Raw genomic sequence first — 52,651 nt, 5'->3', positions numbered from 1 at the left:
CTGATAATCTTGTTGACTATCAGTCTGACTCCACAAGCACCCACACGAATTGCTTGATTCAGTTGTTAAAGAGCGGTTGGTTAAGATCTTTCGTCTCAACCGAGGCGCGCATTCTACAGCAGCCTCACTTGCTGTCAAGTGGTTATTTTCAGAAGTTTTCGAAGAATTCTTCAACAACTTCAACCACTTGCGCCTTCGATCTCTCGTCAGCGGGAGGCGAATTCTACAGCGTTACACGCTGCTGTCAACACCTCTTTTTCAACTTCTTTCTGGCTTCGATGAACTGAAGCAACTTGCTGCCGAAAACTTCATAACTCATTGAATTTCAAGGAGTTTTCTGTTTCGACTGCGCCGGAAGTGGGGCGAATTATAGGCTTCCAGAATCTGCCGTCAACCGTTAATTTCATATTTCTGTCATATCAGTCAAAGAACACCGAAAACACAAAGGCCGACCTCTAAAGATCGGCCTTCTTCATCCCTGCTTACAAGCTAGGGAAGGCGAACTGCGAGGCTTCGTGGCTAGCACGTTGCGGCCAACGCTGAGTGATTGCCTTGCGGCGGGTATAGAAGCGCACACCGTCCGGGCCATAGGCATGCAAGTCGCCGAACAGCGAACGCTTCCAGCCGCCAAAGCTGTGATAAGCCACCGGCACCGGCAAAGGCACGTTGACGCCGACCATACCGACTTCGATCTCATCACAGAACAGACGCGCCGCTTCACCGTCACGCGTGAAGATGCAGGTGCCGTTGCCGTATTCGTGATCGTTGATCAGTTGCATCGCCTCTTCCAGGCTGCTCACCCGGACGACGCACAGCACCGGCCCGAAGATCTCCTCTTTATAGATGCGCATCTCTGGAGTGACGTTGTCGAACAGGCAACCCCCGAGGAAGAAGCCGTCTTCGTGACCCGCGACACTCAAGCCGCGACCATCGACCACCAGAGTCGCACCCGCTGCCACGCCGTCATCGACATAGCCGCTGACCTTGTCGCGCGCCTGACCGGTCACCAGTGGCCCCATGTCCAGACCACACGAAGTACCCGCACCAATCTTCAACGCCTTGATCTGTGGAACCAGTTTGGCCACCAACGCATCCGCCACCTGATCACCCACACATACCGCAACGGAGATCGCCATGCAGCGCTCGCCGCAAGAACCATACGCCGCGCCCATCAGTGCGCTGACCGCATTATCCAGATCGGCATCCGGCATCAGTACCGCATGGTTCTTCGCGCCGCCCAGTGCCTGAACGCGTTTGCCGCGCTTGGTGCCTTCGGCGTAGATGTATTCAGCAATCGGCGTCGAACCGACGAAGCTCAGCGCTTTGACTTCCGGCGCTTCGATCAGCGCGTCCACCGCCGTCTTGTCGCCGTGGACCACGTTCATCACACCTTTTGGCAGGCCGGCTTCCAGCAGCAGTTGAGCAATCAGCAGCGTGGAGCTTGGATCACGCTCGGACGGTTTGAGGATGAAGCAGTTGCCACAGACGATCGCCAGTGGATACATCCACAGCGGCACCATGGCCGGAAAGTTGAATGGCGTGATACCGGCGACTACGCCCAACGGCTGGAAGTCCGACCACGCATCAATGTTCGGGCCTACGTTGCGGCTGTACTCGCCCTTGAGAATTTCCGGCGCAGCACAAGCAAACTCGACGTTCTCGATACCGCGTTTCAGTTCACCGGCAGCGTCTTCGAGAGTCTTGCCGTGTTCTTCGCTGATCAATTGCGAGATGCGCGCTTCGTTCTGCTCCAGCAGTTGCTTGAAGCGGAACATCACTTGGGCGCGTTTGGCCGGCGGCGTGTTACGCCAGGCCGGGAACGCTGCCTTCGCAGCATCAATGGCTTTCTGAATGGTTGCCTGGCTGGCCAGTGGCAACTTGTGGATCGCTTGACCGGTGGACGGGTTGAACACATCAACCGCGCGACCGTTCTCGGTCACCAGTTCGCCATTGATCAAATGCGGGATAACGCTCATCGGGGGACTCCTGAATTTTGTCCGCCGGCGCCGCCGAAGAGGCGCCGGCAATTTGTACTTATATAGAGGGAAAAATCAGTCGAGCTTGTTCAGCACTTCGCCGACCGCGTCGAACAGACGATCAAGGTCTTGCGGCTTGCTGTTGAAGGTTGGGCCGAACTGCAGGGTGTCGCCGCCGAAGCGCACGTAGAACCCCGCTTTCCACAGCGCCATACCCGCCTCGAACGGACGCACGATGGCGTCGCCGTCACGACCGGCAATCTGGATCGCACCGGCCAGACCGTAGTTACGGATGTCGATGACGTTCTTCGAACCCTTCAAGCCATGCAGCGCGTTTTCAAAATGCGGCGCGACTTCGGCCACGCTCTGCACCAGGTTTTCCTTTTGCAGCAGGTCGAGTGCCGCCAGGCCAGCGGCGCAAGCCACCGGATGCGCCGAATAGGTATAGCCGTGGGGGAATTCCACCGCGTATTCCGGCGTCGGCTGGTTCATGAAGGTCTGGTAGATCTCGGAGCTGGCAATCACCGCGCCCATCGGGATCGCGCCGTTGGTGATTTGCTTGGCGATGCACATCAGGTCGGGAGTGACGCCAAAGCTGTCGGCGCCGAACATCGAGCCAGTGCGGCCGAAACCGGTGATCACTTCGTCGAACACCAGCAGGATGTTGTGCTGATCGCAGATTTCACGCAGGCGCTTCAGATAACCCTGAGGCGGAACCAGCACGCCAGCGGAACCGGCCATCGGTTCAACGAACACGGCGGCGATGTTCGACGCATCGTGCAGTTCGATCAGCTTCAGCAGTTCATCGGCCAGGGCGATACCGCCCTGCTCCGGCATGCCACGGGAGAACGCATTGCTCGCCAGCAACGTGTGCGGCAGGTGATCGACGTCCATCATCGCCTGACCGAACATTTTGCGGTTGCCGTTGACGCCACCCAGGCTGGTGCCGGCGATGTTCACACCGTGATAGCCACGGGCGCGGCCGATCATTTTGGTCTTGGTCGCCTGGCCTTTAAGACGCCAGTAGGCACGGACCATTTTCACCGCCGTATCGGCGCACTCGGAGCCGGAGTCGGTGAAGAACACATGGTTGAGGTTGCCCGGAGTCAGATCGGTGATTTTCTCAGCCAACTGAAAGGACAACGGGTGGCCGTACTGGAAGCCCGGCGAGTAATCGAGTGTGCCCAACTGCTTGGAGACCGCTTCCTGAATTTCCTTGCGGGTGTGCCCGGCGCCGCAGGTCCACAGACCGGACAACGAGTCGTAGATCTTGCGGCCCTTGTCGTCGAACAGCCAACTGCCCTCGGCACCGACAATCAAACGCGGATCGCGCTGGAAGTTACGGTTGGCGGTGTACGGCATCCAGTGCGCGTCCAGCTTCAGTTGGCTGGCCAGTGGCGACGGAGCGGTTTCAGGCATGTTCATCGGGCAAAACCTCGCAGGGCATAAGCGTCAGGGAGATAGAAAGCGTTGTTGCAGCTAAATTGCCACGGCGATAAAGTCGGTGAAATCCAACTCTTCTAACCTTCAGTCAGCCCACCACTAAACTTTGAGTGATCAAGCATGAGCAGCCGCCGTCCCGATCCGCTGGCCCAGGTCAGTGACTTTGATATTCGCTTGCTGCGCATTTTTCGCAGCGTGGTGGAATGCGGCGGCTTCTCGGCGGCGGAAACCGTGCTCGGCATTGGGCGTTCGGCGATCAGCCAGCAAATGAGCGACCTGGAGCAACGCCTCGGCTTACGCCTGTGCCAACGCGGCCGCGCGGGATTCTCGCTGACCGAAGAAGGCCGCGAGGTCTATCAATCGGTGCTGCAACTGTTAAGTGCGCTGGAAAGCTTTCGCACCGAGGTCAACGGCCTGCACCAGCACTTGCGCGGCGAGTTGATCATTGGCCTGACCGACAACCTGGTCACCCTGCCCCACATGCGCATCACCCACGCCCTCGCGCAATTAAAAGAACGCGGCCCGGACGTGCAGATCCAGATCCGCATGATCGCGCCTAATGAAGTCGAACAAGGCGTGCTCGACGGCCGCCTGCATGTTGGCGTGGTGCCGCAGGCCAGTGCGCTGTCCGGTCTGGAATATCAGCCGCTGTACAGCGAACGTTCACTGCTTTACTGCGCGGTCGGGCATCCGCTGTTTTACGTCGATGACAAGCAACTGGACGACGAACGCCTGAATAGTCAGGACGCCATCGCCCCCACCTTCCGTTTGCCGGCAGACATTCAGGCGCATTACCAGGCGCTCAACTGCACCGCCAGCGCTTCGGACCGTGAAGGCATGGCGTTCCTGATCCTGACCGGGCGCTACATCGGTTATCTGCCGGATCACTACGCCAGCCTTTGGGTGCAACAGGGGCGTCTGCGCGCGCTCAAGGCCAAGACACGTTTCTATGACCTGAGCCTCGCATCGGTCACGCGCAAGGGCCGGCGCCCCCATTTGGTGCTGGAAAGTTTTCTTGAAAGCTTGGCGGCGACGCGTTGAAAAACCCGCAAGGCCCAGCCACGCTGGGCCTAACAGACAAAATCGCCCAATAACCTGAGCAAGTGGACAGCTTTTTGCAGAGCAGGATCAACCCCGATCCTTCAACAAGAAGTCCAAGTCCATGCAGCCAGATTCCGCACCGTCCAGCGACCTGATCTACGGCCTCAACGACCGCCCCAAACCGCCCGCCGCGATTCTTGCCGCCCTGCAACACGTACTCGCCAGTTTCGTCGGCATCATCACCCCGCCGCTGGTGATCGGTTCGGCGCTCGGCTTGAACGCGCATTTACCGTACCTGATCAGCATGGCGCTGATGGTGTCCGGGGTCGGCACCTTTATTCAGGCACGCCGACCGTTCGGCATTGGTGCCGGGATGATTTGTCTGCAGGGCACCAGTTTCGCCTTTCTTGGCGCCGTACTGTCGGCAGGTTTTCTGGTCAAACAGCGCGGCGGCAGCCCACAGGACATTCTGGCGATGATCTTCGGCGTGTGCTTTTTCGGCGCGATCGTACAGATCGTCCTCAGCCGCTTCATTGGCCAATTGCGTCGCGTCGTTACGCCGTTGGTGACCGGCATTGTCATCACCCTGATCGGAATCAGCCTGATCAAAGTCGGCATCACGGATCTGGGCGGCGGTTTCAATGCGCCGGACTTCGGTGCGCCGGGCAATCTGGCGCTGGGCGTGTTCGTGCTGCTGACGATCATCCTGCTCAATCGCTCGAACACGCCGTGGGTGCGGCTCTCGGCAATCATCATCGGCCTGGTACTCGGCAGTCTGGCGGCATGGTTCAGTGGGAAACTGGTGGTGCAGCCTTTGCCTGACTTGCCGCTGGTGAGTATTCCTGCACCGTTCAAGTTTGGATTCAGCTTCGACTGGACGGCTTTTCTGCCCGTCGCGCTGATTTATCTGATCAGCACCATCGAAACCGTCGGCGACCTCACCGCCAACTGCATGCTGGCCCGCCAGCCCATCAGCGGCCCTTCTTATATAAGCCGTTTGCGCGGTGGCATTCTCGGTGATGGCGTGAGCTGCATGATCGCGGCCACTTTCAGCGCCTTTCCCAACACCACGTTCGCGCAGAACAACGGCGTGATCCAGTTGACCGGTGTCGCCAGTCGCTACGTCGGTTTGTACATCGGTGCGATCCTGTTTTGTCTCGGCCTGTTTCCAATGATCGGCGCGGTGCTGCAACAGATTCCAAAACCGGTGCTTGGCGGTGCGACGCTGGTGATGTTCGGTGCCGTTGCGGCGGCGGGTGTGCGCATCCTCGCGCAATCACCGCTGGATCGACGCAGCATGTTGATCATCGCCACCTCGTTCGGCGTCGGCCTGGGCATTGCCGCGCAACCGAACTTGCTGCACTTGCTGCCGAAACTGGTGCAGAACCTTTTCGACTCGGCGATCACCAGTGGCGGGCTGACCGCAATCATGCTCTGCCTGCTGCTGCCGGAAGCAAAAACCACCACCAGCGAAGCCCATGTGCCGGTGAACAAGGTCGAACAGGCGTAACGGTTTTATTGCTTCAGGACTTGTCTGAAGCCTGTGGGTGCGCTATCAACACAACTGGTTGCGCCCACAGACAAACCCGGAAGTGCCTATGACCTTTGAAGTCCCCGCTCACGGCGGCAAGCCCGCCAGCCGCATTCGTCAGAAGAACGAAGAGACCATTCTCAAAGCCGCCGAAGACGAGTTCGCCCGTCATGGGTACAAAGGCACCAGCATGAACACCATTGCCCAGAATGCCGGGTTGCCCAAGGCGAACCTGCATTACTACTTCACCAACAAGCTGGGGTTGTACGTGGCGGTGCTGAGCAACATCATCGAGTTGTGGGACAGCACCTTCAACACCCTGACGGCCGAGGACGATCCGGCCGAGGCGCTCACCCGCTACATCCGCGCAAAAATGGAATTCTCCCGCCGCCAGCCGCAAGCTTCGCGCATTTTCGCGATGGAAGTGATCAGCGGCGGCGAATGCCTGAGCGAATATTTCAATCAGGATTACCGCGCCTGGTTCCAGGGGCGAGCGGCCGTTTTTCAAGCGTGGATCGATGCCGGCAAAATGGACCCGGTGGATCCGGTACACCTGATTTTCCTGTTGTGGGGCAGCACTCAGCATTACGCCGACTTTGCCACGCAGATCTGCCGAGTCAGCGGTCGCAGCAAGTTGACCAAGCAGGACATGGAAGACGCCGGCAACAATTTGATCCGCATCATCCTCAAAGGCTGCGGCCTCACTCCCTCTCTATAAGACGTCTATGCCTTTCACCCTCAGTGGTTTTTGCGAATACCGCGAAGAGATTCGCAAAAGCCGCTTCATCACCTACGCCACGCCGATCAGCAGCGCGGCCGACGCGCAGGCGTTCTTCGAACAGCACAGCGACTTGAACGCCTCGCACAACTGCTGGGCGTGGAAACTGGGCGATCAATACCGTAGCAATGACGACGGCGAGCCTGGCGGCACGGCGGGCCGGCCCATTCTGGCGGCGATTGAAGCGCAGGATTGCGATCAGGTCGCCGTACTGGTGATTCGTTGGTACGGCGGCATTCAACTGGGCACCGGCGGTTTGGCCCGCGCCTATGGCGGCGGCGCAAACAAGTGCCTGCAGACGGCGGCGAAAGTCGAGTTGATCAGCCGTGTGCCGCTGCGTTGTGCCTGTGGGTTTGCCGAGCTGGCGCTGGTGAAGTTGCGGGTGGCGGATCTGGGCGGGGTGGTGGTCGAGGAAAACTTCACTGCCAACGGCGTCGAATTGCAGCTAGCCGTGGGTGAAATGCAGATCGAATTATTGCAACGCCAGTTGGCTGATTTGAGTCGTGGGCGGATTTTGCTTCAGCGTTCAAGCGCTGCGATCTTTTAGGGCATCGCTTGATTTCCTTATTACCCCGAGTTGCCCACATCGGCTGTGCACCCGACTGTGGATAACCTGAGCACATTGCGCTGTAACCCTTCTGTCACGCGGCTTTGCGCGGTTTGTTCATTTTTCGTTCAATCTCTCCTGAAAAATTCAAAATTTGCCTAAAAACAATCAGTTAATAACGTTTAGCACCATTAGAAGAAAGCCTTGCAGTGCTTATGCCCGGGTTTAAAGCTTGCGCACAATAACTGTGGAGCAACCTGTGGATAACCCGTTCATGGCTGGCGCAGTTGCAGACTCTGTCTAGCCCCCGCGTCTTTGCTCGTTTTTTGATCAGTCACCGAAGGGCAAAACTGGAGCCTGTTCAACGGCTTTGCTCTGAATTGGTGCCGGGGCATTACCCGATGCAGCCTTGAACGCTTTGCGCCGAGCCCTGATGCACACGCTCGCCCCGGGTTCCTGACTCAATGGCCAGGAAATTGCTTTATCCACAGGCACAACTCCAAGCAAGTCGAGCCTGTCATGCCAATCGATCCGCCCAACACGCGCCTGCAACTGCGCCACATCAGCAAACGCTACCCCGGTTGTCTGGCCAACGATGCCATCGACCTGAGCATCGCCCCTGGGGAAATCCATGCGCTGCTCGGTGAAAACGGCGCGGGCAAAAGTACGCTGATGAAGATCATCTATGGCGTCACCCAGGCCGATGCGGGCGAGATGCTCTGGCAAGGTCAACGGGTGAATATCCGCAACCCGGCGCAGGCGCGGCAGTTGGGGATCGGCATGGTGTTCCAGCATTTCTCACTGTTTGAAACCCTCAGCGTGGCGCAGAACATTGCTCTGGCGATGGGCGCAGCGGCCGGTACGCCCAAACAACTGGAACCGAAAATTCGCGAAGTGTCGCGCCGTTACGGCATGGCGCTGGAGCCTGAGCGACTTGTCCACAGCCTGTCGATCGGTGAGCGACAACGGGTGGAAATCATCCGCTGCCTGATGCAGGACATCCGTCTGCTGATTCTCGATGAACCGACCTCGGTGCTGACACCGCAAGAGGCCGACGACTTGTTCATCACGCTGCGGCGCCTCGCCGCCGAGGGCTGCAGCATTCTGTTTATCAGCCACAAGCTCGGCGAAGTCCGCGCCTTGTGCCACAGCGCCACGGTTTTGCGCGGCGGACGAGTGGCCGGGCATTGCGTACCCGCCGAGTGTTCGGATCAACAATTGGCGCAGTTGATGGTCGGCGAAGCGGCGGCGTTGATCGGTGATTATCCGAAAGTCAGCGGCGGCGCGGATTTTTTGCAGGTGAGCGGTTTGAGTTGGCGCAACCCCGATCCGTTTGGCTGCTCGTTGACCGACATTAATGTGCAAGTGCGCAGCGGTGAAATCGTCGGCATCGCCGGGGTCGCCGGCAATGGTCAGGATGAGTTGCTCGCCCTGCTCAGCGGCGAACAAACCCTGCCGAGCGCCGAGGCGACGACGATTCGCTTCGGTGAACAAGCTGTCGCTGACTTACGCCCGGATGCGCGGCGCAAACTCGGTCTGGCCTTCGTCCCCGCCGAACGCCTCGGCCACGGCGCGGTGCCCGAGTTGAGTCTGGCGGACAACGCCCTGCTCACGGCCTTCCAGCAGGGATTGGTCAGCAACGGGCTGATCCAGCGCGGCAAGGTCGAAGCCCTCGCGCAACAAATTATTCAACGCTTCGGCGTGAAAACCCCGGACACGCAAACCGTTGCGCGCAGCCTGTCCGGCGGCAACTTGCAGAAATTCATTCTTGGCCGGGAAATCCTCCAGCAGCCGAAACTGCTGATCGCCGCGCACCCGACCTGGGGCGTGGACGTCGGCGCTGCGGCCACCATCCACCGTGCGTTGATTGCGTTGCGCGATGCCGGTGCGGCGATTCTGGTGATTTCCGAAGACCTCGACGAACTGTTCCAGATCAGCGACCGCCTCGGTGCGTTGTGCGGCGGGAAGATGTCCGCGTTGCACAACACGGCGGACACCCTACTGAGCGATGTTGGTGGCTGGATGGCCGGCCAGTTCGATGCCCCTCAACAACACGCCACGGTTTAACGGAGTTTTCAACATGCTGCTTTCTCTCGAACCCCGTGGCCAGCAATCGCGCCTGATGCTCTGGTGCTCGCCGTTGTTGGCGGCGGCGCTGACCCTCGGTTGCGGTTCGCTGCTGTTCATCGCTCTGGGTCATGATCCACTGCAAACTTTGCACACCCTGTTGATCGCACCGGTCAGCGACGTGTACGGCGTGTCCGAATTGCTGGTCAAAGCCCTGCCGATTCTGCTCTGCGCGTTGGGCTTGGCCGTGGCCTATCAAGCGCGAATCTGGAACATCGGCGCCGAAGGCCAATTGCTCCTGGGCGCGTTGGCCGGCAGTGCGCTGGCGGTGAACATCATCGACATGCAAAGCCGTTGGGCACTGGTGCTGATTCTGCTCACCGGCACCCTCGCCGGCGCGGCGTGGGCCGGGCTGACGGCATGGCTGCGCACGCGTTTCAACGCCAACGAAATCCTCACCAGCATCATGCTCAATTACATTGCCCTCAACCTGTTGTTGTTCTGCGTACACGGCCCGTTGAAAGACCCGGCCGGCTTCAACTTTCCCGAGTCGGCGATGTTTGGCGATGCCAGCCGTTTACCGCTGTTGATGGAGGATGGCCGCGTGCACGCCGGGGTGTATTTCGCCCTGCTCGCCTTGGTGGCGGTGTGGGTGTTGTTGCAGAAAAGCTTTGTCGGTTTTCAGATCAAAGTGCTCGGGCTGGACAAGCGTGCGGCGGGGTTTGTCGGTTTTCGCGAGAAACGGCTGATCTGGCTGGCGCTGCTGATCAGCGGCGGTTTGGCCGGGCTCGCGGGGGTCTGCGAAGTCACCGGGCCGATTGGTCAGTTGGTGCCGCAGGTTTCGCCAGGGTATGGCTATGCGGCGATCACCGTGGCGTTTCTCGGGCGGCTGAATCCGATCGGGATTCTGTTCTCCAGTCTGTTGATGGCGTTGCTGTACATCGGCGGCGAGAGTGCGCAGATGGCCCTCAACCTGCCGCAAGCGATTACCCAACTGTTCCAGGGAATGATGCTGTTTTTCCTGCTGGCCTGTGACGTGCTGATCCTCTATCGGCCGCGCCTGAAACTGCGCTGGAGACGGCGCGCCTCGACCACTGCCGTAACCGCCGGAGCGCTGTGATGGATATCGATCTGCTGAGCAATATTTTCTACGCCATGGTGCGTTGCGGCACGCCGCTGTTATTGGTGGCGCTGGGTGAACTGATCTGCGAGAAGAGCGGCGTGCTCAACCTCGGCCAGGAAGGGATGATGCTGTTTGGTGCAGTGATCGGTTTTATCGTCGCCCTCAGCAGCGGCAACCTGTGGCTCGGCGTGTTGCTGGCGATGCTCGCGGGGATGCTGTTGTCGTCGCTGTTTGCCCTGGTGGCGCTGGTGTTCAACGCCAATCAGGTGGCGACCGGGCTGGCGCTGACGATTTTTGGTGTGGGGTTGTCGACCTTTGTCGGCTCCGCGTGGGTGGGTAAACCACTGGCGGGTTTTGAGCCAATGGCGATTCCGTACTTGAGTGAAATTCCGCTGATCGGGCGGATGCTGTTTGCTCAGGATCTGTTGGTTTACCTGTCGTTCGCGCTGTTTGCGCTGGTCGCGTGGGTGATCATCAAAAGTCGTATCGGGCTGATCATTCAGGCCGTCGGTGAAAATCCGGATGCGGCCAGTGCGATGGGCTTGCCAGTGTTGACCGTGCGTACGCTGGCCGTGCTGTTTGGCGGGGCGATGGCCGGGTTGGCCGGGGCGTATCTGTCACTGGCGTACACGCCGATGTGGGCCGAGAACATGACGGCCGGGCGCGGCTGGATCGCGCTGGCGCTGGTGGTGTTTGCCAGTTGGCGGGTGTGGCGGTTGTTGCTGGGGGCGTATCTGTTCGGGCTCGCCAGCATCCTGCATTTGGTGGCACAGGGGATGGGGCTGGCGATTCCGTCGAGCTTGCTGGCGATGCTGCCGTATGTGGCGACGATTGTGGTGCTGGTGTTGTTGTCGCGCGATGCGCTGCGTACGCGGTTATATGCGCCGGTGTCGTTGGGGCAGCCGTGGCAGGCAGGGCATTGATGCGCTGAAGAGACTGGCCTCTTCGCGGGCCCGCTCCCACAGGTTCGGCGGTGATTACCCATTTGTGTACGACACGGACACTGTGTGGGCTTGCCCGCGAAGAGGAGTATGCTCCACGGCCAATACCTCTTTTGAGTGCGTCAATGCGCAGTGGTGAATAAGCTCAGGCCTGCGCCGTCAGCCGCAATTGCTGCGCGACAAACTGCAACTGATCGAAACCCGTATGAGTGAACTCGACGCACTGCGTCAGGAGTTGCAACTACGGCTCGCTCAGGCGTGTCCATTGAATCCTGCACGTTAACTTTTCAAGGAACCCATCATGTCCCAGGCAAAAAACGCACTGATCATCGGCGCCTCCCGTGGTTTGGGCCTCGGGTTGGTGAAAACCCTGCTGGCCGATGGCTGGCAAGTGACGGCCACCGTGCGCAATCCTTCGAACGCCGACGCGTTGCAAGCGCTGGGCAAGGTGCGCATCGAGAAGCTTGATATGGATGACCAGCAAGCGGTGATCGCCCTGAGTCAGCAACTCAAGGGCGAGACGTTCGACCTGCTGTTCGTCAACGCTGGGGTCAAAGGCCCGGATGCACAAACCCCGGGCGGCGCGACACTGGCCGAAGTCGGGAAATTGTTTTTCACCAACGCGGTGGCACCGATCAATCTGGCCCAGCGTTTCGTCGGGCAGATTCGCGATGGCAGCGGTGTGTTGGCGTTCATGAGTTCGGTACTCGGCAGCGTGACCATGCCGGATGCGCCGGAACTGGCGCTGTACAAGGCGAGCAAGGCTGCGCTGAATTCGATGACCAACACTTTCGTGACCCAGTTGGGCGAGCAGAAACTCACGGTGTTGTCGCTGCATCCGGGTTGGGTGAAGACGGACATGGGCGGTGAGGGTGCCGACATTGATGTCGAGACCAGCACGCGCGGTCTGGTCGATCAGGTGAATGCGTTTACTGGCAAGGGCGGGCACCACTTCGTCAATTACAAGGGTGAAACCATTCCTTGGTAAGCACCGTATAACCCCTGTGGGAGCGGGCTTGCTCGCGAAGGCGTCGTGTCAGTCAATACACCCGTGCCTGACTCAGCGCTTTCGCGAGCAAGCCCTCTCCCATAAGGGGTGGTGTGTGTTGTCCTGTCGGGTGGGGCTTGCCCGGCATCGCGTTTTGTTTGAAACTGCGCGCCTCGTCCTTCGCGGCGACCCTGGATCAGCAGACAGGGCAACACTGAGCTGGCAACCCTGAACCCAACTTTCAGAGGAGCCGGCCACAATGCCTGCCATCCGTACCTGGTTAAAAAATCCCCTCGCCATTTTCACGGCCAACGCGCTCGATGCCCGTGGTGGTCTGGTGCTGCAAGACGGCGTGATCGTCGAAGTGCTGGCGGCCGGTCAGCAACCGTCCGCGCCGTGCAATGAAGTGTTCGATGCCCGCGAACATGTGATCCTGCCGGGCCTGATCAACACCCACCACCATTTCTACCAAACCCTGACTCGCGCCTGGGCGCCAGTGGTCAACCAGCCCTTGTTTCCCTGGCTGAAAACCCTGTACCCGGTGTGGGCACGCCTGACGCCTGAAAAACTTGCCCTCGCCACGAAAGTGGCTTTGGCTGAATTGCTGCTGTCAGGTTGCACCACCGCCGCCGACCACCATTACCTGTTCCCGGACGGTCTGGAAAACGCCATCGACGTACAAGTCGAAACCGTGCGTGAACTGGGCATGCGCGCCATGCTCACTCGCGGCTCGATGAGTCTCGGCGAGAAGGACGGCGGCCTGCCGCCGCAGCAGACCGTGCAGGAAGGCCAGGTGATTCTCGACGACAGTCAGCGCCTGATTCGCGAGTACCACGAGCGTGGCGATGGCGCGCAGATCCAGATCGCCCTGGCACCGTGCTCGCCCTTCTCGGTGACGCCGGAAATCATGTCGGCCAGTGCTGAACTGGCGAACCAGCTAGACGTGCGCCTGCACACGCACCTGGCCGAAACCCTCGATGAAGAGGACTTCTGCCTGCAGCGTTTCGGCCTGCGCACCGTCGATTATCTGGACAGCGTCGGCTGGCTCGGCCCGCGCACCTGGCTGGCCCACGGCATCCACTTCAACCCGGACGAAATCACCCGCCTCGGCCAGGCCGGCACCGGCATTTGCCATTGCCCGAGTTCGAACATGCGTCTGGCCTCCGGCATTTGCCCGAGTATCGATCTGACCGACGCTGGCGCGCTGTTTGGTCTGGGGGTCGACGGCTCGGCGTCCAACGATGCGTCGAACATGATTCTGGAAGCGCGGCAGGCGTTGTACATCCAGCGTCTGCGTTATGGCGCCGAGAAAATTACCCCCGAGCGTGTGCTGGGGTGGGCGACCAAGGGGTCGGCGAGCCTGTTGGGCCGCACCGACATCGGTGAACTGGCGGTCGGCAAGCAGGCCGATCTGGCACTGTTCAAGCTCGATGAGCTGCGCTTCTCCGGTAGCCATGATCCGATTTCGGCGCTGCTGCTGTGTGGCGCCGATCGTGCGGATCGAGTGATGATCGGCGGCAAGTGGCGTGTGGTTGACGGCCAGGTCGAAGGCCTGGATCTCAAGGGCTTGATTGCCGATCACAGCCAGGCCGCGCGCCAACTGATCGCCGGCACCTGATTCACCACCGATAAAACCTGTGGGAGCGGGCTTGCTCGCGAAGGCGTCGTGTCAGTCAGTTTTAAGCTGCCTGACAGACCGCTTTCGCGAGCAAGCCCGCTCCCTCATTTGGAATTGTGGTGTTCCTAGAGCCCGAGCAGGGACAGCATGATGAACGTCGCAAACAACACAAAGTGCGTCATACCCTCAATGGCGTTGGTTTCGCCGTCGTTGAGGTTGATCGCACTGACGATCAGGGTGATGAAGATCATCACCGTCTGCACTGGCGTCATCGCCATCTGAAACGGCTGACCGGTATACAGCGCCATGGCTTCCATCACCGGCACGGTCAGGATCACCGTCGACAGTGACGCGCCCATCGCGATGTTGACCACCGACTGCATGCGGTTGGCCAGCGCCGCACGCAATGCCGTGAGAATTTCCGGCGCGGCCGAGATTGCCGCCACCAGAATCGCCGTGATCACCGGCGGCGCCCCTGTTCCCTCCAGGCCCAGATCGAGGGTTTTCGACATCACCTCGGCCAGCGCGCCGATCACCACCACACCAAACACCAGAATGCCAATCGACAAGCCCAATCTGAGCGGTTTCGGTTGCTGTTCGACCGGCTCTTTCTTGCGCCGCTTGTCCGGGTAGCTGTAGCTGAAAAAATAGCTGTGCGGCCCGACCTGCATGCGCAGGAACAAGGTGTAAAGCACCACCATCGCACCGATGGTGAACGCCGAATAAACCTTCCAGTTAGCCTCGGGAATGAACTCCGGCACCACCATCGACACGCCCATGGCGGTGAGGATCATCACGCTGTAGCTGCGCGCCGAATCGTCGTTGTAGGACTGCTCGCCGTGCTTGATCCCGCCCATCAGCGCCGCGAGGCCGAGGATGCCGTTGATGTCGAGCATCACCGCAGAATAGATCGTGTCACGCACCAGGGTGGGCGACGCTTCGTTGCTCATCATGATCGCCAGAATCACCACTTCGACCAGCACGGCGGCCAGTGTGAGAATCATCGTGCCGTAAGGGTCGCCGACTTTTTCGGCGAGCAGTTCGGCGTGGTGGGCGACGCGCATTGAGGCGACGACGATGAACGCGATCAACACCAGCCCGGCGCCCAGGGCGACGATCTGGCCGCTGTGCAGCAGCCAGTGTTCCAGTGGATAAGCGACGAGTGCGGCGATGAGCGCCAACAGTAGAAAGCTTTCTTGCTTGAGGATCGTGAGCATGGCGGGCCTTTTGCCGGAGAGTGCGAGTGAGCTACTGACTGCGGAACGGCGCTAACGTTTCGTTACACCTTAGCGCACCAGTGAATGGCGGCCGTTTCATTCGTTGCACTTTTATTGGCCGCGCCGACCTCTTCGCGAGCAAGCCCGCGCCCACATTGATATGCATTCCCCTGTGGGAGCGAGCGTGCTCGCGAAGGCCGTTATGCGGTTTGGAGACGTTTGTTGTCCTGTTGGTCAGCAATTTGCATTGACGCTGTCCACACACAACAAAACGGAGCTCCAATTCATGCAAATACGTCCGCTGCACAAACTGCTGTGCGCCGTCCTCGGTCTGGGGATCAGTCTGAGCGCCAGCGCTGCCGATCCGCTGAAGGTCGGTTTCGTCTATATCGGCCCGATCGGCGACCACGGCTGGACGTATCAGCATGAACAGGGGCGCAAGGCACTGGCCGAGAAATTCGGCGATCAGATCACCACCCACTTTGTGGAAAACGTCGCCGAAGGTGCCGATGCCGAGCGGGTGATCCGCAACATGGCCAAGGACAAGTACGACCTGATCTTCACCACCTCGTTTGGCTACATGAACCCGACGCTGAAAGTCGCCAAACAGTTTCCCAAAGTGACTTTCGAACACGCCACCGGCTACAAGCAGGACAAGAACCTCGGCACCTATCTGGCACGCACTTACGAAGGTCGCTACGTCGGTGGTTTCCTCGCGGCGAAGATGACCAAGAGCAAAAAAATCGGCTACGTCGCCTCGTTCCCGATTCCGGAAGTGATCCGCGACATCAACGCTATTCAACTGGCCCTGAACAAGTACAACCCAGGCACCGAGATCAAAGTGGTGTGGGTCAACTCATGGTTCGATCCGGGCAAGGAAGCCGATGCGGCCAACGCCCTGATCGATCAGGGCGTGGACGTGGTGTTCCAGCACACCGACAGCCCCGCGCCGATTCAAGCGGCCGAACGTCGTGGCGTGTACGCCGTGGGCTACGCCTCCGACATGGCGCACTTCGGGCCGAAAGCGGTGCTGACTTCAATCGTCAACGACTGGGCGCCGCACTACATTCAGGCTACGCAAAGCGTGATCGACCACACCTGGAAATCCCAGGACTACTGGGGCGGTTTGAAAGAAGGCACGGTTGAACTGCCGATCAGCGACCTGGTGCCGGCGCCCGTGAAGGCTGAAGCCGAGCAGATCATCGCCGACATCAAGAGCGGCGCGTTCAAGCCGTTTACCGGGCCGATCAAGGATCAGGCCGGGGTCGAAAAAATCCCGGCGGGCGTGAGTGCAACCAACGCAGAACTGGCCTCGATGAACTATTACGTGGAAGGCATGAAGGCCGAGATGCCGAAGTAAGCGCACACCTATGGGAGCGGGCTTGCTCGCGAAGGCGTCGTGTCGGTCGATACGCAATGGCCTGATACACCGCCTTCGCGAGCAAGCCCGTTGTCACGTTTGGCTCTCCAGTGCTTTCAAGGATTATGTATGGATCAGCTTCCGATCATCGACATCAGCCCGCTCTATAGCGACGACCAAAACGCCTGGCCCGCCGTGGCCGAGCAGATCGACCAGGCCTGCCGCGAGTGGGGGTTCTTCTACATCAAGGGTCATCCTGTTTCGGCGCAACGCATCGACGCACTGCTCGACCACGCACAGCGTTTTTTTGCGCAACCGGCGCCAGAAAAACTCAAGATCGACATCACCCAGACCCGCCATCACCGTGGCTACGGCGCCATCGCCACCGAGCAACTCGACCCGAGCAAACCCAGCGACCTGAAAGAAACGTTCGACATGGGTCTGCATCTGCCGGTCGATCATCCCGATGTGCTGGCGGAGAAACCCTTGCGCGGGCCGAACCGCCATCCTGAGCAAGCGGGATGGCAACCCTTGATGGAGCAGCACTACCTCGACATGCAGGCCCTCGCGCAAACCTTGTTGCGCGCCATGACGATAGCCCTTGGCATTGAGCGTGATTTCTTCGACAGCCGTTTCAATGAGCCGGTCAGCGTGTTGCGGATGATCCATTACCCGCCACGCCACACTGCCAGCTCTGCCGAGCAACAAGGCGCTGGCGCGCACACCGATTACGGCTGCATCACCTTGCTCCATCAGGATGCGGCGGGTGGTCTGCAAGTGAAGAACGTCCAAGGCCAATGGATCGACGCACCGCCGATTGACGGCACCTTCGTGGTCAACCTCGGCGACATGATGGCGCGCTGGAGCAACGACCGATATCGCTCGACACCGCACCGGGTGATCAGCCCGCTGGGCGTGGATCGCTACTCGATGCCGTTCTTCGCCGAGCCACACCCGGACACGCGCATCGAATGCCTGCCCGGTTGCCGGGACGCACAGCATCCGGCGAAATATCCGACCACTACTTGCGCCGAATTCCTGCTCTCGCGCTTCGCCGATACCTACGCCTATCGGCGGGAACAGGAGGCGATCTGATGGATCGCTTGGTCAGGTTTTGCCAATTGTTTCGGCAAGCATCTGTAGAATGCCGTCATTGCACCTGATGAGAAAAGACTATGTACGACTGGCTCAACGCCCTGCCCAAGGCTGAACTGCACCTGCACCTGGAAGGCTCGCTGGAGCCCGAACTGCTGTTCTCCCTGGCCGAACGCAACAAGATCGCCCTGCCGTGGAACGACGTTGAAACCCTGCGCAAGGCTTACGCCTTCAACAATCTGCAGGAATTTCTCGACTTGTATTACCAGGGCGCCGACGTGCTGCGCACCTCCCAGGATTTCTACGACCTGACCTGGGCCTATCTGCTGCGCTGCAAAGAGCAGAACGTGATTCACACCGAACCGTTCTTCGACCCGCAAACCCACACCGATCGGGGTATCCCGTTCGAAGTGGTGTTAAACGGCATCGCCGCCGCTTTGAAAGATGGTGAGCAGCAACTGGGCATCAGCAGCGGTTTGATCCTGAGTTTCCTGCGCCATCTGAGCGAAGACGAAGCACAGAAAACCCTCGATCAGGCGCTGCCGTTCCGTGACGCGTTTGTCGCCGTCGGCCTGGACAGTTCCGAGATGGGTCATCCGCCGAGCAAGTTCCAGCGCGTGTTCGACCGCGCTCGTCACGAAGGCTTCCTGACCGTCGCCCACGCCGGTGAAGAAGGGCCACCGGAGTACATCTGGGAGGCCATCGACCTGCTGAAAATCCAGCGTATCGACCATGGCGTGCGCGCCATCGAAGACGAGCGCCTGATGCAGCGGATCATCGATGAGCAAATCCCGTTGACCGTGTGCCCGCTGTCGAACACCAAGCTTTGCGTGTTCGATCACATGTCGCAGCACAACATTCTCGACATGCTTGAGCGTGGCGTGAAGGTTACGGTGAACTCAGATGACCCGGCGTACTTCGGCGGCTACGTGACCGAGAACTTCCACGCGCTGCACGAGCACCTGGGCATGACCCAGGATCAGGCCAAGCGTCTGGCACAGAACAGCCTGGATGCACGGTTGGTAAAACCGTAACAACACTGAAGAGCTAAAGTGGGGCTTGCTCGCGAAGGCGTCGTATCAGTCGACATGGTTGTTGAATGACACCCCCCCTTCGCGAGCAAGCCCGCTCCCACCATGGCATTTATGTTCAGCCTGCGACTTGTGTTTCAGTCAGCTCTTCCAGCGTTTTGCCCCGCGTCTCCATCCCGAACAGCCACACCACCCCTGCCGCAATCGCAAAGCACAGCGCACCCAGCGCAAACACCCCACCCTGCCCGGTCACCGGGAACACCAGCCCGGTCACCAAAGGCCCGAGCAGCGACCCCACCCGACCAATCGCCGAGGCGAATCCCGAGCCCGTCGCCCGGGCTGACGTCGGATACAACTCCGGCGTGTAGGTGTAGAGCACTGCCCACATGCCAAACAGGAAGAACTGCATCAGCAACCCTGTGCTGATCAGCAGCGCCACATTGCCGCCGAACACCGCGCTCTGCCCATACAGAAACGCCATTACCCCCCCGCCGAGCAGCGTGACGATGCACACCGGTTTACGTCCCCAGCGTTCCACCAGCCACGCCGCCATCAGGAAACCGGGAATCCCGCCCAGGGAAATCAGCACCGTGTAATACACCGACTGCGTCACGGCGAAACCAGACTGTTGCAGCAATGCGCTGAGCCAGGACGTCAGGCCATAAAAACCCAGCAGCGCGAAGAACCACACACTCCAGATCATCGTTGTGCGCTGGCGATACTGTGGCGACCAGATCTGCTTGAGCGCCGAAAAGAAGTCGCCCGGGGGCGTCACAGTGCGCGGTATACGCAGCGGTAACGGCAACGCGGCGCCACCGAGCGATGCGCGCACCCGTGCTTCGATCCCGCTCAAGACCTTATCGGCGGCCTGATGTTTTCCGGCCTGTTCCAGCCAGCGCGGTGATTCGGGAATGAAAAAACGGATCGCCAGCACAAACACCGCCGGCACCGCCAACACCAGAAAGATGTCGCGCCAGCCAATCAGCGGCAGCAGGAAATACGACAGCACCCCGGCCGCGACAAAACCCAGCGGCCAGAAGCCGTCCATCAAGGCGATGTAGCGCCCGCGTCGCTGAGCCGGAATCAGCTCCGACAACATCGATTGGGCAATCGGAAACTCCATGCCCATGCCAATCCCCAGCAGGATGCGGAACAGCGTCAGCGACTCGATCGTTTGCGCCGTCGAGCAGAGATAACTGGCCAGCCCCCACAGGACGATGCTCCACTGAAACACCGGTTTGCGTCCGAAACGGTCGGCGAGCATGCCGGACAACGACGCGCCGAGCACCATACCGAAGAAACTCGAACTGGCGAGCAGCCCTGCCTGCGCACTGCTCAGGCCGAACTCGGCTTTGATCGAGCCGAGCAGGAACGTCATCATCGCCAGGTCCATGGAGTCAAAGAAAAACGCCAGGGCGATGATGATGAAAATGATCCGGTGATAACCGCTGATCGGCAGTCTTTCCAAGCGTTCTGCCGCGCTGAAGCCTTGAGTGTCCATATCGCTTCCCCCATCCGAAATATCCCCGGATTGAGTGTGCGCGATGGTGATACAGAGGCCGTACTGGATGCGACCTGCTCGCAGTCGTAGACGACGTCGACACGCCTGACGTCGATCTCGAATGCTCTATCACGCCATCTCCAGCTCGGTTTCCTTGGCAAATCGATGCAATTCCCGCTGGCCGGTGTCCGTCAGTTGCAGGGCTCTTGAATCATTGGGCAATGTCAGCCAACCGGACTGCATGAACAACTGCAGCAATGCCGCACCGAGTGAACCGCCCATGTGCGGACGACGCTCGCTCCAGTCCGGGCAAGCGCAAGCCACCTGCACGTTGCGATGGGCCAGCGCCTGGATGAACACGCCGCGACTGGCCAACTGTTTAGCGCCTTTATGGGTCACCACCACGCGTTGTTCAAGCTGTTCGATCCAGCCGGCGTCGAGCAGTCGCTGGTACAGATCGGCAGCCAGCGTGCCGCCCAAATGGTCATCACAAAAACGTGCGCGCAATAGCGATGAGGGTGCCGTCTGAGGTTTGGCCATGGGTGTGGCGCGCTTGAACACTTCGGCGACTTCCCGCGGAGCACTGGCAATGGTCGCGCTGGCCAGCGCTTCTATCGCCGCCCCCACCTCCGGTGCCGAAAGACGGAAAAACCGCTTGCGACCACGAACTTCAACCTTCAACAGACCGCCGGTGGACAAGCGTGCCAGATGCGCGCTGGCCGACGACGGCGACAGTCCTGCCAGTAGCGCTAGCTCCTCGGTCTGCCGGGCCGAGCCGTCCATCAGCGCCCACATCATCGCGCTGCGCTTGGGGTCGGCCAGCAACGTGGCGATCTGGCTGATGCAAGGTGCATGTTCCATGTATTCACTCCCTGTGGAATCGTATCGTCTACTGCTCGGAGACATCTTGACCAGTAATGGGTCGGCGGCCAAGACGTGAAAATCGCCCTGAGCCGGGGCAAGGCAGGCCATTGACACAACATGTTCCGGCATAGAACCCGCCACCCTTGCACAGCCCTGAATTGAACAGGGACTGCTGGGTGTGACGTCGTCCGGGCCGGGTTTCGGTACTGGCATGAGGCGGGCGCTAGTATAAGCGGGATGCACGCCCCGTCCCGCGTCGCGGCCTGCACGTGTGGTGATTGTTCCTGACAGAAATTTCTCTATTTACCTGCGACTAATGATCAAGTTTCTGGAAAACGGGAAATTGACTACTCAAATCAGCGCAACGGCTGGCGAGCATTTCCCTCAGCAGGTTCACCGGCTTACTCAATTGTGCGCGATGTGCGCACAAAAGATTCAGCGGAGCGCGCTCACAAAGCAGCTCCGGCAACAGCACTTTGAGGCGCCCGGCGAGGACATCGGCGCCCACGTCCAGCCAGGATTTGTAGGCAATGCCCGCGCCGGCCACCGCCCACAACCGCACGACGTCGGCGTCGTCACTGAAACGATCGCCACTGACGGTCAAACCGACTTCGCGCTTACCGTCGTGAAAACTCCAGTGGTCATGCACCCGGCTGCCGAGCATGTACAACAGGCAATTGTGCTGAGCCAGTTGTTCGAGTTGGCGCGGTTCGCCGTGCCGCGCCAGATAGGCCGGGGATGCGCAAAGCACGCGGCGGTTATGCGGGGCGATGGGCAAGGCGATCAGGCTGGAGTCTTCCGGCTCGCCATAACGCAGGGCGATGTCCACCGGCTGGCGAAACAGGTCGGCGATGCGGTCGCCGAGCAACAGGCGTACGGTCAGTTTCGGATGTTCACGCTGGAACTCGTCGAGCCAGGGCAACAACAGGTTGCGCCCGAAATCCGAAGGCGCCGACAACTGCAAGACCCCGCTGACCTGCTCCTGCCCGCTGGCCAACAGACGTCGGCCCTCATCGAGGTTGCTCAGCGCGGCCCGGGCGTATTCGAGAAAGCCTTCACCCTCGGCGGTCAGGCGAAGACTGCGCGTGGAGCGCGCCAGCAACCGTGCGCCGAGTTGCTGCTCAATGCGCTTCAACGCCGCACTGGCCACCGCGGCGGACATGTCCATCACCCGCGCCGCCGCTGACAGGCTGCCCAGATCCGCCGCCCGAACAAACAACTGCAAGTCATCGAAACGCAGCATCCACAGCCTCGATTATCAAAAAAACATTGAAAGAGACTGCTCTTTTAGCCGGTTTTATCTTGCAGAGAAATAGCCAATCATCTGCGCCATCGAATTCATCCCGCTTCTATGGAGCCGAGCATGTCCCAGCCATTCACCGCTATTGCCACCCTGACCGCCAAACCCGGCCAACAGGACACCCTTGAGCAGGCGTTGCGCGCACTGGTAGAGCCAAGCCGTGCCGAAGACGGTTGCAGTCAGTATGACTTGCATCGCGATCTGACCGACCCGCAGGTGTTCTACGTAATCGAACACTGGGCCAGCGAAGCCATCCTGCAAGCGCACAACGCCAGCGCACACTTTCAGAATTTCCAGGCCACTGCCGGCCAGTGCATCGAACACTTCGAACTTAAACGTCTGGGCAGCATCGCCTGAACCTTTCTTTTATTACCTTTACGGAGCCCCTCATGAAAGCCATTGCTTATTACGCCTCCCTGCCGATCAGCGACGCAAAATCCCTGCAAGACATCGAGCTGCCGGAACCGGTGGCTGGCCCGCGCGATTTGCTGGTGGAAGTCAAAGCCATTTCGGTCAATCCCGTGGATACCAAAATTCGCCAGAACGTCGCCCCTGAAGGCGGCGCGGCGAAAGTGCTGGGCTGGGACGTGGCCGGAGTGGTCAAGGCTGTGGGCAGTGAAGTGACGCTGTTCAAGGCTGGCGATAACGTCTTCTACGCCGGTTCCATCGCCCGCGCGGGTGGCAACAGCGAACGGCACGTTGTGGATGAGCGAATTGTCGGGCACATGCCCAAATCCCTGGGTTTCGCTGAAGCCGCCGCCCTGCCCCTGACCGCGATCACCGCGTGGGAGTTGCTCTTCGAACGCCTGCAAATTCGCGAAGGTAAAACCGCCGAAGGCCAGAGCCTGCTGATCGTCGGCGCGGCGGGCGGCGTGGGCTCGATCCTCACGCAACTGGCCAAGCAACTGACCGGTCTGAACGTGATCGGCACCGCCTCCCGTGAGCAGACCCGCGATTGGGTCAGCGAGTTGGGCGCGGACCTGGTGATCGATCACAGCCAGCCGCTGAGCGAAGCGCTCAAGCGTGCCGGGATCAACCAAGTGACCCACGTCGCCAGCCTGACCCAGACCGAGCAGCACCTGGACCAACTGATCGAAGCCCTGGCGCCGCAAGGCAAGCTGGCGCTGATCGACGATCCGAAGTCGCTGGACGTGACCAAGCTCAAGCGCAAGAGCCTGTCACTGCACTGGGAGTTCATGTACACCCGCTCGCTGTTCGAGACGCCGGACATGATCGAACAGCACAACCTGCTCAACCGCGTGGCCGAACTGGTTGATGCCGGAACATTGAAGACGACGGTTGGTGAGCACTTTGGCAGCATCAATGCGGCGAATCTGCGTCGGGCGCATGAATTGCTGGAGAGCGGCAAAGCCAAGGGAAAAATTGTTTTAGAAGGTTTCTAAACAGCAAAAAATCGCAGTCTTCGGCAGCGCCAATAACGGGCTGGCGGGGGCTGCGATATTTTTTGGGCCGTCAGTCTGACAGTTGATCCTTGTCACAATTGCGATCGTATTCAGGTCTACAATCGACGCCTCTGCGATACATCTTTTACGCAAGGGAGGTCAGCAATGAAGATCCTGATAAAAGAAGTGGCAAAGTCTCAATGGCAGGTTCGCCTGGACCAGCACGCCGTGACATTCCGCAGTGAAGCCGAAGCCTTGGCCTTCATCCGCACCCTCGAAGCGCGCATTTGCGCGCCCCATCAGATCCCCGACCTCAGCCAGCAACGCGCTGCCGGTTGAGGTTTTCTTATGCCTCGGCCCGGGCTTGCGCCAGTGTTCGGGCATTCTGTAAACGCCGGGTGAGCATCGCGGCGCTCACCACCAACAAACCGCACAGGCTGATGACCATTGCCATCGGCACGGCGGAGCCATCGTGCAACACGCCCACCAGCGCCGAAGCCCCAGCGGCGACGCTGAACTGCATGCAGCCGAGCAACGCCGACGCACTGCCGGCGCGGCCACCCTGCCCATTCATTGCACAGGCTGCGGCATTGGGACTGATGCAGCCAAGGCTGGCCACACAGATGAACAAAGGGATCAGCAGCGGCCACAGTGCCTCGGTGTGCAAAGCCGCGACCGCTAGCAAAGTCAGACCGGCGGCCAGATAAACCCAGACCGCGCGCGACAGCAGAAACGCCGGGCCTCGCTTGGCCAATAGCCGCGCATTGATTTGCGCCACCAGAATGAACCCCGCCGCGTTGGTGCCGAACAGCCAGCCGAAATGCTCCGCCGGCACGCCATACAGTTTGATAAAGATGAACGGTGAGCCCGCAATGTAGGCAAACATCCCGGCGATGGCGATGCCGCCGGTCAGGGCATGGCCGATATAAACCGGATCCTTCAACAGGCGTCCATACTGGCGCAAGGCACCGGACAACGGTTGGCGCGGTATATGCGCCGGCATACTTTCCGGCAGACCGAGGGCCACCGCCAAGCCGGCCAATGCACTGAAAACGGTCAGCACCAGAAAGATCGACTGCCAACCCGTGGTGTTGACCAGCAGGCCGCCGAGCATCGGCGCCAGGATGGGGGCCAGGCCCATCACCAGCATCAGCTGCGAAAAGACCTTCGCCGAGCCCACCGCATCGCATTTGTCGCTGACCACCGCCCTAGAAATCACCATCCCCGCACAGCCACCCAGCGCCTGCACGAAGCGTGCGCCGATCAGCCATTCCAGATTTGGCGCATAAGCGCAGGCCAGGGACGCCAGCGTGAACAGCGCCAGACCAATAAGCAACGGAACCCGTCGACCGAAGCGATCCGCTACCGGGCCGTAAGCCAGTTGGCCAATCGACAGACCAAGGAAGTACGCGGCCAGCGTCATCTGGACGTGTTTTTCATCGGTAGCGAATGCCAGCGCCATGGAGGGAAACGCAGGCAAATAAAAGTCGATCGCCAAGGGACCGAAGGCGGTCAAGGCACCGAGAATCAGAATGGTACGGAAGTTCATCAGGCATCCAGGTTGGCAAGTCGGCAGCCCGACAGTTTAGCCGCGCCCGGACGCCTTGAACATTCCGATAGCTCGCTAACTATTAAAAATCAGACGAGTTTGATGGCGTAACCTTCCTCGCTGATGGCGGCGATCACCTGATCGGCCGTCATTACACTGTCGACACCGACCTCTTTGGCTGCCAGATCAACCTGCACAACGGCCGCCGGATCCTTGGCTTGCACCGCGTTGGTGATCGCTTTGACGCAGTGGCCGCAGGACATGCCTTGAACGTTGAACACTTGCATGGGATGACTCCTTTGAGTGAGGTTGCCAGCAGTTTTGAGCTTGCCATGGTGACAAGGTCAAGTTCTTGAATAAACGGCCGGGCTGGCAATCGGCGCCGCGCTCGGCCAAGCTGCGTGCATCAATGACCTAAACTCAGGAGATTCAGCCATGCGCTGGTCAGCTTTCAGCCTGTTTGGCTTGCTCAGCCTCTTCGCCTTCCTGCCTCAGGCCAACGCGACCGGGGAGGACTACGCCGTTTTGATCATTTCGCGCGAGCGTCTGGAAGTGCCGACGTCTTGCGAGATTGGCGTGTACATCCAGGATCAGTTTGCAGGGCGACTGCTTCAAGAGCAGTCCACCTCGTTCAACCTGCCCCATGGTACTTTTTCGATTCGTCTGAAACTGGAGCCAGGTCAAGTATCGGGTTGTCAGCCCGGCATGCTGGCACCACCGGCGCAGGAGATCTCGCTCAAGGCTGGCGATGTGGTGAAGTACCGTATCGCCTCATCCGCCAAAGGCTTGTACCTGCGGCCCGCCGCCCTCGAATATTAAGCCCGTCCAGAATGTGGGAGCGGGCTGGCTCGCGAAAGCGTTGTGTCATTCAACAAAGACCTTGAATGTCACGCCTCTTCGCGAGCCAGCCCGCTCGCATTTTTTTGCCCTGCGACATCGTGCCGATTGGCGCTTGACCTTGCCCGCATGGCAAGGTTGATCCTTGTAGGCATCCTCTACAGGGAGTACGACCGATGTCCGAATCCATCACTTTCGATCTGCCGATTGCCGGCATGACCTGCGCCAGTTGCGCCGGGCGTGTCGAGCGGGCCTTGAGCAAAGTCAGCGGCGCCAGTGCCGTCAGTGTCAATCTCGCCACCGAACAGGCCCGCGTCCAGGCCCCCGCCGACAGTCTGCCGGCCTTGATGGACGCGATAGAGCGCGCCGGCTATAGCGTGCCGCAACAGACACTCGAACTGAGCATCGACGGCATGACCTGCGCCTCTTGCGTCGGCCGCGTCGAACGCGCCCTGAACAAAGTTCCCGGGGTGAAAAGCGTCAGCGTCAACCTGGCCAACGAGCGCGCCCACCTTGAGCTGCTTGGGCAGGTCGATGAGCAAACCCTGCTCGACGCGGTGAGCAAGGCCGGTTATTCGGCCAGCGTCTGGCAAGCCGAACACCCGCCAACCGACAAACAGCATCAACACCTGCAACACGAACGTTGGGCGCTGATCTGTGCGATCGCCCTCGCCCTGCCACTGGTGGCGCCGATGCTTCTGCAACCGTTCGGCATTCATTGGATGCTGCCGGCCTGGGCGCAATTTGCTCTCGCTACTCCGGTGCAATTCATTTTCGGCGCACGCTTCTATATCGCGGCGTGGAAAGCCGTCCGCGCCGGCGCCGGCAACATGGACTTGCTTGTCGCCCTTGGCACCAGCGCCGGTTATGGCTTGAGCCTTTACGAGTGGGCCACCGCTGCCGGGCGCATGCCGCACCTGTACTTCGAAGCATCGGCGGTGGTCATCGCCTTGGTGTTGCTCGGCAAATACCTGGAAAGCCGCGCGAAACGCCAGACCGCCAGCGCCATCCGCGCGCTCGAAGCCTTGCGTCCGGAACGGGCGATTCAATTGATCGACGGTCGCGAACAGGACGTCGCCATCAGCGCCCTGCATCTGAACGACGTGGTTCTGGTCAAACCCGGCGAGCGCTTCCCGGTCGACGGTGAAGTGCTGGAGGGCCAGAGCCACGCCGACGAAGCCCTGATCAGTGGTGAGAGCCTGCCGGTGCCGAAACAACCCGGCGACAAGGTCACCGGTGGCGCGATCAACGGGGAAGGCCGGTTGCAGGTGCGCACCACCGCCCTTGGCGCCGAAAGCGTACTGGCGCGGATCATTCGTCTGGTGGAAGACGCTCAGGCGGCGAAAGCACCGATCCAGAAACTGGTGGATAAAGTCAGCCAAGTGTTTGTGCCAACCGTGTTGGTTTTGGCCCTGGCAACGCTGATCGGCTGGTGGCTTTACGGCGCGCCGATGGAAACCGCGCTGATCAACGCGGTCGCCGTATTGGTCATCGCTTGCCCCTGCGCCTTGGGCCTCGCCACGCCCACCGCCATCATGGCCGGCACCGGCGTGGCAGCGCGTCACGGCATCCTGATCAAGGACGCCGAAGCCTTGGAACGCGCCCATGAAGTCAGCAGCGTGGTGTTCGACAAGACTGGCACGCTGACCTCCGGCGCGCCACGCATCGCGCATTTCAACGCGGTCGACGGTGATCAAAACACCCTGCTGAAACTGGCCGGCGCCCTGCAACGCGGCAGTGAGCATCCGCTGGCCAAAGCCGTGCTGGACGCCGCTGCCGAACGTGATCTGACGGTGCCCGACGTCAGCGACAGCCAATCGCTGACCGGTCGCGGCATTGCCGGCACTTTCGAAGGTCGGCGTCTGGCGCTGGGCAATCGGCGGATGCTCGAAGACAACGGTTTAAACGCCGGGACTCTGGGCGAATCCGCCAAAGCCTGGGAAGCCGAAGGCCGCACCCTGTCGTGGCTGATTGAACAAAGCCCCGAGCCGCGTATTCTCGGGTTGTTTGCCTTCGGTGACACGTTGAAACCCGGGGCACTGGAAGCGGTGCAACAACTGGCCGCACGAGGCATCCACAGTCATCTGCTGACCGGCGACAACCGTGGCAGCGCCCGCGTGGTGGCCCAGGCCTTGGGCATTGAAAACGTGCACGCCGAGGTACTGCCAGCCGACAAAGCCGCCACCGTCACCGAACTGAAGAAAACCGGCGTCGTCGCCATGGTCGGCGATGGCATCAATGACGCCCCGGCTCTCGCCGCCGCCGACATCGGCATCGCCATGGGAGGCGGCACCGACGTGGCCATGCATGCGGCGGGCATCACCCTGATGCGCGGCGATCCACGGCTGGTGCCGGCGGCGCTGGACATCAGCCGCAAGACCTACGCGAAGATCCGCCAGAACCTGTTCTGGGCCTTCGTCTACAACCTGGTCGGCATTCCGTTGGCAGCGTTCGGCTTCCTCAACCCGGTGTTGGCCGGCGCGGCGATGGCGCTGTCGAGCGTCAGCGTGGTGAGCAATGCGCTACTGTTGAAAACCTGGAAGCCCAAGGATCTGGAGGAGCACCGATGAACATCGGCCAAGCAGCCAAGCACAGTGGCCTGAGCGCGAAAATGATCCGCTATTACGAGTCGATCGGTTTGCTTAAAGCGGCCCATCGCACCGACAGCGGCTATCGGATTTACGGCGACGATGATCTGCACACGCTGGCGTTCATCAAGCGCTCGCGGGACCTGGGCTTTTCACTGGAAGAGGTCGGCAAACTGCTGACCCTCTGGCAGGATCGCCAACGGGCCAGTGCCGATGTGAAAGCATTGGCCCGTCAGCACATCGACGAGTTGAACCACAAGATCCGCGAGCTTGGCCAGTTGCGCGACACCCTGCAGGATCTGGTCGAACACTGCCACGGTGACCATCGCCCCGATTGCCCGATCCTCAAGGAACTGGCGTCGGGCTGCTGCGCGCAACCCGCTCGCGCATGATCGCCAGCCCTTTCACCGCCAGCAACGTGCCCAAGGGAATGCCGTGAAACAGCATGACCACAGCCCCCGGCGTCCACCACCCATAGAACGGGGCGGCGATCAGCATACCCACGCCGAACCCGGTCATTTGCAGCAGGGTCAAAAAGCTGAAGATCGGCAGGCGCAGGTGTTCGGGCTCACGTTGCAGACGCGACAGCAGACCGACCTCGGAAAAGCCGTCGCCCAATCCCGCCGGCAATGAAAACAGCAACAATCCCAAAAGGCTGTGTTGCTGGAACATCAGGATGAACCCGCAGGACATCAGCGCCACGCCAAAGAAAAACCGCCGCTCCAGATGGCTGTTGTCCGAGCCTTTGAGGCGACTGGCGATCCGTGCGCCGAGCAGCTTGCCGCTGGCCCACACCGCGAGCATCAAGCCCAGGGTTGTGCTGGCCGAATCGGGCGACAGCAGTTTGGAAATGATCGGGAAACCGACGTTGTGCGCGGCGCTGCCCAAGGTGTCGGCCATCGTCACGGCGAGCATCGCGGCAATCACCGGGGCACTGCGCAGACCTTGCTTGAGGGCTGACCATTCGCCGCGTTCAGGCGCTTCATTGAGGGTCGATGGGGCGAAACGCAGCGGCACAATCAACAAAGCCGCCAGCAAATAGGTCAGCGCATTCAGGGCGAACACCGTTTCAAAACCGAAGCCTGCCACCAATAACCCCGAGACCAGACTGCCGCCGACCATCGCCGCCGACGAGGCCGAGGTGATCCAGGCATTGGTCTTGATTAACTGCGTCTGAGGAATCAAACGCGGCAACTGGCTGTTGAGGCCGATGGCAAACATCGAATTGCCCAGGCCCAGGCCGAACGCAATAAACGGCAACAGCAACGCTTGCTGAGCGACCGGCACGATCAACAGCAAACCGAGCACAGCGGCGCGTAACAGATCGAACGCGATCAGCGGTACACGCCCGCTGAAGCGTCGGTAAAACCGCGTGCCGATCAGACTGGCGAAAATCCCGCCACCGACGCGACTGGCGAGGAAGATCCCCACGCTCATGGCGCTGTTGCTCAGCAAGTAGACGTAAGTGGCCAGCGCGACCATGTTGAGGAAGGCGCCGAAATCGGAGATCAGCCGGGCGGTGATGATCAGGTGGGCGTTGCGAGGAGGGGTCACATTCAGTCCTTGAGTGCGCGCAGGCGAACAAGATTCCCATACACATTGGAGCAACACCATAGAACCTTGGGAGCGGGCTGGCTCGCGAACGCGTTGTATCAGGCAACATTGATGACGACTGACACGCCCCTTTCGCGAGCCAGCCCGCACACAGGGGAACTTCGGTGCAGGCGAGAATGGGGCGGGCACAAAAAACCGGCCGAAGCCGGTTTTTCTAAACGATCATTGCATCCACGGTGGTGGCGGTGGTTCCTCTGACTTGCCCTTGGGCTCATCATCGGCTGCCCGAATCGCTTGCTTGCGCTCTTCGTCCAGCCGCGCCGCTTCGATCTCACGCAGCACCCCGCCGACGTCGGCCAGATCCTGCGGATCGTCGAACTCGCCGGTCAGCACGCTGCCCGGGTGCAAGATGCCGGCTTCGTACAGCGCCCACATTTCCTTGGCATACCTGGTCTTCTTCAACTCCGGCGCAAAACGGCCGAAGTACGAAGCCATGTTGCCAACGTCACGTTCGAGCATGCTGAACGCGTGGTTGTTGCCCGCCGCGTCCACCGCTTGCGGCAGGTCGATGATGACCGGGCCGGTCGGTGTCAGCAGCACGTTGAACTCGGAGAGGTCACCGTGCACCAGACCGGTACACAACATCAGCACGATCTGCGAAATCAGGAACGCGTGATACTCGCGGGCCTGATCAGGCTCCAGCACGACGTCATTCAGACGCGGCGCGGCCTCGCCGAATTCGTCGGCCACCAGTTCCATCAACAGCACGCCATCGAGGAAGTCGTACGGCTTGGGCACTCGCACCCCGGCACCGGCCAGACGGAACAGTGCCGCCACCTCGGCGTTCTGCCAGGCATCCTCGGTCTCTTTGCGACCGAACTTGGAGCCTTTTGCCATGGCGCGAGCCTGTCGGCTGTTGCGCACCTTGCGGCCTTCCTGATACTCGGCCGCCTGACGGAAACTGCGTTTGTTCGCCTCCTTGTAGACCTTTGCGCAACGCAACTGATTGCCACAGCGCACCACATAAACAGCTGCTTCTTTACCACTCATCAGTGGACGCAGCACTTCGTCGACCAGACCGTCCTCGATCAGGGGTTCAATGCGTTTTGGAGTCTTCATCAGCTTTTATTGTGGGTCCTTTATTACCAAACACGCGAATGTCACTCGTTATACGGCAATCCTCGCATCTCGGGGAGGGGGTGCCGACCTGTGAACGTTGAAGATGCACACACTGTGCCGGAAAATCGACCGCGGCCAATCATAGCGGAGCCGGTCATGAATATTGGCAAATGGCGTTGAGGGCATTTGCGACAGAATCTGACATGACGCCATTCCCACAGTGAAATGGGCGTCAACGCTCGATAATAGCGGTAACCCCCTGTCCACCCGCCGCACAAATCGAAATCAGCCCCCGGCCCTTCCCAGCCGCGTCCAGCAACTTCGCCAAATTCGCGACAATCCGCCCACCTGTCGCGGCAAACGGGTGCCCGGCCGCCAACGAACTGCCCTTCACATTGAGACGGCTGCGGTCTATCGAGCCCAACGGCGCATCGAGCCCCAAACGGGTTTTGCAGTACTCGGGATCTTCCCAGGCCTTTAGCGTGCACAACACCTGCGCGGCAAACGCTTCATGAATCTCGTAGTAGTCGAAATCCTGCAGGGTCAGGCCGTTACGCGCCAGCAACCGTGGCACCGCATACACCGGCGCCATCAACAGGCCCTCGGCGCCGTTGACGAAATCCACCGCCGCCGCCTCGCCATCGCGCAGGTAGGCCAGGATGGGCAAACCACGTTCCTTCGCCCATTCCTCACTGCCCAGCAAGACCACAGAGGCTCCATCGGTCAGCGGTGTGGAGTTGCCCGCCGTCAGCGTGCCTTTGGCGCTTTTTTCGAAGGCCGGTTTCAGCGAGGCGAGTTTTTCCAGGGTCAGGTCCGGGCGCAGATTATTGTCGCGAGTCAGGCCAAGGAACGGCGTCATCAGGTCGTTGTGCCAGCCTTCGCTGTAGGACGCGGCGAGCTTGTGATGACTTTCAAGCGCCAGTTGATCCTGATCTTCGCGAGCAATGTTCCAGGTCTGCGCCATCAATTCGCAGTGTTGGCCCATCGACAGGCCGGTGCGCGGTTCGCCATTGCGCGGAAACTCCGGGATCAAATGGTTGGGCCGCAGTTGCAGGAAAGCCTTGAGTTTGTCACCCGTGGTTTTGGCGCGATTGGCTTGCAGGAGGATTTTGCGCAGGCCTTCGTTGACGCTGATCGGCGCATCCGAGGTGGTGTCGACACCGCCGGCGATGCCGCAATCGATCTGCCCGAGGGCGATTTTGTTGGCCACCAGCAACGCGGCCTCAAGGCCCGTGCCGCAGGCTTGCTGGATGTCATAGGCAGGCGTAGCCGGCGAAAGACGTGAGCCGAGTACGCATTCGCGGGTCAGGTTCATATCCCGTGACAATTTAAGCACCGCGCCTGCCACCACCTCGCCCATGCGCTGGCCGTGCAGGTTGTAGCGCTCGATCAGGCCTTCGAGGGCAGCGGTGAGCATCGCCTGATTGCTGGCCGTGGCGTACGGGGCGTTGGAACGGGCGAAAGGGATACGGTTACCGCCGATGATCGCGACGCGGCGCAACTGACTCATGAAAACCTCCTTATTGAATATCCTGATTCACCTGGAACCTTGTGGGAGCCGGCAACAAAACAGCCTGGGCAAACTACTCTGCTGTTCTAGCGTAGGCCTTATTGCCTGGATCGAACGATTGATTGCCGTGGGTAGTCCACACTTTGAACCCCAACTTCTGGAGAGCGTTCCATGTCTGACCGCTATATCGACTTCGCCAATTCGTCCATCGGCCATCGTCTGGTCGGGGCTCTGGGCCTGCCGTCGCCGGTGCGGCTGGAACGCTGGCAGGGCGGCCGCCTGCGGCCGGTGGATGGTGCACTGCTGATCGGGGGCGGGCCGTTGACTGAGCGCGTCAATGCGTTCGCCAACCGCCTGACCGATGCGATCTACAGCTATGGCACCGAACCGTCGATGGCCACCGCGTGGATTCCCGGCCATGGCCCGAAAATCAAGGCCGTGGTGTTCGACGCCAGTCATTTGCAGCACACCGACCACCTCAAGCAACTGCGCGAGTTTTTCCAGCCGTTGATGAAAAATCTTGAGCACAGCGCCCATCTGGTGATGCTTGGCCGAGCGCCGGAAACCCTGGAAGATCCGTTCGCCGCCAGCGCCCAACGGGCACTCGAAGGGTTTTCCCGCTCGCTGGCCAAAGAGCTGCGCAGCGGCGGCACGCTGCAGTTGATCTATGTTGGCGAAGGGGCCGAAGATCAACTGGAAGGTCCGCTGCGGTTTTTCCTTTCGCCGAAAAGTGCGTTCGTGTCCGGGCAGGTGATTCGCCTGACCGCGTGTGCGACACCGGTCACCGACTGGACACGGCCACTGGCTGGACGCAAAGCCTTGGTGACCGGTGCTGCGCGAGGCATTGGCGCCTCCATCGCCGAAACCCTGGCCCGCGACGGTGCCGACGTCATCCTGCTTGACGTGCCGCCGGCCAAGACTGATCTCGACGCCCTCGCCGCGCGCCTTGGCGGGCGCAGCATTACCCTCGACATCTGCGCCGAAGACGCTGGCGCACAACTGATCGAACAGCTACCCGACGGCCTCGACATTCTGGTGCACAACGCCGGGATCACCCGTGACAAAACTCTGGCCAACATGACCCCGGAATTCTGGGACGCCGTGCTGGCGGTCAACCTCAACGCGCCACAAGTGCTAACCAAGGCTCTGCTCGACAGCGGCACTGTGCACGACAACGCGCGAATCGTTTTGCTCGCCTCGATCAGCGGTATCGCCGGCAACCGTGGGCAAACCAACTACGCCGCGAGCAAGGCCGGATTGATCGGTCTGGCGCAAGCCTGGGCGCCGACGCTGCTGGAACGCGGCATCAGCATCAACGCCGTGGCGCCGGGGTTCATCGAAACCCAGATGACTGCCCACATCCCGTTTGGCCTGCGTGAAGCCGGGCGCCGCATGAGCTCGCTGGGCCAGGGCGGCTTGCCGCAGGACGTCGCCGAGGCGGTGGCGTGGCTGGCGCAACCGGGTACCGGCGCGTTCACCGGGCAGGCGTTGCGGGTCTGTGGACAAAGTGTTCTGGGGGCTTAGGCATGAGCATCGAATGGTACACACTGGACCGTGAACCGAGCCTTCCCGGGCTGTATGCGCGGGCAGCGACGCGACGCAAGATCACCGGCACGCAATTACCCGACAGCGGTTTGCGTTGCTTCGTTGATGTCGATGACCAACGGCTGGCCGCCTACCGCAAGGTCTGCGGTTTTGCCGACGACGGTCTGTTGCCGCCAACGTATCCACACATCCTCGCCTTCGCGTTGCAGATGCAATTGCTCACGGCCAAGGACTTCCCGTTTCCGCTGCTGGGGCTGATTCATTTGCGCAACCGCATTCGTGTGTTGCGGCCGATGGGCGGGATCAGTCGCGCACAAATCAGCGTGCGGGTGCACAATCTGCAACCGCATCCCAAAGGCGCGACGTTCGATGTGTTGACCACGCTGGATGATCAACTCGGGCCGTTGTGGGAAGCCGAAAGCCAGATGCTCTGTCGCGGCGTTAAGCTCGATGGCGAACCGCTGGAGCAGCACTGGGAGCCTTCGCAATCGCTGGTGGAGGTGGCGAAGTGGAAAGCCCCGGCAGACATCGGCCGGCAATATGCCAAGGTCTCGGGCGACTACAACCCGATCCACTTGAGTGCGCCCAGCGCCAAGCTGTTCGGTTTTCCTACCGCTATCGCCCATGGCTTGTGGAACAAGGCGCGCACGCTCGCGGCGCTGGCCGATCACTTGCCCAAGGCCAACCTTGAAATCACCGTGTACTTTCGCAAACCGGTGCGACTGCCCAGCGAGGTCACACTGCTCGCCACAGCAGCGGGCTCCAGCGGAGAGTTGCAGTTGGTCGGCACGCAGAATCTGGAGCATATGGTCGGGCACTGGCAGCCGGTGGGGTGACCTCACGCGCCGGGAAACACCCGTAAATTGTATATATATAACTTAAGTTTTCTTCCGGCTTTTGCCCTGACTTGAAGAACACCAAGCCTTGATTTTCAAGGCTTTTTTTTGCGCGCTTATCGCTTGGGTATTAGTCCTTAGGCACTGCGAACAGCCTATATATAAAGGCGTTAATACCATCTAGAGAATGGCGTGAATCAGCGCCCGGATCGAGATTGGCACCACGGACGAGGCATTGCCAGCGACAGACCGGCAAGCCATCGAAGACAACGAACGTTGTACCAGGTGCAAGGAATCTCAATCATGAAAACTCAAGACGTGTGGTGCAAATCAGCAATCGCTCTGGCATTGATCCTCTCCCTTGGTCTCGCTGGCTGCAGCAGCGGCGGTGGCGGCCATCACAGCAGCTCCGGCAGTTCTTCGCCAGACAGTTCAACCGCCGGCACTGGCGGGACTGGTAGCAGCGGTGATACCGCTGGCACAGGTGGAACCGGTGGTACTGGCGGCACGGGCGGCACCGATCCGACCAACCCAACCAATCCGACTGACCCAACCGATCCAACCAACCCGACCAATCCGCCCGCCGCACGACTGGTGACCACCACCCTCGTACAGGATGTCGGCACAACCGTCAGTGGCCTGGGTGATGGCGTCGGCCAGATTGGCGATTCTTTGAGCACCGCTCCTGTGGTCGGTGGCGTCGTGCAGAGCGCGGCAAGAACCGCCGGCAATGTGGTCACGACCTTGGGTGACGGCGTCACCAACGGCATCGGCAAACTCGCCACCGACCCTAACGGCCTGACCACCACCGTGGCTTCGGTCGGTGGCGTGGTGCAGGATGTCGGCGACGGCGTGTCCGACCTCAGCGGCAAACTGGCAACCGCAACCAGTAGCGTTCCAGTGGTCGGCGGCGTGGTCACCAAAGTCGCACCGGTGCTCGACGGTGTCGGCCAGAAAGTCACCATGCTCGGCGATACCCTCAACACCACCCTCAGCAACGGCCCGACCAGCCAACTGACCAATAAACTCGGCAGCAGTCTGGTACCAGTGATCGCCATGGTCGAAAGCACCACCGACAAAGTCGGCGATGCCACCGGCCTGGGTGACCCACTCCAAGGCGTGATCCAGAAAGTCGGCAGCACCGTTGACGGTGTCGGCGACAAGGTGACTGGCGCCGGCAATGGCAATGCGCTGAGCAACACCCTCGGCGGCGCTTTGAGCAACGCAGGCACCGCTACCGGCAAGGCTGGCGGCCTGGTGTCCAACGGCACCGGCTCCAGTGGCGGCGTGGGCGGTGGCCTTGGCGGTCTCGGTGGTGGCCTGGGCGGTACTGGCCTGCTGCAAACCGTCGGCGGCGCCGTCGTCAACGTGGGCACAGGCTTGAACGCTGGCAGCACCAATGGCGCGGTCAGTGCCGGTGGCGTGACGGCGGGCGGGCTGGGCAATGCTGTCGCCTCGCTGAACACTGTCCTCGGTGGCTCGGGTAGCCCGATCACCTCCACAACCGCGCCGTTGGCCGCGCTCGGCAACAATGTCGGCGGCGCACTCAACCCGGTCACCAGCGCAGTCACCGGCCTGACGCAACAGGTGGGCGCCGCCACGGGTCTGGGCAGTCCTGTGGCCAGCCTCACCGGCCAGGCCGGCAGCGCGGTGAGCAATCTCGGCGGTGCGATTGCCGCCACTAATAACCCGGTCACTACCGCTGTCGGGGGCCTGGTCAGCAACGTCGGCGGTGTCGTCACTGCCGCTGGCGGTCTGGTCAACGGAGGCACCGCCAGCGGCGGCACCACCGGTGGTCTGGGCGGTGTTCTGGGTGGCCTGACCGGCGCTCTGGGTGGTAACAAACACTAAATTGCACCTGGCCGATTCGACGGCCGCACCTACAGCGCCTACGCTTGGTTGAGGGCGGAAGATTCCTACGAGTCTTCCGCTTCTTTCTTAGGAGAACATCAGCCCTGCGCTGTGATCTGACCACGGAGTGTCCTATGCGCTTTATGGCATCCCTGCTGTTCCTCAGTCTCAGTTCCGCCGCCCTCGCCGACACCCTCCCCAGCTTCCTCAATAGCAACGAAACCATTCGCAACCTGCCCGTACCCAATCTACCGGCAGACGCCTATCGTCCGACGGCTACGCCGCTGCAAGTGCCTGACCCCGGCGCAGCCGCCTCACAGCCATTGATGATGCAGACCAAAGTCAATCTCAAGACCGTGCAGATCGAAGGCGGCACGATCTATCCGCTCAACGAATTGGCCGACATCTACAAACCGCTGATCGGTCACCAGAGCAGCCTCGCCGACCTGATCGAAGCCACGCGCAACATCACCCGGCGCTACCAGCAGGATGGGTATCTGCTGTCCTACGCGTTCCTGCCGCAACAAAGTTTCGACGACGGCGTGGCACGCGTTGTGTTGGTCGAAGGCTATGTTCGCGACATACAAATGCAGGGCGACGTCGGCCGGGTCAAAGGCCTGCTCGACAATCTGGCGGCGAAAATCCAGGCCGAACGGCCACTGACCCGCAAGACTTTCGAGCGCTACACCACGCTGATGACGCGCATTCCCGGCGTCACCATTCAGGCCCAGGTGCCGCCACCCGGCACCACCGATGGCGCCACGACGCTGGTCGCCCAGGCCAGCCGCAAACCGTTCACCAGCACACTCAGCACCACCGAAGACAACCGCAACGGCACGCAGGCCCTGCTCGGCGTCAGCAGCAACTCGCAAACGTCCATGGGCGAACAACTGACCCTCAGCGGTCTGTTCCCACCGGGTGACGACCACGAGCATTACTATCGCCTGGACTACAACCAGTTCCTCGACAGCGAGGGTACGCAACTCGCCCTGTCCGCCTCACGCTACCGTGCCGACCCCGGCACCAACGTGTTGCTCGACAATGGCCTGCAACTCAAACCGCACCGTGAGAATGATCGCTACTCGATCGGTTTCACCCTGCCGCTGATTGCAGCGCCCAACGAACTGCTGACCGCCGGCTCGCGGCTCTACGCGGTCAACGACAAGACCCGCTATAAAGTGATCGGCTACCCGCTGAGCGTCGAGGAGCGCACCGACATCCGCGCCCTCGCCTTCGAAAGCGACTGGCGCAAGGCCGATGCCCGGCAACTGCGCATCCTCAGCGGCGGCCTGTATCAAGGGCTGGACAGCATGGGGGCGAAAACCAACAACAGCGCGCTGGACCTCAATTTCTTGCGTCTGCGCCTGTCCGGGGTGCAAAGCGACAAGTTCCTCGACAACTGGCAAGGCGTGCTCTCGGCCGCGTTGTACTGGAGCGACGACACCTTGCCCGACAGCGAACGCGCGGTATTTGGCGGGCAGAATTTCGGTCGCGGCTACCCCGACGATCAGGCGTCCGGCGACAAGGGCTGGGGGGTGGCGTACGAGGTCAACTACAGTTTCAACCGCGACGGCAACTGGCTGCGCATCCTGCAACCCTACGTGGTGCTCGATCGCTCGCGCAGTTGGTTCAATAAACTGCCGGTGCAGGCCAACAATCTGTCGTCGGCGGCAGTCGGGCTGAGGTTCGGCGATGCCAAGTACTACAACATTTCGCTGGAGGCAGCGAAGGCAATGTCGGATGAAGCACTGGACACGTTCAACCGCCGGGCACGGTACAGCATCAGTTTCAGTTATCAGCTATAGAAACGGCTGGCGCCTGTCAGAACGCTTGCTCGCGAAGAACGATGACGCGGCGAGCCTGTTGAATACTGTCAGCCGCCGCCACCCGTTCCACTGCTGACCTTGCCACCCTGCTCCTGATCGAAAAACGGCGGGATTTCATGCTGGTAGCTTTTCAGCCAACGCTGCATCACCAGTTCGCGCTCAGTCGGCGTCTGGGTCTGAGGTATGGGCGAGGCCACTTTGTTGCGGCTTTGCAGCAGCAGCCAGCCTTCGGTTTCCTGTTGCTGGGCCGAGGCCGGGCCGGCGTCGATGGCGTGACTGGTGAGCGGCAGGGCCAGCAAGCCCAGGCAAACAATGATGGCTTTCATCGCGGGTCTCCTTATTTGAGCATCGCCGTAACGGCGGCGGGAGATGGGCTCGGCACTTTGAGTTTTTCCGCGCGGCTCTGTGCTTCGCTGAACTGTGCGGGGCTCAGGCCGAGGCGGCTGACCAGTTCGGCGGCGCGGTTCCAGTCATCCTGATACAGCAACAGCGTGACCAGATTCAGTGCGGCCAATTGATCGCTCTGCTTGAGTTCCATGGCGGTGAGGAATTCAAAACGCGCATCTTCGATACGCAATTGATTGAGGTAGACCACCCCCAGATCGTTGCGGATTTTTTCGTCGGTCGGGGCCAGGCGTGCGGCGCGTTGCAGGTGCGCCTGCGCCTGGCCGTAGTCGGACTTCGCGGCCGCGAGTTGTCCCAGACCATGTTCGGCTTCGGCCGCCAGGCAGGTGCCGAGCAAGCTGCGATACAACGGTTGGGCCTCGCTGCGACCGAGCAAGCGGTAAACCCTGGCCTTGCGCAGACGCACATCGGCGAGGTTGTCCGGCAGGCTTTGCAGGTTGGCCAGACTGGCGTGGAGCTTGCCTTCGTTGGCCATGTCGTCGGCCAGGTTCAGCGACAGTTGCTGATCGGAACTCAACTTGCCGCAACTGGCGCTGCTGGTCAGCGCCTCCCAGGGGTTTTGCCCGGTGTTGGCACAGCCACCGAGCAACAACAGGCAAACACCAGCCATCATTGCTTTCATCACCACTCCTTCATGCCCCCAATGCCTTGGCCAGGGCGGTGAAGCCCGGGCCGGCCAGGACGATCAATAATGCAGGGAAGAGAAACAGCATCATCACGACGGACATTTTTGCCGACATCTTCGAAATGTATTCCTGCAGGCGCGTGAGGCGCCGGTCATCGAGCAGTTGCTTGAGCGACAACAGCGATTTCATCGCCCCACCGCCCTGATGCAGCAACTGCTGGAGAATCACGCAGGTGTCGGTGAACTCATCCACCGCCAACAGTTGCGTGGCCTTGTTCAGTTCTTCGCCCAGTTCAAGGCCCGAGTCGACCCGGGCCAGCACCAGGCGCAACTCATGAGTCAGCACGGGGAGCAACGCTTGGCCTTCATGGCTCAGCACACGCAGTGCCTGCTCCACGGCCATGCCGGACTCGAAGAGGATGCGCAGCAACGGAATAAACGTGCCGATCTCACTGGCCAGTTGTTTCTGTCGCTGGGCAACGGCCATCACCAGCAACCGCTTGGGCAGCAGGTAGCCGACGCCGAGGGCGAACAACGGCGCGATCCATTGTTTTTCCACGGTGGGGAAAAACACCGATTGCAACAGCACTGCCAGGGCCAGCATCAACAACGGCGCACCGATCTGACAGGCAGCGAACAGCGAACGCTGGCGTGCGCTGCGCCAGCCGAGACGGCTGAGCAGGGTTTGCGTTTCGTTGTCGAGCTTGACGCTGTGCTGCCCGACCTTGCTCTCGCCGAGCGACTGCAACAGGTTGCCGAGGCGGTTTTCGCGAATCAGGTCGCCGTCCAGTCGCCGGATGATTTGCCGCGCGCGGCGACGCTGCTCCAGCAGATGGGCGATCAGTAACACGGCGGCGCCGAGCAACAACAAGGCGCTGATCATCAGAGGCGTCGTCATAGGCTGCGCAACATCCGCCAGAGCAACAGACTGCCGATCACCTGCATGCCGAACGCCGTGGCGAGCATTCGCTGCCCGGACGGGTCGTGCCACATGGCGACCAGATAAACCGGATTGGCCATCAGGAAATACCCAGCCATGGCAATCGGCAACAATCCCAGCACCCACGCGGTGAGGCGGGTTTCACCGGTCATGGCGCGTAATTGGCGCGCAGCCTGATCGCGTTCGCGGATCATCTTGATCAGGTTTTCCAGCAACTCACTGGCATTGCCGCCGTAGCGATGATTGACCTTGAGGCCAAGGGCGAACAGACGAAACTCGTCTCGCTCGTAGAGTTCGGCCAGATCCGACACCGCGTCCGGCAAACTCACCCCCAACTGGACGTTGCGCTGCACCCGGCCCATGGCGTTTTTCAGCGGTTCTTCGCTGGCCTCGATGCCACCGAGCACCGCGTCGGCCAGCGTGCGACCCGACTTCAGGCTGCGCACGGTGTAATCGAGCAGTTGCGGCAGTTGCTCGATCATCCGCCGCAAGCGCCGTTGGTAGCGCCAACTGACGTACAACCGCACGGCCACTGGCGGCAACACCACCATCACCAGTACGCCGATCCATCCGGCGAGCGCCAGACCCAGCACGATGGCGAACATCCATAGCAAGACCCATGCACCAAGACGTTCGGTCGGCCGCCCCAGGCCCGCGCGCAAGAAGGCCCGTTCAAGGCCAGCCCAACGCGTTGGGGGGGCGTTTTCATGCGGCAGTCCCTCATTCAATCGCTCCATTACACGAGTGGCACCGCTCAGACGCCATGCCTTATAGAACAGACGCATGGATTGCCCGAACAACGCCAGACTGAGCAAGTACAGCAGCAGCGGTTTAAGCATGCCGTGGCCCTCAGTGCGCGAGCGTCGATTCGTGGCGCAGCTTGTCGCCGGCCGGGTTGACCGCCTCACGCAGAAAACCGACGCCTGTGCGCCGGTCGAGGCGGAACAAGGTGTTGGTGACATAGACGTCCTCGCGCACGCCCACCACTTCCACCACTTCGCTGACGCAGCGCCGACCATCGGGCAGGCGCGTCAGTTGAATCACCACATCCAGCGCGGCGCAGATCATCTGGCGCAGGGTGCGCTCGGCGATGGCGCGGCCGGTCAGGCCCACCAGGGTTTCCAGGCGCAGCAAGGCATCCTGGGCATTGTTGGCGTGCACGGTACTCATGGAGCCGTCGTGACCGGTGTTCATCGCCGTCAGTACATCGACCACTTCGACGCCTCGGATCTCGCCCAGGATGATCCGGTCGGGACGCATCCGCAGGGCGTTGCGGATCAGGTCGCTGGCCTTGACCTCGCCATGGCCTTCGGCATTCGGTGGCCGGGTTTCCAGACGCACGACATGCGGGTGGCCGAGCTGTAATTCGGCGACATCTTCAATGGTGACGAGACGTTCGCTGGGGTTGATCAACTGGCTGAGAATGTTCAGTAGCGTGGTTTTGCCCGTACCGGTGCCGCCGCTGATGAGAATGTTGCAGCGCTTGCCCACCGCCTCCTGAATGAAATCGTAGATCGCCTGATCGATGGTTTGCATGGCCATCAGGTCAGTGCTTTTGAGCATGTCCTTGCGAAATTTGCGGATCGACAGGCACGGGCCGTCGAGGGCAATCGGCGGGATGATGGCGTTGACCCGGCTGCCATCGGGCAGGCGCGCATCGACCATCGGTGACGACTCGTCCAGACGCCGACCGAGCGGCGCCAGGATGCGCTGCATCACGCGTTCGACGTGGTGGGCATCGATGAAACGCAGGTCACTGAGGTGCAGCAGGCCATCGCGTTCGATAAACACTTTGTGCGGGCCGTTGACCAGAATCTCCGTCACCGAACTGTCGCGCAGCAGCACTTCGAGCGGGCCGAAGCCGGTCAGTTCATCAACGATTTCTTCGGCCAGACGCTCCATTTCATAACGGGAAATCGCCAGGTGCAGGCGTGCGATGTATTCGGCGACTTTGTCGATGACGAATTGCGCCAGCACCTGCCGCGAGCCCTCCAGCAGGTTTTTCCCGGACTCTTCGATGGCGTCGATGATGTAGCGGTGCAGCACCAGTTTCAGGCCATCGTGATCGGTATTACCGGTCGCCTGGCGCTGTGGGCCGCCGAACAATTGCTCGCCGTTCATGAGGTGCCTCGCAAGCGGTCGAACCAGGTGACCTTCGGTTTGGCCAGGCCTTCAGAGCGTTTGGCCAGGCACTCACCGAGGGTGCGCAGGCTTTGGCTGAGGGCTTCACGCGGCGCCAGTTCGAACAGGGTCACGCCTTGATTTTTGGCGTTCAGGCGCAGTTCCGGGCTGTAGGCGAGCACGGCGATCACTTCCAGGCCGAAGGTCTTGCCCAGTGCCTCTGAGTCGGGCGCAACGTTGCGCAGGTAGCGATCCACCAGCAAGCGGCCGTGGTCGAGTTTCACGCCTTTCTCGCGCCACTGGTTCAGCACCGCCAGATTGCGCCGGCAGTCGAGCACGTTCTGGTCGGTGTACCACAGCAACTTGTCGCAATGGCTGACAAAGGTGCGCAGCGCTTCGCTGTCAGGCTGGCCGGTGAGGTTGACCACGATGTGCTGGAAGTGTTGGCGCAAGGCGCTGAGCAACATGTACAGCTCCGCAGTGCTGGTGCGCTCCAGCGGCTCATCGGCAGGGGCATAGGCGAGAATGCGCAGACCGGCTTCGGTGCTGGTGAAGGCGCTGTCGATCAGGGTCGCGTCGAGGCGTCGCAAGTGGCGCAACGCATCGCCGAAATGGAATGAACTCTCCAGCCCCAGCAAGGCCAGACTGTCACCGTGGGGCAGCCCCAGATCCAGCAACAGGGTTTGTTGACCACTCTTGTGCACCACCAGCGCCATATGGTTGGCCAGCAGTGCGCCGTCCGCATCGCTTTGCACACCGTAGAGCACCGTCAGCCCACCCAACGGGGTGTTCGGCGTCACCGCCGGCAGACGTTTACTCAGGCGCCGCACCAGCCCGGCGACTTCGCTGGAACGTGAGCCGTAGGCAACAAAGTCTCGCGCGCCGGCCCGCATGGCATTGAGTACAAGCTGATTGTCCATGCCGTCACCGAGGGCGACGATGGCGAGCATCGGTTTGGCTTCCAGAACGCCTTCGATCAACGCGCTCTGGGCCACCAGATGTTCGGGGTCGAGCCCGACGAAGACGAGGCTGGCGCAGGTGACGTCGACCAGCGCCAGCAGTTCATCAAGACTGCCGCCACCGGCACTGACCACCTGCCCCAGCGGTGCTAGCGCGCCTTGCAGCCACTCAAGATCGGTGTCGTTACGGGTGATGGCGAGGAAGGTCTGATTCAGGCTCTGGCTCATTGCGATAATCCGCTGCGTTTATCGAAGTTGCCGTTTTCAAGGAAGTACAGGCGATACCAGTTGGGGTCGTAGTTGCGCAGTTTTTCCCCGGGCAGCGAAGGCAGTGGTGCATTGACCGCCAGGGGTTGAACCAGGTGCGGGGTGACGATCATCAGCAGTTCACGCTCCTCGCGGTTGATCGATGAATTGCGGAAAAACGCGCCGATCACCGGAATGTCACCCAGCCCTGGAAATTTGCTCACCTGGGAAGCATTTTGCGTGCTGATCAAGCCGCTGATCACGAAGCTCTCGCCGTCGGCCAGCGAGATGCTGGTATCGGTGCGGCGGATAGTGAAGGCCGGCACCGTGGTGCCGCCGATGGTCACGCCATTGTTGTAGTCCAGTTCACTGACTTCCGGGGCGACCTTGAGCGCGATGCGGTCACGGCTGACCACGGTCGGGGTCAGCGTCAGACGGATGCCGAATTCCTTGTATTCGATGGAATAGCTGTTGCTGTTGGCACTGGGCACCGGGATCGGGATTTCGCCACCGGCCAGAAAACTCGCGCTCTGACCGCTCAACGCCACCAGGCTGGGTCGCGCCAGGGTGTAGGCGAAACCGCTGCCCTCCAATGCATTGACGATGCCGAGAAATTTACTGCTGCCGCCGCCCCAGACAATGTTGAACATGTCGTTGGCCAAGGGAATGTTCGGCGCAGTGATCGGCACCGTACCCGGCCTGACTCCGGTGCCGGGCACCGTGCCCGGAGTGCCGAACAGGAAGTTGTTCGAACCCTTGCCGTAAATCGAAGTGCCGGCCTCTTTGAGTTTGGTACGGCTGACTTCAACAAAACGTATGTCGGTCTGCACCTGCGAGGGCAAGGTCGGATCATCCGTGGCCGGCAGGGAAACGGTCTTCATCGCTGCACTGGCCTTACCTTGCACGAACACCATGCTTTGCCGTGGAGCACTGGCGCAGGCCGTCCAGATCATCAGCGTGGTTGCGCCGGGCCCAACGCCTGTGAGCAACACGGCCTTATCGCCGGTGGCACGCACGTCGGCGATTTTCGGATCGCCTACAGCGACCCGCGTGATCGCCACCGGCGATTGCAACGCCTGCTGCAAACCTTCGCCGACTTCCAGCACCGAGGGCAATGGCCCCAGCGCGGCGCAATTGCCGGTGGCGGCGACGGCGCTGCCGATCGAGGTGACACTCAGCAGCGAGGCCCAGAGCAAACCGTTGAACAGAGGCGTAAAGCGTATGCGCATGTAAAGGCGTCCTTGCTCGATTCAGGGTGTGGTTTGGGCGGTTTCAGCACCGCGGATGACTTCAACGGTGGGTTTGCGTGGGCCGGGCTGGCCGGCCACGGCCATGGGTTTGGGCGGCGGGGCCTGGGACAGTTGACTGAACTCGATCAGTTCGCGGCGAGGCGTGTCGAGCTGGGTAGCGACATTGTTTTCGCCCGCCCAGTATTTCGCCAGTTGCTGCTCATCGGCGCTGCGCACGGCCAGGCGCAAGACACCAGCGCTGGACGCCAGCATCAAGCGGCTGGCCAGCGTCTCTGGCACGGCCAGCAGCACGCTGCGGGCGGCCTGGCGCTGTTGTTCCTGTTTGAGTCGCTCCTCATCACTGCGTGCGGGATCTGCAGGCTGGCCGTCGTTGGTCAGGCCCAACTGGTTGCCGACGCCGAGCACACGCACCGCCGACACCACTTGTTGTGCCGAGGGCTGTGGATTGTTTTCGTCCTTGCGCAGAAACAGCAGCACGTCGACGTAATCGCCGGGGGCCAATTGCCCGCCGGCGTTGATGACTTCGTCCACCGCCACCGCCACCGCCCGTTCGCCGGGGCGGATCATGCGGGCCAGTGAGCTGCCGGATTCGAAGCTTTCGTCACTCAGCCAACTGCCGGCGCTCAAGTGCCGCCAAGGCGCACGGCCGATGACTTGATTGACATTGCCCAGGCTGCCGGCAGGCGCAGTGCGCAGTTTTTCCACGGCTACGTCGGCGGCGGTGATGTTCACGAACGGCGGGATGTCTCGCAGCAGTACGACGACGGGCTGACGCGTCGGGTCTTCCACAGGTTCGGTTTTGACGGCTGACGGCACCACAGGCTCAGTGGCGGGGGTAGCGACCGGTTCAGCGACCGGTGCCCGGCTCAAGGTAAGCCCCCAATATCCGGCAATGATGGCGCCCGCCAGTAACAACCCGGCCAGACCCAGAGTGACGCGACTGTTCATGACGGCTCTCCCTTTCCCGCATCGCTTTGTCTCTCATGCAATGTCCCGTGAATTCCAACGAGATAACTTCGCAATCAGGCAGCTATGAACAAGTAACTATTTCGCTATTTAACCGTAGCGCAGGCAGAACAAAACGCCATTACGAAGTGGGAAATATCCAGCAAAAGTAGAGGTCTAAGGCGCCAAATGTGGTTTTCTGCCGTTAAACGGCGCCCTACTACTTAGGTGTTAATCCGTTCTTACAGTTGAAGGGGTGGCAATTGCCAACAATGCTGAGGGTGGCACAGGGAAATCATGTTGCGAACGCGCAACACCTGGTGTGCCCCAAGGAGAATGCTTATGTCGTATTCCAAGGTTGCTCAAAAAATCAAATCTCATCTCGCCCTCTACAAAGGCTTGGGCAAAGACACTGAAGGCGCGTCCGCCATCGAGTACGCGCTGGTCGTCGGCCTGGTGGCGCTGGTGATTGCCGCATTCGGCAACGGTATAGGCAACGCGGTCACCACCATCCTGACTACAATCCAGACCGCCCTCACCTGATCGGACCGATAACTTGTCAATACGCCCATTGGGTTCTACCGTCAGCACTCAGTCCATTGCAGGTGTTGCCCATGAACTCTCCATACTCCCCGCGCCAGCAGTTGCTCCTCGTCGACGATGAAGAAGACGCACTGCTGGAGCTGGCAGAGTTGCTGGAGGGTGAAGGCTTCACCTGTCATACCGCCACGTCGGTGAAGCTGGCCCTGCACCATCTGACCCGCCACCCGGATATCGCCCTGGTGATCACTGATCTGCGCATGCCCGAAGAAAGTGGCATGTCGCTGATCAAGCGGCTGCGTGAACACACCTCACGCCAGCATCTGCCGGTGATCGTCACGTCCGGGCATGCGGACATGGAGGATGTCAGCGATATGCTGCGCCTGCAGGTGCTGGACCTGTTCCGTAAACCGATCTATCACGTACGGTTGCTGGAAACCCTGGACAACCTGTTTCCCAAGTCCAAAGCCCACATCGTTTGAGGTAGCTGACCCCGCATAACACCGGGGTCAGAGGGGATCAATGCGCAGTCACCCGATGACGCATACCCGAATTGCTCGGCGACAACGCCAGCGCCAATTGGGTGCGATTGTGCATGTGTGTCAGGCGCAAGACCTGCGAGACATAGAGCTTGACCGTGTTCTCGGTAATCCCCAGTTCACAGGCAATCTGATAGTTGGTCTGACCCTTGCCGACCAACCGTGCGACATCGATCTGGCGGGGCGACAACTGATTGAAGATTTCCGGTATCTCCACCCCCTCGCCATCACCCGACGCCTCTTCACTCACCGTCGAAGGCCCGCGGCGTACTTTGTCGAGGTCCTGGTAAAGATCGTCGATCGACTCGGACAGGTATTGCAGCTTTTGATTGAGGTGGCCCAACTGCAGGGTTTTCTGCCGTTCCCGCAATGCCGCTTCCTGACGCTGCAAACCTTCGAGCAGTTCGTCCAGGTCAATGGGCTTTTGGTAGTAATCGGCAATGCCGGCACGCAAGGCCTTGATCACGTCCTGCTTGTCGGCGCGCCCGGTCAGCATGATGGCCTCGAAGACCCGATGTTTACCCGACAACCGCTGCAGTTCCTGCACCAGTTCAATGCCGTCCATGTCCGGCATGTGCAGGTCGCACAGCACCAGGCCAATGGCGGTGTCCTCGGTGAATTGTTCAATGGCCTGCTTGCTCGACTCGCAAGGCACACATCGGTAGCCACTGCTCTCGATGAATTCGCAGAGTTCCTCGACAATCAGCGGTTGATCGTCGACCACCAGCACCTTTACAACAGATGTAAGCTCGTTCACATGCCACTCCATGCTCGGGCCAAAGGCTGACCGTTCCTGTACTTACAGTACGCTGCCGTACAAACACTGATTTGAAAGTAGACCCACTTTCCGACTATGTACATAGCAGTAGTGGCAAGGCGCGACTAATGGAGCCACAACAAGGTGAGAATTGACCCTGCCAGCACGAACGGTGCAAATGGCAGCTTTTTTGACGCTTCAGGCCTCATATATCGAAGACGTTCTCTAAGCCTTTGACTCATATGCAACCAGAGCCTTGGCGCCAACAGGACCCAGAGTGCACTGGCAAGCGCTGCGCCGATAAACACGCCGAGCAAGTGAGCACCGTCCGTCGCAACGCCAAAGGCTGTCATTAGTTTCACATCGCCTGCGCCAAAACGTTTCAGCGCATAACCGGGAAGGGTGAACGCCAGGGCCAGCAGCACCGCCCAGGCTCCTTGAACCGGTTCGGCGCCGAGCCAAGTGTTGCCGGTCGTCAGTAGATAAACGGTGGCCAACCCTCCAACACCCAAAGTCAGGCCGTTACCGATATGCCGTTGTCGGGCATCCTGCGCCGCGCAAAGTGTCAGCCAGATCAGTAGGACAAAGCTGTGCATGCGGTAAAAAACGTCCCTTTTGGCTGAATGATTCTATGCTGATATTAAGCAGTGAATGTCAGGGTAGACGCACTCATGAAATCCAGCCTCCCCCGCAAGCAAAAAGGCGCTGTCGCCATCGAATTCGCCTTGGTGTTCATCGTGTTCTTCGCCGTGTTTTATGGCTTGGTCAGCTACAGCCTGCCGCTGTTGCTGATGCAGTCGTTCAATGAGTCCACTGCCGAGGCCGTGCGCCGTAGCGTGGCGCTGGATCCGGCCTCTGCCGATTACTCAACCACCGTCATCACCACGGCCCGTACCGAGCTGACCCGCCAATTGGCTTGGCTGCCCGGCGCATTGAATTTCGATGCGGCCACCGACAGCAACATCACCTATGTCGGCGGCGTGCTGACGGTGACGGTCAACTACCCCACCGCCAAGCTCAATCAGGCGCTGCCGTTTCTGGTGCTGCCCGGCATCGGTTCGGTGCCGCGTCTGCCAGTGACATTGAGCGCGTCTTCGAGCCTGCAATTTTGAGTTCCGGTGACAAGCTGTTCGCTCGCCTGCTCAATCGACAACCCGAGACGCCACAGCCTCTGGACAGCCCTGTGGTGCCGAGTGTCGGCCTGCAGCTGTATCTGGACGGCGAAGGCCACGTCAATCATTTGAGCGGCCCCTTGCGCCATGTGCTGGCGCAGCGGATGTCCGGCCCCCAGCCCGCGCATCTGCTGGAGTATGTGTTGCCCTACAGCAGCCTGGCGATAGAAGGTCGCCCCGCCGACTGGCAAGGACAATTGCTCGACCTCGATTTTTTCAGCCAGAACGGTGCACCGCTGCACTTGCGCGGCTGGGTGCAGGCCCAGGGCGATGGCTGGCTTTTGCAGTTGCTGGACATCGGTGACTTGCTGGGTGAGCGGCTTCAGGCGCGCAATCGTGAGCAATGCCAGTGGCTGGCCACGCAGATGCGCGATCAGTTGCGTTTGTGCAGCCTTGCGCGCCTGCCCGATGTGCTTGGCGAACAACTGCAACGCTTGAGCCAGCAGTTGCACATTCCATGTCTGGCAGTGGCCCTGCTCGATGAGCAAGGCCTGGGTTGGCAGATTCATCAGCACTACGCCGCGCCAGATGCACTGCAGATGTGGCATGACCAGCAACGATTGGGGACCGGGCTCGACAGCCTCAACGGTGCGTTACCACAACGTTTGCTGGCCAGCGAACAGCCACGCCTGAGTGCACTGTTCGGTCTCGACGAAAGCTTCGCCGTGCCTTACCGCGACGCCCAAGGTGTGGCGGCGTGGTTGCTTTGCGCAGGCTACAACGCGAAGCAACAGGCGCCGGACTTGAACGATCACGACTGGCTGCTGTTGGCCGCTGCCGTGGCCGCCCCTCTGCTGGAGCGCCTGCGCGAGCATCACCATCACCAGCAACTGGAGCGCCTGGAGATTCTGCAAGCGTTGCTCGGTACGGGTTGGTGGGAGATGACCCACGACGGCGCCGAAATACAGTTGGCCCCGGTACTGGCCGCCAGTCTGGATGTGAAAGCTGAGCGGCTGCCGATTCAGGACTGGTTCGATCATGTGCATCCTGCCGACCGGGATGAGCTGCGCAGTCGCCTGCAAGCCTTGCAGGGGGAAGGCACCCCGTTGGAGGTGTGCGTGCGCCTGCAACGCAGCGATCAACCACAGCCGCTGTGGTATCGCCTGCAAGGTCGCTCTTTGGGCATCGGTACCGAGCGAAGGCTGGTGGGTTTCATGCTCGACATCAGCGACATCAAGAATCAACAGCAACAGGCCGCCGCCGCCCATGCGCGCCTGGACAATCTGATCGCCAGCGCCCCCGCCGTGATCTACGTGCAACGCTACGTCGAGGGGGCGCTGCAACCGACCTTCTTCAGCGCCAGCCTGCAACCCTTGCTGGGCTGGACGCTGACCGACTGTGACGATGGCCGACTGGTGGAACACATACACCCCGAAGACCGTCCTCGCTATTTCGAACGCACGCGGCAGTTGCTGCGCGAAGGCTCGGTGAGCGCGCGATATCGGATGCTCGACCGCCAAGGCAACGCACACTGGCTGCTCGACGAAGCCAAACTGCTGCGCGACGACTTGGGCCTGCCGGTAGAGGCCGTGGGTTTATGGCTGGACGTCACCGAAGCGACCCTCGCCGCCGAGCAAATCAAGACCAGCGAAGAGCGCTACCGAATGCTGGTGGAAGATTCCCCAGCGATGATTTGCCGCTACCGCCCGGACTTGACCCTGACCTTCGGCAATCGCCCCTTGGCGACTTATCTGGAATGCACAGCGGAGCAGTTGCCCGGGGTAAACCTGGGCAACTGGATGTCGGACGAACAGCGCCAGGCGTTCGTCCAGCGCTTGGCACAACTGACCCCGCAACTGCCAGTGAGCACCGCTGAGATCAATCTGCGCCTGCCCGGCCGCGAACACGCGTGGTGGGTCTGGTCGGATCGTGGGGTATTCGATGAGCACGGGCAACTGATCGAGGTACAAGCCGTGGGTCGCGACAACACCGAGGTGCGCCGCTCGCAACAACAACTGACCCAGAGTGCGAAAATGGCCACCCTCGGCGAAATGGCCACCGGCCTGGCCCACGAGATCAACCAGCCGCTGAACGTGATGCGTATGGCCATCGTCAATGTGCTCAAGCGCTTGAACAATGGCGACGCGCAGATCGACTACCTGACCGACAAGCTCAACCGTATCGACGCCCAGGTTCAAAGGGCAGCGCGGGTGGTGGATCACATGCGCGTGTTCGGGCGCCGCTCGGAAATCGAACAGCATCCGTTCAACCCCCTCGACGCCATTGAAGGCACGTTGTCGCTATTGTCCGAGGGCTTGCGCGGCAAAGGCGTCGAGTTGCGTATCAAAGAGGCCGGTTTTGAAGTCCAGGTGCGCGGTTACGTCGATCAACTTGAGCAGGTGCTGATCAATCTGATGGTCAACGCCCGCGACGCTTTGCTCGGCAAACGCGAGGCTGACCGCGACTTCCAGCCATGGATAGCGGTCTATGCCGAGTGCCATGAGCATGTGGTGCGACTGTGGGTCGAGGACAACGGCGGCGGTATTGACCCGCGCTTGATTGAACGGATCTTCGAACCGTTTTTCACCACCAAACCGGTCGGCGTCGGCACCGGGTTGGGGTTGTCGGTCAGCTACGGCATCGTCGACAACATGGGCGGACGCCTGAGCGTGCGCAATGGTGACGAGGGCGCGCGGTTTTGTATCGAACTGCCGATGGCCGAGGACGATCAGATCACCAGATAGGCCTTGCCGGTCTGGCCACAGGTCATATTGGCGCCGACATCGACAGCCATCAGGTTGATGCCAAGACTATTTAGCAAGTTGTTGAGCAACGGATCGAGCAGCGGGCTCAACAGGTTGGTGATCAGCGGTTGGAGAATGCTGGCGACGTCACTTATCGAACTGGCAACGCCCGCAACGATGGCACCAAACGGGTTACCGCCTTGCGGCTTATAAACAATCAGATTAATACCGGCCAGAGTGCTCGCCAGGCTACCGACAACATTGCTGGAGGGCGTGGCGGACAACGTGCTCGGCGGCAGTTTAAGGTTGGCCGGTATTGGGAAAGGTGTAGTGCTGGAATAAAGCAGATCTTGAGTACTGCCCGCCACGCTGGTGCTGGCCATGATCGCGATGCCGCCGGCGCCATACTGAACATGGGTGCTGGCATCA

The 52,651-nt window shown here is 60.6% G+C and carries 48 protein-coding genes and 1 pseudogene (1 of these 49 only partly in view); 27 read left to right on the top strand and 22 right to left on the bottom strand.

The window, feature by feature from the left end:
• Positions 1-482 precede the first annotated feature (482 nt).
• Together AACY02_RS10685 and AACY02_RS10680 are read right to left on the bottom strand one after the other, a co-directional pair.
• Positions 483-1,976 (bottom strand): CoA-acylating methylmalonate-semialdehyde dehydrogenase, encoded by a 1,494-nt coding sequence (locus tag AACY02_RS10685; protein WP_339431903.1) that lies wholly within the window; start codon positions 1,974-1,976, stop codon positions 483-485.
• A gap of 75 nt (positions 1,977-2,051) precedes the next feature.
• Entirely contained in the window at positions 2,052-3,401 is a 1,350-nt protein-coding gene (locus tag AACY02_RS10680; RefSeq protein WP_339431902.1) for an aspartate aminotransferase family protein, read from the bottom strand.
• Between the two features lie 138 nt (positions 3,402-3,539).
• Here AACY02_RS10680 and AACY02_RS10675 point away from each other — a divergent pair, with 138 nt between their 5' ends.
• From AACY02_RS10675 to AACY02_RS10630, 10 genes and pseudogenes are all read left to right on the top strand, one after another.
• The gene (locus AACY02_RS10675; RefSeq protein ID WP_221734345.1) at positions 3,540-4,460 is read left to right on the top strand and encodes a LysR family transcriptional regulator; all 921 of its coding nucleotides are present in this window, start codon (positions 3,540-3,542) and stop codon (positions 4,458-4,460) included.
• A gap of 121 nt (positions 4,461-4,581) precedes the next feature.
• On the top strand, positions 4,582-5,970 hold the full coding sequence (locus AACY02_RS10670; RefSeq protein ID WP_339431901.1) for a uracil-xanthine permease family protein: 1,389 nt from the start codon (positions 4,582-4,584) through the stop codon (positions 5,968-5,970).
• Between the two features lie 88 nt (positions 5,971-6,058).
• Positions 6,059-6,709 (top strand): TetR/AcrR family transcriptional regulator, encoded by a 651-nt coding sequence (locus AACY02_RS10665; RefSeq protein WP_150617871.1) that lies wholly within the window; start codon positions 6,059-6,061, stop codon positions 6,707-6,709.
• Positions 6,710-6,716: 7 nt separating this feature from the next.
• Positions 6,717-7,316, top strand: coding sequence for an IMPACT family protein (locus tag AACY02_RS10660; RefSeq protein WP_339431900.1), 600 nt, complete (start codon positions 6,717-6,719; stop codon positions 7,314-7,316).
• A gap of 519 nt (positions 7,317-7,835) precedes the next feature.
• Positions 7,836-9,383, top strand: coding sequence for an ABC transporter ATP-binding protein (locus tag AACY02_RS10655; protein ID WP_339431899.1), 1,548 nt, complete (start codon positions 7,836-7,838; stop codon positions 9,381-9,383).
• A gap of 13 nt (positions 9,384-9,396) precedes the next feature.
• A complete protein-coding gene (locus AACY02_RS10650; protein WP_339431898.1) occupies positions 9,397-10,503 on the top strand; it encodes an ABC transporter permease in 1,107 nt (368 codons plus the stop codon).
• Complete coding sequence (locus AACY02_RS10645) at positions 10,503-11,429, top strand: ABC transporter permease (RefSeq protein WP_339431897.1); 927 nt, start codon at positions 10,503-10,505, stop codon at positions 11,427-11,429. Before AACY02_RS10650 ends, AACY02_RS10645 begins: the two co-directional genes overlap by 1 nt.
• A 184-nt stretch (positions 11,430-11,613) precedes the next feature.
• Positions 11,614-11,730, top strand: a pseudogene (locus AACY02_RS10640) (MerR family transcriptional regulator); the annotation flags it as partial.
• 18 nt (positions 11,731-11,748) lie between these two features.
• Complete coding sequence (locus AACY02_RS10635; protein WP_339431896.1) at positions 11,749-12,435, top strand: SDR family oxidoreductase; 687 nt, start codon at positions 11,749-11,751, stop codon at positions 12,433-12,435.
• A gap of 259 nt (positions 12,436-12,694) precedes the next feature.
• The gene (locus AACY02_RS10630) at positions 12,695-14,053 is read left to right on the top strand and encodes an 8-oxoguanine deaminase (protein WP_339431895.1); all 1,359 of its coding nucleotides are present in this window, start codon (positions 12,695-12,697) and stop codon (positions 14,051-14,053) included.
• 125 nt (positions 14,054-14,178) lie between these two features.
• Here the strand turns inward: AACY02_RS10630 and AACY02_RS10625 are convergent, their stop codons facing one another.
• Positions 14,179-15,270: a calcium:proton antiporter gene (locus AACY02_RS10625; RefSeq protein WP_339431894.1), complete on the bottom strand. Its 1,092-nt coding sequence runs from the start codon at positions 15,268-15,270 to the stop codon at positions 14,179-14,181.
• Between the two features lie 286 nt (positions 15,271-15,556).
• Between AACY02_RS10625 and AACY02_RS10620 the strand changes: the two genes are divergently transcribed.
• From AACY02_RS10620 to AACY02_RS10610, 3 genes are all read left to right on the top strand, one after another.
• Positions 15,557-16,630, top strand: a complete 1,074-nt coding sequence (locus AACY02_RS10620; RefSeq protein WP_339431893.1) for a BMP family ABC transporter substrate-binding protein — start codon at positions 15,557-15,559, stop codon at positions 16,628-16,630.
• 129 nt (positions 16,631-16,759) lie between these two features.
• Complete coding sequence (locus AACY02_RS10615; protein ID WP_339431892.1) at positions 16,760-17,725, top strand: isopenicillin N synthase family dioxygenase; 966 nt, start codon at positions 16,760-16,762, stop codon at positions 17,723-17,725.
• An 80-nt stretch (positions 17,726-17,805) separates the two neighbouring features.
• Positions 17,806-18,759, top strand: coding sequence for an adenosine deaminase (locus tag AACY02_RS10610; RefSeq protein ID WP_339431891.1), 954 nt, complete (start codon positions 17,806-17,808; stop codon positions 18,757-18,759).
• Between the two features lie 115 nt (positions 18,760-18,874).
• Here AACY02_RS10610 and AACY02_RS10605 read toward each other — a convergent pair whose 3' ends face one another.
• The 3 genes from AACY02_RS10605 to AACY02_RS10595 form a co-directional block, all read right to left on the bottom strand.
• Positions 18,875-20,257 carry an MFS transporter gene (locus AACY02_RS10605; RefSeq protein WP_339431890.1) on the bottom strand — a complete coding sequence of 461 codons (1,383 nt, stop codon included), beginning with the start codon at positions 20,255-20,257 and terminating at the stop codon, positions 18,875-18,877.
• Between the two features lie 129 nt (positions 20,258-20,386).
• Positions 20,387-21,118, bottom strand: coding sequence for an ArsR/SmtB family transcription factor (locus AACY02_RS10600; protein ID WP_339431889.1), 732 nt, complete (start codon positions 21,116-21,118; stop codon positions 20,387-20,389).
• Positions 21,119-21,434: 316 nt separating this feature from the next.
• Complete coding sequence (locus AACY02_RS10595) at positions 21,435-22,364, bottom strand: LysR family transcriptional regulator (RefSeq protein WP_221734175.1); 930 nt, start codon at positions 22,362-22,364, stop codon at positions 21,435-21,437.
• A 120-nt stretch (positions 22,365-22,484) separates the two neighbouring features.
• Between AACY02_RS10595 and AACY02_RS10590 the strand changes: the two genes are divergently transcribed.
• The 3 genes from AACY02_RS10590 (at position 22,485) to AACY02_RS10580 (ending at position 24,163) form a co-directional block, all read left to right on the top strand.
• Positions 22,485-22,778, top strand: coding sequence for a putative quinol monooxygenase (locus AACY02_RS10590; protein ID WP_339431888.1), 294 nt, complete (start codon positions 22,485-22,487; stop codon positions 22,776-22,778).
• 32 nt (positions 22,779-22,810) lie between these two features.
• Complete coding sequence (locus tag AACY02_RS10585; RefSeq protein WP_339431887.1) at positions 22,811-23,824, top strand: zinc-binding alcohol dehydrogenase family protein; 1,014 nt, start codon at positions 22,811-22,813, stop codon at positions 23,822-23,824.
• Positions 23,825-23,989: 165 nt separating this feature from the next.
• Positions 23,990-24,163, top strand: a complete 174-nt coding sequence (locus tag AACY02_RS10580) for a hypothetical protein (protein ID WP_339431886.1) — start codon at positions 23,990-23,992, stop codon at positions 24,161-24,163.
• Between the two features lie 7 nt (positions 24,164-24,170).
• Here the strand turns inward: AACY02_RS10580 and AACY02_RS10575 are convergent, their stop codons facing one another.
• Complete coding sequence (locus tag AACY02_RS10575) at positions 24,171-25,373, bottom strand: multidrug effflux MFS transporter (RefSeq protein ID WP_339431885.1); 1,203 nt, start codon at positions 25,371-25,373, stop codon at positions 24,171-24,173.
• 89 nt (positions 25,374-25,462) lie between these two features.
• Entirely contained in the window at positions 25,463-25,660 is a 198-nt protein-coding gene (locus AACY02_RS10570; RefSeq protein ID WP_221734180.1) for a cation transporter, read from the bottom strand.
• Between the two features lie 148 nt (positions 25,661-25,808).
• Between AACY02_RS10570 and AACY02_RS10565 the strand changes: the two genes are divergently transcribed.
• The 3 genes from AACY02_RS10565 (at position 25,809) to cueR (ending at position 29,190) form a co-directional block, all read left to right on the top strand.
• The gene (locus tag AACY02_RS10565) at positions 25,809-26,192 is read left to right on the top strand and encodes a hypothetical protein (protein ID WP_221734181.1); all 384 of its coding nucleotides are present in this window, start codon (positions 25,809-25,811) and stop codon (positions 26,190-26,192) included.
• Positions 26,193-26,386: 194 nt separating this feature from the next.
• The gene (locus AACY02_RS10560) at positions 26,387-28,780 is read left to right on the top strand and encodes a heavy metal translocating P-type ATPase (protein ID WP_339431884.1); all 2,394 of its coding nucleotides are present in this window, start codon (positions 26,387-26,389) and stop codon (positions 28,778-28,780) included.
• Positions 28,777-29,190 carry a Cu(I)-responsive transcriptional regulator gene (cueR, locus tag AACY02_RS10555; protein ID WP_339431883.1) on the top strand — a complete coding sequence of 138 codons (414 nt, stop codon included), beginning with the start codon at positions 28,777-28,779 and terminating at the stop codon, positions 29,188-29,190. The genes AACY02_RS10560 and cueR overlap by 4 nt, the downstream gene beginning before the upstream one ends.
• Here cueR and AACY02_RS10550 read toward each other — a convergent pair.
• The 3 genes from AACY02_RS10550 to AACY02_RS10540 all read right to left on the bottom strand — a co-directional run bounded on the left by AACY02_RS10550 (position 29,144) and on the right by AACY02_RS10540 (position 32,981).
• Positions 29,144-30,352, bottom strand: a complete 1,209-nt coding sequence (locus AACY02_RS10550) for an MFS transporter (protein WP_339431882.1) — start codon at positions 30,350-30,352, stop codon at positions 29,144-29,146. The two genes, cueR and AACY02_RS10550, sit on opposite strands and share 47 nt — an antisense overlap.
• 222 nt (positions 30,353-30,574) lie before the next feature.
• Positions 30,575-31,471, bottom strand: coding sequence for a PA4780 family RIO1-like protein kinase (locus AACY02_RS10545; protein ID WP_339431881.1), 897 nt, complete (start codon positions 31,469-31,471; stop codon positions 30,575-30,577).
• 232 nt (positions 31,472-31,703) lie between these two features.
• Positions 31,704-32,981, bottom strand: coding sequence for an acetyl-CoA C-acetyltransferase (locus AACY02_RS10540; protein WP_339431880.1), 1,278 nt, complete (start codon positions 32,979-32,981; stop codon positions 31,704-31,706).
• A gap of 171 nt (positions 32,982-33,152) precedes the next feature.
• Here AACY02_RS10540 and AACY02_RS10535 point away from each other — a divergent pair, with 171 nt between their 5' ends.
• The 4 genes from AACY02_RS10535 to AACY02_RS10520 all read left to right on the top strand — a co-directional run bounded on the left by AACY02_RS10535 (position 33,153) and on the right by AACY02_RS10520 (position 39,018).
• Entirely contained in the window at positions 33,153-34,505 is a 1,353-nt protein-coding gene (locus AACY02_RS10535; RefSeq protein WP_339431879.1) for a 3-oxoacyl-ACP reductase, read from the top strand.
• A 2-nt stretch (positions 34,506-34,507) separates the two neighbouring features.
• Positions 34,508-35,362 carry a MaoC family dehydratase gene (locus AACY02_RS10530; protein ID WP_339431878.1) on the top strand — a complete coding sequence of 285 codons (855 nt, stop codon included), beginning with the start codon at positions 34,508-34,510 and terminating at the stop codon, positions 35,360-35,362.
• A gap of 303 nt (positions 35,363-35,665) precedes the next feature.
• Positions 35,666-37,213 (top strand): collagen-like triple helix repeat-containing protein, encoded by a 1,548-nt coding sequence (locus AACY02_RS10525; protein WP_339431877.1) that lies wholly within the window; start codon positions 35,666-35,668, stop codon positions 37,211-37,213.
• A gap of 134 nt (positions 37,214-37,347) precedes the next feature.
• Positions 37,348-39,018 carry a ShlB/FhaC/HecB family hemolysin secretion/activation protein gene (locus AACY02_RS10520; protein WP_339431876.1) on the top strand — a complete coding sequence of 557 codons (1,671 nt, stop codon included), beginning with the start codon at positions 37,348-37,350 and terminating at the stop codon, positions 39,016-39,018.
• Positions 39,019-39,086: 68 nt separating this feature from the next.
• On the opposite strand, the gene AACY02_RS10515 is transcribed toward AACY02_RS10520, so the two are convergent.
• Genes AACY02_RS10515 through cpaB form a run of 8 tightly spaced genes read right to left on the bottom strand, consistent with a single transcriptional unit; the run spans position 39,087 to position 46,533 of the window.
• Positions 39,087-39,365 (bottom strand): DUF3613 domain-containing protein, encoded by a 279-nt coding sequence (locus AACY02_RS10515; RefSeq protein ID WP_339431875.1) that lies wholly within the window; start codon positions 39,363-39,365, stop codon positions 39,087-39,089.
• A gap of 11 nt (positions 39,366-39,376) precedes the next feature.
• The gene (locus tag AACY02_RS10510) at positions 39,377-40,066 is read right to left on the bottom strand and encodes a hypothetical protein (RefSeq protein WP_339431874.1); all 690 of its coding nucleotides are present in this window, start codon (positions 40,064-40,066) and stop codon (positions 39,377-39,379) included.
• A gap of 10 nt (positions 40,067-40,076) precedes the next feature.
• Complete coding sequence (locus AACY02_RS10505; protein WP_339431873.1) at positions 40,077-40,967, bottom strand: type II secretion system F family protein; 891 nt, start codon at positions 40,965-40,967, stop codon at positions 40,077-40,079.
• The gene (locus AACY02_RS10500) at positions 40,964-41,848 is read right to left on the bottom strand and encodes a type II secretion system F family protein (protein ID WP_339431872.1); all 885 of its coding nucleotides are present in this window, start codon (positions 41,846-41,848) and stop codon (positions 40,964-40,966) included. Before AACY02_RS10500 ends, AACY02_RS10505 begins: the two co-directional genes overlap by 4 nt.
• 10 nt (positions 41,849-41,858) lie before the next feature.
• Positions 41,859-43,130, bottom strand: a complete 1,272-nt coding sequence (locus AACY02_RS10495) for a CpaF family protein (protein WP_339431871.1) — start codon at positions 43,128-43,130, stop codon at positions 41,859-41,861.
• Complete coding sequence (locus AACY02_RS10490; RefSeq protein ID WP_339431870.1) at positions 43,127-44,317, bottom strand: pilus assembly protein; 1,191 nt, start codon at positions 44,315-44,317, stop codon at positions 43,127-43,129. The genes AACY02_RS10495 and AACY02_RS10490 overlap by 4 nt, the downstream gene beginning before the upstream one ends.
• Complete coding sequence (locus AACY02_RS10485) at positions 44,314-45,564, bottom strand: type II and III secretion system protein family protein (protein WP_339431869.1); 1,251 nt, start codon at positions 45,562-45,564, stop codon at positions 44,314-44,316. The genes AACY02_RS10490 and AACY02_RS10485 overlap by 4 nt, the downstream gene beginning before the upstream one ends.
• Before the next feature lie 21 nt (positions 45,565-45,585).
• Positions 45,586-46,533 carry a Flp pilus assembly protein CpaB gene (gene cpaB / locus AACY02_RS10480; RefSeq protein ID WP_339431868.1) on the bottom strand — a complete coding sequence of 316 codons (948 nt, stop codon included), beginning with the start codon at positions 46,531-46,533 and terminating at the stop codon, positions 45,586-45,588.
• 339 nt (positions 46,534-46,872) lie between these two features.
• Between cpaB and AACY02_RS10475 the strand changes: the two genes are divergently transcribed.
• Together AACY02_RS10475 and AACY02_RS10470 are read left to right on the top strand one after the other, a co-directional pair.
• On the top strand, positions 46,873-47,073 hold the full coding sequence (locus AACY02_RS10475) for a Flp family type IVb pilin (RefSeq protein ID WP_339431867.1): 201 nt from the start codon (positions 46,873-46,875) through the stop codon (positions 47,071-47,073).
• Positions 47,074-47,144: 71 nt separating this feature from the next.
• Positions 47,145-47,552 (top strand): response regulator, encoded by a 408-nt coding sequence (locus AACY02_RS10470; protein ID WP_339431866.1) that lies wholly within the window; start codon positions 47,145-47,147, stop codon positions 47,550-47,552.
• 37 nt (positions 47,553-47,589) lie between these two features.
• On the opposite strand, the gene AACY02_RS10465 is transcribed toward AACY02_RS10470, so the two are convergent.
• Together AACY02_RS10465 and AACY02_RS10460 are read right to left on the bottom strand one after the other, a co-directional pair.
• A complete protein-coding gene (locus tag AACY02_RS10465) occupies positions 47,590-48,366 on the bottom strand; it encodes a response regulator transcription factor (RefSeq protein WP_339431865.1) in 777 nt (258 codons plus the stop codon).
• Positions 48,367-48,491: 125 nt separating this feature from the next.
• Positions 48,492-48,962 (bottom strand): A24 family peptidase, encoded by a 471-nt coding sequence (locus tag AACY02_RS10460; RefSeq protein ID WP_339431864.1) that lies wholly within the window; start codon positions 48,960-48,962, stop codon positions 48,492-48,494.
• A 75-nt stretch (positions 48,963-49,037) separates the two neighbouring features.
• On the opposite strand from AACY02_RS10460, the gene AACY02_RS10455 reads away from it, so the two are divergent.
• Positions 49,038-49,478, top strand: coding sequence for a TadE/TadG family type IV pilus assembly protein (locus AACY02_RS10455; RefSeq protein ID WP_339431863.1), 441 nt, complete (start codon positions 49,038-49,040; stop codon positions 49,476-49,478).
• Positions 49,475-52,222 carry a PAS domain-containing sensor histidine kinase gene (locus tag AACY02_RS10450; RefSeq protein ID WP_339431862.1) on the top strand — a complete coding sequence of 916 codons (2,748 nt, stop codon included), beginning with the start codon at positions 49,475-49,477 and terminating at the stop codon, positions 52,220-52,222. The genes AACY02_RS10455 and AACY02_RS10450 overlap by 4 nt, the downstream gene beginning before the upstream one ends.
• On the opposite strand, the gene AACY02_RS10445 is transcribed toward AACY02_RS10450, so the two are convergent.
• Positions 52,207-52,651 carry the final stretch of a pilus assembly protein TadG-related protein gene (locus tag AACY02_RS10445; protein WP_339431861.1) on the bottom strand. Its footprint extends 1,553 nt past the window's final position, so the window shows 445 of its 1,998 coding nt (coding positions 1,554-1,998); its start codon lies off the right edge, out of view; its stop codon occupies positions 52,207-52,209. The two genes, AACY02_RS10450 and AACY02_RS10445, sit on opposite strands and share 16 nt — an antisense overlap.

It is taken from the genome of Pseudomonas sp. EA_65y_Pfl2_P78 (genome assembly GCF_963970495.1).
Taxonomy (GTDB): domain Bacteria; phylum Pseudomonadota; class Gammaproteobacteria; order Pseudomonadales; family Pseudomonadaceae; genus Aquipseudomonas; species Aquipseudomonas baetica_A.
Note: the sequence above shows the minus strand (reverse complement) of the source record. Positions and strands in the feature narration are given on the sequence as shown.

Coding starts and splice junctions, on each gene's coding strand:
- AACY02_RS10685 (WP_339431903.1), bottom strand. CDS start 1,976: ATGAGCGTTATCCCGCATTTGATCAATGGCGAACTGGTGACCGAGAAC.
- AACY02_RS10680 (WP_339431902.1), bottom strand. CDS start 3,401: ATGAACATGCCTGAAACCGCTCCGTCGCCACTGGCCAGCCAACTGAAG.
- AACY02_RS10675 (WP_221734345.1), top strand. CDS start 3,540: ATGAGCAGCCGCCGTCCCGATCCGCTGGCCCAGGTCAGTGACTTTGAT.
- AACY02_RS10670 (WP_339431901.1), top strand. CDS start 4,582: ATGCAGCCAGATTCCGCACCGTCCAGCGACCTGATCTACGGCCTCAAC.
- AACY02_RS10665 (WP_150617871.1), top strand. CDS start 6,059: ATGACCTTTGAAGTCCCCGCTCACGGCGGCAAGCCCGCCAGCCGCATT.
- AACY02_RS10660 (WP_339431900.1), top strand. CDS start 6,717: ATGCCTTTCACCCTCAGTGGTTTTTGCGAATACCGCGAAGAGATTCGC.
- AACY02_RS10655 (WP_339431899.1), top strand. CDS start 7,836: ATGCCAATCGATCCGCCCAACACGCGCCTGCAACTGCGCCACATCAGC.
- AACY02_RS10650 (WP_339431898.1), top strand. CDS start 9,397: ATGCTGCTTTCTCTCGAACCCCGTGGCCAGCAATCGCGCCTGATGCTC.
- AACY02_RS10645 (WP_339431897.1), top strand. CDS start 10,503: ATGGATATCGATCTGCTGAGCAATATTTTCTACGCCATGGTGCGTTGC.
- AACY02_RS10635 (WP_339431896.1), top strand. CDS start 11,749: ATGTCCCAGGCAAAAAACGCACTGATCATCGGCGCCTCCCGTGGTTTG.
- AACY02_RS10630 (WP_339431895.1), top strand. CDS start 12,695: ATGCCTGCCATCCGTACCTGGTTAAAAAATCCCCTCGCCATTTTCACG.
- AACY02_RS10625 (WP_339431894.1), bottom strand. CDS start 15,270: ATGCTCACGATCCTCAAGCAAGAAAGCTTTCTACTGTTGGCGCTCATC.
- AACY02_RS10620 (WP_339431893.1), top strand. CDS start 15,557: ATGCAAATACGTCCGCTGCACAAACTGCTGTGCGCCGTCCTCGGTCTG.
- AACY02_RS10615 (WP_339431892.1), top strand. CDS start 16,760: ATGGATCAGCTTCCGATCATCGACATCAGCCCGCTCTATAGCGACGAC.
- AACY02_RS10610 (WP_339431891.1), top strand. CDS start 17,806: ATGTACGACTGGCTCAACGCCCTGCCCAAGGCTGAACTGCACCTGCAC.
- AACY02_RS10605 (WP_339431890.1), bottom strand. CDS start 20,257: ATGGACACTCAAGGCTTCAGCGCGGCAGAACGCTTGGAAAGACTGCCG.
- AACY02_RS10600 (WP_339431889.1), bottom strand. CDS start 21,118: ATGGAACATGCACCTTGCATCAGCCAGATCGCCACGTTGCTGGCCGAC.
- AACY02_RS10595 (WP_221734175.1), bottom strand. CDS start 22,364: ATGCTGCGTTTCGATGACTTGCAGTTGTTTGTTCGGGCGGCGGATCTG.
- AACY02_RS10590 (WP_339431888.1), top strand. CDS start 22,485: ATGTCCCAGCCATTCACCGCTATTGCCACCCTGACCGCCAAACCCGGC.
- AACY02_RS10585 (WP_339431887.1), top strand. CDS start 22,811: ATGAAAGCCATTGCTTATTACGCCTCCCTGCCGATCAGCGACGCAAAA.
- AACY02_RS10580 (WP_339431886.1), top strand. CDS start 23,990: ATGAAGATCCTGATAAAAGAAGTGGCAAAGTCTCAATGGCAGGTTCGC.
- AACY02_RS10575 (WP_339431885.1), bottom strand. CDS start 25,373: ATGAACTTCCGTACCATTCTGATTCTCGGTGCCTTGACCGCCTTCGGT.
- AACY02_RS10570 (WP_221734180.1), bottom strand. CDS start 25,660: ATGCAAGTGTTCAACGTTCAAGGCATGTCCTGCGGCCACTGCGTCAAA.
- AACY02_RS10565 (WP_221734181.1), top strand. CDS start 25,809: ATGCGCTGGTCAGCTTTCAGCCTGTTTGGCTTGCTCAGCCTCTTCGCC.
- AACY02_RS10560 (WP_339431884.1), top strand. CDS start 26,387: ATGTCCGAATCCATCACTTTCGATCTGCCGATTGCCGGCATGACCTGC.
- cueR (WP_339431883.1), top strand. CDS start 28,777: ATGAACATCGGCCAAGCAGCCAAGCACAGTGGCCTGAGCGCGAAAATG.
- AACY02_RS10545 (WP_339431881.1), bottom strand. CDS start 31,471: ATGAAGACTCCAAAACGCATTGAACCCCTGATCGAGGACGGTCTGGTC.
- AACY02_RS10540 (WP_339431880.1), bottom strand. CDS start 32,981: ATGAGTCAGTTGCGCCGCGTCGCGATCATCGGCGGTAACCGTATCCCT.
- AACY02_RS10535 (WP_339431879.1), top strand. CDS start 33,153: ATGTCTGACCGCTATATCGACTTCGCCAATTCGTCCATCGGCCATCGT.
- AACY02_RS10530 (WP_339431878.1), top strand. CDS start 34,508: ATGAGCATCGAATGGTACACACTGGACCGTGAACCGAGCCTTCCCGGG.
- AACY02_RS10525 (WP_339431877.1), top strand. CDS start 35,666: ATGAAAACTCAAGACGTGTGGTGCAAATCAGCAATCGCTCTGGCATTG.
- AACY02_RS10520 (WP_339431876.1), top strand. CDS start 37,348: ATGCGCTTTATGGCATCCCTGCTGTTCCTCAGTCTCAGTTCCGCCGCC.
- AACY02_RS10515 (WP_339431875.1), bottom strand. CDS start 39,365: ATGAAAGCCATCATTGTTTGCCTGGGCTTGCTGGCCCTGCCGCTCACC.
- AACY02_RS10510 (WP_339431874.1), bottom strand. CDS start 40,066: ATGAAAGCAATGATGGCTGGTGTTTGCCTGTTGTTGCTCGGTGGCTGT.
- AACY02_RS10505 (WP_339431873.1), bottom strand. CDS start 40,967: ATGACGACGCCTCTGATGATCAGCGCCTTGTTGTTGCTCGGCGCCGCC.
- AACY02_RS10500 (WP_339431872.1), bottom strand. CDS start 41,848: ATGCTTAAACCGCTGCTGCTGTACTTGCTCAGTCTGGCGTTGTTCGGG.
- AACY02_RS10495 (WP_339431871.1), bottom strand. CDS start 43,130: ATGAACGGCGAGCAATTGTTCGGCGGCCCACAGCGCCAGGCGACCGGT.
- AACY02_RS10490 (WP_339431870.1), bottom strand. CDS start 44,317: ATGAGCCAGAGCCTGAATCAGACCTTCCTCGCCATCACCCGTAACGAC.
- AACY02_RS10485 (WP_339431869.1), bottom strand. CDS start 45,564: ATGCGCATACGCTTTACGCCTCTGTTCAACGGTTTGCTCTGGGCCTCG.
- cpaB (WP_339431868.1), bottom strand. CDS start 46,533: ATGAACAGTCGCGTCACTCTGGGTCTGGCCGGGTTGTTACTGGCGGGC.
- AACY02_RS10475 (WP_339431867.1), top strand. CDS start 46,873: ATGTCGTATTCCAAGGTTGCTCAAAAAATCAAATCTCATCTCGCCCTC.
- AACY02_RS10470 (WP_339431866.1), top strand. CDS start 47,145: ATGAACTCTCCATACTCCCCGCGCCAGCAGTTGCTCCTCGTCGACGAT.
- AACY02_RS10460 (WP_339431864.1), bottom strand. CDS start 48,962: ATGCACAGCTTTGTCCTACTGATCTGGCTGACACTTTGCGCGGCGCAG.
- AACY02_RS10455 (WP_339431863.1), top strand. CDS start 49,038: ATGAAATCCAGCCTCCCCCGCAAGCAAAAAGGCGCTGTCGCCATCGAA.